Origin of the sequence: Bacillus haikouensis (assembly GCF_013179555.1) — a bacterium.
Taxonomy (GTDB): domain Bacteria; phylum Bacillota; class Bacilli; order Bacillales; family Bacillaceae_B; genus Rossellomorea; species Rossellomorea haikouensis_A.
Genome location: NZ_JABMCR010000003.1, coordinates 1 through 47,366, shown reverse-complemented (window position 1 = coordinate 47,366; position 47,366 = coordinate 1). Strand labels below are relative to the sequence as shown.

Genomic DNA, 47,366 nt, shown 5'->3' with positions numbered 1-47,366 from the left:
TTGAATAAAGGTGATGCTTTGGAGGGTTTTCCCAAGTCCCATATCATCAGCCAGGATGCCGCCGAACCCGTAATGGGCGATCATCTTCATCCACTGAAAGCCTTTCTTTTGATAGTCTCTTAAGATCGGGTCAAGTTTGACCGGGATTTTAAATTTCAATCTGGCCGGATGACGCAGAGTATCGAGAAATTCCCTAAATGATTTTTCTATTCTGAAACCGTTACTTCCATCTACATTATCCAATAGTTCCAGACATTGGTTCATAGGCAGGTCCAGTCCGTTCGCCAAGGACTCGGAATTCACTTCCGCCCGGGCAATGAAGCGCTGGATTTCTTGTGCTTCTTTTGTTTCGAGAGACATCAGGGACCCGTTTCGGAGACGGAAATACTTTCTTTTTTCCTCAAGTGCTGACAACAGTTCGTGAATATCTTTCTCCGCTATTCCCTCCATATCGAACTTGAACTCAAGCCAGTTGGTTCGTTCCCGCTTCACCTTCACTCTTATTTGCGGTTTTGTATCTTTCCTGAATATTCGATTTCTTACGGCAGTCGTAGCATAAATACGAACGGATCTTTGGAGTTCAGGCATTTGATAATAAAGAAAATCGAATTCCAACTCTTCATTATGAAGAAAATATCCTCCCTCTGTCCGGGCAAATGAACTGATTTCCATGATACCCAAGATTTCATCTTCCTTTTCGATATCGCGGACGACCAATGAACCGATTGGACTTTCTCTCTCTTCCAGCGGATTGAAGACGAAGTGGTCATACTGAAACTCGATTCCTGCAAGGAGTTTATTATTCACACGGTCCAGGTAGAGTTTAGCAACCAGTGGAGTTTTTATGTATTGATCAGACAATGTCTTTGAGATCCTGACCTTTCCAATTTTTTTAAGGTGAGGTGCCACTTTCTCAAGGAAAAAGGTGATTTTGTCGTTTGGAATGGTTATTTCATTTGTGCTGGATGCTCCTAGCATGGTTTTCAGTTCGGCAAGTCTGCTGCAGTCAGTCTCATTCAATTCAACGATCTTTCCTTCGTAAAGAACGGAATGATAAGGCTTTGCTATAATCATTTGCGAAAACCCGGAAATACTCAACGTGAACCGTTTGTCGCCAGTTTTGTCAAATTCAAATGTCAGAGGCAATGCACTGAGTGATCTTTGTATGCCCGGAAACGTTTCACCCAGATATTCAACCCTCACTCCAGGAGCCTCAAGTAGTAAAGGGAATATGTCTTTCCATGACGTCGGAGGTAGGAGAATTGTTGAATCCACCGTATTAACTTGCCCGGTGAGTTCTTCTGTGTAAATCTGTTCATCCAGCAGTACTTTGATTAACTCTCTTATTATGGCATCTGCATCTTTTTTGAAACAATAGTCCTTTGTTGTATATATAAAGTTTTCGGTAATCTTAAAAGGCCTTCCCTGTTTCAGCAATTTTAGAAATGACCTTATGTCTTCAATCGAGTGATTGTTGATTTTCAATTGAATTCCAATTAGGTTTTCTCCTCCACCAATTGAGACAGGCTTACATATAAATTCAGTATCAACTGCTTCCCTTGTTTCAAAGTGTCGTTGTTCACCGCTTGAACGGCTTATTCTTTGGTTGAACAAAGTGAAAAAGTCTTCAGTCAAATCACTTCCGGATGTTTGTTGTATTTGTTTGATGGCAATCAATGCAGCAGCGACATGCTGACAAGAAAGATCGAACGATGCAAGCTTAGGACAGCTGCACTCTGTCTGGAGATTTCCATCTGGATTTTGTTGAATCACGACATGAAATTGTTCACCTGCGTTTACTATCGCTTTATATTGTTGTTCATTATCTGTTTCTATCTTGACTTTATTGGTTCGGAAATATGTCTCCCCTCTCTTAAAGGAAACGGTACCGCACATATCCTGTATGATTTTATCGTTAAGCTTGATATTCATGGTTTGCTCCTTTTTGCACTTTCTGACGACATTGAATATGTAAATTGTATCATATCTATGGATTGTTTCATTTAGATTGATCGGTTAGGAGACAAAAGAGCCTCCCCCTTAACGGTACAGGGGAAGGCTTCTTTTGATGTCATTCATATAATTATGTATATTTCCAAGTTAGCTGTAAAGGTGATAATGCTGCAGCAATAGAAGAACGATTACTTTTCTTCGCCGGTATATATCTGGAATGTCACTCCGTATTTGTCAACGACGCATCCGTAAAGCGGGCTGAAGAATGTTTTCTGCAATGGCATTGTGACTTCGCCGTCTGCCTTTAAACCATCAAACAGCTTTTTTGATTTCTCAGGGTCGTTTGTTGTAATGCACAGAGTGACTTGGCTTCCCGTTGAGTGAGACTGTCCTGGGAATGTGTCACTGAACATTATTTCAGTTTCTCCAATCTTGATCGTGGCATGCATAATGCGGTCTTTAGCTTCTTCCGGCAAAGGAAACTCAGGATTATCGGGACTTTCACCAAAAGACTGCGAATAAAGGATCTCTGCATCCAGGGTCTCTTTGTAAAAATTGATAGCTTCTCTCGCATTGCCGTCCATCACTAAATAAGGAAATACTTGTACTGTCAATGTGATCAGCTCCTAATATAGAATTATCGCATTTTAAAACTTTATCCTACATGTTTTCTTCCTGCATAAGCATTTCAAGTTTCTTCCATCACCCTTTACAATTCCATCATACTACACGGAACAAATGTTCGCAATATTAATTTGGGTTTATTTTTTGAAAATAGTATAGTTTCAGATAATAAATCACTCTTCATTATCAATCCTTCTATTTTAATCGTATAACAGCAATAATCTTTCCAATAATCCGATATTTCATCCTGCCGCTGGTCTATCAAATGAACTGGCCTAATAGGTATAAGTAAGACATCTATACCTGGAGGTGCTCAAATGCACGGTACGATTGAAGTGATTCCCTTGAATAAAGTGATAGGCTCTGAGGATTTGTATAGAGAGTCCAAAGCGGTTAGCTGTTTAAAGGCTGGTGTGGTCAGAAGGATTTGTTTTCGATTATGTGAGGATTTTTCATTAACCACGTATGATATAGACGGAGGATTTAAGAAGTATATTAATGTGGAAGATGATTCATCTGCCACATTTACAGAGCGAGAAAGGCTGTCGTTTCACACGATGTATGAAATAAAGGATTCAGTAGTGATTGAAATTGCCGGGTTGAAACGGGAAGCGACAGTCGATTCCATAGAGGTGAATTGGACCATTAATAGCTGTATCATCACATACGGGATAAAAGATCTGACCGAAACGGTATACTATGGAATCCCTGAAAATTTATTGATGGGGTGGAACAAAGAAAGGGCTGAGTAGTTCGTTGATTCCTTCGTATATTGATAATCAAATTATCTCTTAATATTCCTGTGTACCGAAGGACGAAAAATGCTTTTTATGTTACCCTATTTTTAAAAAGTATGTCGGGAGGAATAGTTTTTGTCTGTTACTATTGAAACGAAAATGGTGAATATTGCTGGAGCCATCCTAAGCTTAAAAGAGGAGATGGTCTCACAGCGTGCCATTGATAATAAAGATAACTACTCGAAAAAAATAAGTGAAGATTTAAAGGTATGGCGGCAGAATCTTATTGATATTTATGCACAGTCAATCACCAGGGAACTTAACATTTCATATGCCAATCTTCAAAGTTGAGGTAGAGAGGCTGTTGATTTATTAATAGAATTAGATCTCCCGCTCGACATCGCGATTGATGAGATTCGTAATTACAGAGACCAAATCGGCAATATCATTAAAAAAGAAGCTGCGATACAAAAGCTGTCATACGATGAATTCTATGAGGTTCTTTCGCGATTTAATTCAGTGGTCGATCGTGCGGTGCACTGGCTAAGTATCTCTTACAGCAAAAGTTATTATGCCAGATTTCATGCAGCTGAATCGGCAGCACTCGAACTGTCAGTACCTGTCATCAAAGTGACGGATACGATAGGTATTCTGCCATTAGTAGGCGATATAGATACTAAACGTGCCCATGAATTAATGGATAAAGCACTTATAAAAGGATCAGATCTGGCATTGGATCACATTATTCTTGATTTATCAGGAGCCCCAATCATCGATACAATGGTGGCTAATCGCATTTTTAAAGTGATTGATGCTCTTGGGCTTTCAGGAATCAGTGCGACTTTGACTGGTATCAGACCTGAAATTGCCCACACGATGATCAACCTCGGAATTAATCTATCAAATATTCCTATTTATTTAAGTCTTCATATTGCAATGAAAGAATTGCAGAAGTAAAAAGCAAGCGTGTCTCCGGTTAGAATGCCGGGGACTTATTTGTATAGAAAAAGCTTATGTTGGCTATAAATCAGGAAGCTTTTTGGCGCGGTTTTTACTAACTTGTATCACTTATAAAGGAGCGGCCAATTCCACCTTCATTCGGTCCGGATCTTCAAAATATACTGCATAGTGGCCATTTCCCCCAGCATAAGGATGCTTGTCTGTATAAAGGATGGATACCCCTTTTTCTATCAGTTTGGTTGTCATTTCATCAACATGCTCTCTGGAATCTGCATGAAAGGCAAGGTGATTCAAACCCGTACAGCTGCGATGATAAGGTCTATCCAGAAACCTTTCTTCCGTCTGTACAAAGACAATATAGGTGTCACCCAATTTCCAGCTATGTCCACTATCCCACTTCTGAAAAGAGTGGTATCCGAGTTCCTCAAGCAGCCACCCCCAGAATTTAGTAGACTTCCTTAAATCGGAGACGTATAATTCGATATGATGTAACAGTCCTTTTCCCACTTGTCTTCATCCCCTTTCACTATTTACTACCTAATTCTACCATGATAACAGAATTGTTTGGTATTTGATGTTAATATTTCTGGATAAACTGTTTTCGGAGGCGATGGAATGAATAAGAAGTTAATAGGGGAAATCATTGGCTGGCCAGTTGTCGGGATTGCAGCTTATCTACTATTTTTTAAGGGGCTGACTGCCATTAATCTATTCATTCTTTTAATGGGAGCAGGTGCGATACTGCTTAAGTTTTCATGTAGGCAGAATGATAGTCGTTGTAGTAAAGAGAACTGTTTTTTAGGTTTTGCTTTTTGTACACCGATAAATAAGCCTCAAAAAAGGGAACTCCTGCTGCAGGAAGTTCCTTTTATTTCAATCATAATATTTTATCACCTCAAACATACACGCCAATAGAAGCAGTGGTAACTTACTTTCTTTAGAATCGATAAAAATTTTTCGTGGCGGCAGCTTCTTTTGGTAAGTAATGCTCGCTATATCATATCCGTTCTTTTTAATTTTCATTTCATTTACCTTGCGGTGATCGGATACAGTGATGACTTCACCCCTGTATGAAAATGAAAGTTTGATTGTGGACTTCTTTTTTGACTGACTTTCGATGGTAATTCGTTCTGATTGTCCATTGCTTATCATTTCTGCTTCCCAGCCGCTGTAAAGAAATTTAGTTTCATTTTTGATATGTTGTAAATGAATTTGCAGGTTTCCATTGTGACTTTCTGCTGTTATCTTAATGTGCCTGCGAGGGGAGACGAATGAAATAAGCTGTTGAATCATGCTGTCAAAATTACGTTTTACGTAACCCACATAGTTTGTCTTTACATCTATAATTTCCGCAGGATGTGCAGATGACCTGAAACGATTCTCATAGTAGACCGCTTTTTCAGCCAGCTTTCCGTCCCCGCCGGTCTGCAGCCCTTTCTCATTTCGAGTCACCCAATATCCGATTCCGACAAATAGAATAAACACGATCAAGACCATTATGTAGAACCATCCTGGTACAATTTCTGTTCCATACATATGTTGCGCCTCCCTCTGTGCCTGATTTGGATTTGAACTAAATAAGTTCTTCCGAATCTTAGAAAAACCTGTTAGTAATCATACCACAATCAACATACAGTCCAGGAAACCTTGTCAGTCACCGTTGACATTGATTTCCACTGAAACGAATTAAGTATTGGATATATTCTCCATTTCATTCCGGCGACCTTGGCAAATTTACAGAATCTCATCCAATGCTTCATTTATTGTTGGATATTTAAATGTGAAACCTTCATTTAAAAGCCTTTCAGGAATCACCCATCTGCTTTTTAAAATCAGTTCGGTTTCTGTTCGGATAAATACGGCACCAATTTCCAGCATCCAACCTGGTGATGGGAGACCGATACTTTTATTCATTTTGGCTCTTAGTGTTGACATAAGCTCATGATTCGAAATCGGATCAGGCGAAGAGCAATTGAAGACACCTGTTAATTCTTTCCGTTCATTAATGAAGAGAATGATTCTATAAAAATCCTCGATATGAATCCAACTGAACATTTGAGTTCCTGGTCCTTGGATGCCGCCCAGTCCGAACTGGACCAGTTTTTTGTATGGCGTCATGACACCGCCATCACTCCCTAGTACGATTGCGATTCTTAGTGCTGCCTGTCTTGTGTTGGGCAATTCGGATGAAAAGAAGGAACGTTCCCATTCTTTCGCTACTTCGACAGAGAATCCTGATCCGATTTCTCCAGCAAGTTCTGTCATTGGTTTATCGTCAGCATGTCTATATATCGTAGCCGTGCTCGAATTGATCCATAAACCTGGCGGGTTGCTGCATGCTTTTAGAGCTCTCCCCAGGATTTCAGTGGTTTTAGTCCGGGATTCAAGAATTTCTTTTTTATTACGATCATAATAACGGCAGTTGACCGACTTTCCTGCAAGATTAATTACCAGTTCTGCTCCTTCTAATGCATCAATGATTCTGTCGACTTCTTGCCAAGTGACATGACTATCATTTCTAGAAATGATAATCCCTTCATAACCATCTCTTAAGAACTTCTCTGATATATATTGACCCACAAAACCTGTCCCTCCAGCAATAACGACTTTTTTACTCATGAAACCTCTCCTCCCCCAAATATATTTGTGAATATTTTCACATTAAGTATACCATAAGTATCCATTTATTATTTTATAGGTTTGAAAACTCATCCCTTCTTAGATACGATTACTAGCTTGTGAGTTTTCATTTTAATGGGCTGATGACTTTACTGGTTACTAATCCGCAAGCAAGTTATTGACATTCAATTTCCAGATCATATGATGAAAGCCATCTCCCCAATAATCCTTCATTACATAATCGGGTTCTCCAAATTTTCCTCTCCAGATAGCTTGAGCGCAGCGGTAGCCACTGTCCAGACAAAATTCTTCTACGCCTATATATTGGAGAGTCCGGTACATTTCCTGCAATAGAAGATTTCCTATCCCTTTCTTTTGATATCCCGGTGACACAAATACAGTTCCTACCTCTTTTAAATACTGAAAGGTATTATTTGTGCATTTTAAGATGAGCTTACTGACTTGACCGTATTCAATTGTTCCGATGATTTTGTTTGCCTCAACAGCAATAAGGAAAAATCTATGTTGACCATTACTTTCAAAATCATTTTCTAAATTAGTTTTCTTTGTCTTGATTTCTTCTTCCATATCGTTAACCTGATCTTCTATCCCTTCTTTCCTGAACGTATCAGTGATCACTTCTCTAAAGAACCGATGTAATTCCTTGATATCTTCAGATTGCGGTCTCCTTATCTCCATATTGAACCTCCCTATGTACAATAATTTTTGTGAACTATATATGACTTGCAATTTAACAAATTAAAATAGTCTAACATGTTATACGAATTTGCGAATAACTATGAATCATCACCTGATTTGAATGAGTGAAGAGTCTTTTCTCTTTCCTGTAGATCCTTTTAGTTCAACTTAATCTATAACACCAGGTTTTTATTTTTCTGTGTTCCTTTTAAATCTAAACCCAAACAACCACATCCAGTTTGTGGTAAAACCAACTCATTTTAATATAATAAACTTCCTCTGCACTATCAAACTATTTTCAGAAGAATGGGATATATATATGAACTTAGCCGTAAAAAAATAAGATTATTATCGTTCCACCGCTTGAAAGTTACCCCCCCTTCCAAATGTTTATTCCGGAAAGCTTACTCTCATGTTTTTCCTAGTGTAAGTTAAAAAAAAGAGTCTTCCAGCGGTCATCGCCAGAGACTCCTCTTATTATCAAAAATGCGGCAGGTTATTTAAATTATTTTCTTCAATTCCGTCAGGTTCGCTGCGTATGATATCCCTGCCGTATCTGTGAAAGACATCCACATGTGCAAGCTTTCCTGCTTTTGCTTCATCGAGCGCAGTTAAATAATCCAATTCCCGCCCGCTTTCTGTCTTGAATGCAATAATATCATCATCTCCGTTTTTTCGGATGGCTACGATCTTCTCTGCACCCCATTCCACGGATTGTGAATTTTCCTGTTGTAGTTGGTTGGCTCCATCTTGCTTGTACTGTTCAAAGATTTGTTCATAATTTTTGTCCTCCATCTGATTCACCTCCAAAACATATGTTTAGTATGTGCAGGAAGAATGGGATTTATTTAATGAATAAGGTTATTTTGGGAATGAATATATTGATCTATGAAGAGAAATCATCATTTAGAATGTCAGGGATTTTCAGTCTGGCCATTTCATTCAGACGGATTCGAATTCTCAAATTATCACTAATAGTCGGTAAAATGTGACTTATAGTCAGTAATTTAACTAAATGTCCGACTAATTTTTTATCTCCAAAATCTCAAAATTTGTCCAATTCGTCCGATGTGTGCCTTATTAAAGCAATAAAAAAGATCCTTCCCTTAAAGGAAGAACCTCAACACTTATTTATCTTGAAACACTTTCTGCGCCTGATACTGGAATCCCAAGCATCGGTAATTTTGTTTTTGATACATTTCACGAGGAGTGTCTTCACCATCGGCAACCAGGATAATCGTTTTGTCCTTGAACCTGTCCATCACATATTGCTGGACACTGGTGCCGATACCTTTCCTCTGCCATTTTTCAAGAACAAAGAATCCATCGATTTCAGCGGTTTCTTCCTCAATGATCACATCTGCTGCACCGGCGGGCTCCCCCTTGTAATATGAGAGCAGTTGTACAATGGATGGATCATTTAATTGTCTTTTTTGCAGAGCGATTTTTTGATCAGCGAAATCTTGACCATACGCCAGATCTTGTTCATATTGAAGTGCAATGAATTTGTCAAATTCATCTTCAGAGACTTCTTTTACTATGACGTCTTCATTTTCGGATACCCTTCTGAAATCTGAAGGGTCAATGGAATAAAGTTCCATGAAGCCGGTATCGATCCCTTCCAATTTTAAATAACCTGCGAGGTCATCGGAAATTTCCATATTAGGGGGAAAGTAGAATTTTATATGCTTCTGTCCTCTGCCTTGGTGAAATTTTCTCAAGTACGCCTTCCCCTCTTTAAACTCTTTTAATGTAGGCATCTTCTTGAATTCTAAAAAATTGCTGTCATACCGAACAAGCATTTCCGGGTAATGAACATGTTTATAAACGTCATTTTCTTCGATAACTTCTCCAATTGTGTAAATATTTTCAAAAGTAATTTCTCTCATGGTTATATCCCCTTGGGTTTGTAGTATTATCCTATATCTTATATTAAATATAGAATTATACTAATAATTCAACTTAATTTTATATGATTGTGAAATATTAACTATGTATTAGGAGGGATTGCCATATTAGGATACACTCTATCTGAGCTGGTTAAAACTGAACTTTATATTTGGTTAGCAAACACACTTATTTAATTCATTCGCTTGATAATTTACCAATCCAACCATTTCAAAATAATGATGGATAAGAATATGATCGCGATGATAACGACATCATAATGACTTATGAGTTTTGTAGTTTCTTTCACTTTTAGTTTATATTTTTTTTGAATTTTTAATGAGTCTTTCTTATGGCTGCCCATTGTTTGACCCCCCTACAAAATTCTAAAACGACTTGGATTAAATTCTTTACACATTTTCCAGTCAAGTTCTTACACCAATCCTTGTGTATGAATTTAAATGCGGCTTGTTGAAAAAAAGTCGAAACTCATCCTGATATCTTCCTGTATTGGCAGCTCTTTTGCGTTACAATATAATTCCAAACTTTAAATGCCAATATAAAAAACCAAGTTCACTGCACCTCATCTTATTTCTTTATAGGGATTTTATTGAATATAGTTACTTTATCACAATATGAACCTCATAAAAATGAATATTCTGAAATTTATATTTGCAATTCCAAATTGAGACCGCTCACTTTCTCTTGCCTTTTATTCATTCTATTAAAAGCATTACAATAACCACGGAAAAAGAAAAAACCTATTCTTTCCACTCCTTGAGAAGAAGTTTTATCGAAAAAAGACGAAAGCACCAGAATCAGTACTCACGTCTTTCTAATTTTGTTAACAACAAGTGGTTTCCTTACTATTTTCGGAAGAACAGCAGGTTGTTGATCTTTCCTTTTCATTCTCCTTGATTTCAATACCACAGCAATCTTCAGATTTAGTTCGATCCCCAAACAAAATATTTACTATCTTCATTTAGATCATCCTTTCATCATTTAATCAAAAATAATTGATTTAAAATATAATCAATTATTTTTGATTTATATCTTTAGTATAGAGTAAATGTTTTCAAGTGGCAATTAATTCATGAAAAAAATGGTAATAATTTAAGGAAGTAAATTCATGTAAGTTGTCTACATAAAAGAACACTATAAATCAAAATATTTTGATGAATTAATTGACACAAGAAAAAATTGGTTATATGATTTAAATATCAAATTAAATTGATTTTGAAAGAAGGTACACGAATGAAAAAAGAAATTCCTCTGCAGGATGTTTCCAAGCTTGAAGTTTTTAATAAATACGAAAAAAAATTTAAAGCAATCGCAGATAAAAAAAGATTGCAAATCATGAACATTTTAACTAAAAAAGGAGAAATATGTGTCTGTGATCTTGCTCCATTGATGAATATGCCTCAATCTAAATTGTCATATCATTTAAAAATCCTGTTGGACGCGAATATTATTACGAAAGAAGCACGTGGAACTTGGAGTTATTATCGGTTAAACCAAGATGAAGTCAATCATCTTTTATCTGAGGAACTCTGCTGTCTTTTTAGACCAACGCTCTATTGCTAAAATTTTTATCCTTTAAATCAATTTTTTTTGATTTATCAAACGTACGAAGAGGGGGAATTACAATGTGGGAAGAAACAGTAAAAAGCTTCCTTTCTATTGCATTGGAGCTAACAGTTTTATTTATCGTGATTTCATTTGCAATCAGCTTACTTCAGGGAATTATTCCTTATGAGAAGGTTGAGGAGAAATTATCAGGAAAAAATAAGGTAATAGGTGCAGCAGCAGCAATCATCTTTGCTTTTATTACTCCATTCTGCTCTTGTTCCACCATACCAGTGGTCGTCAATATGCTCAAAAAGAATATGTCTTTTGGGATCGTTATGATATTTCTTTTTGCCTCCCCTGTTTTAGACCCGACAATCTTAACGATTATGGGTGTGCTTTTGGGTTGGAAAGTGGCGATCATCTATACAGTTGTAACCATTCTATTTTCCGTTGTTATCGGCTTTATACTTGAGGCTTTACATTTTAATAAATATGTAAAAAATGTGACGATGTCGGGATACGAGGAAAGTACAAATAAATTCGATATCCGATTGGCAATGAATGAGACAATCGCATTAATCAAAAGTGTCTATCCTTATCTACTTCTGGGAGCTGTCATTGGAGCTATTATTCATGGTATAGTACCCACAGAATGGGTTTCATCTTTCTTTGGGAAGGATCATTGGTGGCTGATTCCGATTGCAGCCATCATTGGAATACCGCTTTATATACGTCTATCCAGTATGATTCCAATATCTCAGATCTTAATTTTAAAAGGGATGGCACTAGGTCCTGTCATGGCTATGATGATCAGTTCTGCAGGTGCCAGTCTTCCTGAAGTAATATTATTAAAATCCATTTTTAAAAAAGAACTAGTCATCACATTTATATTGAGTGTTGTCACCATGTCCACCATTTCAGGATTCATCTTTTATTTCATATAAATTCACCAAAAATGGAAAGCGAAAGATGAATTCAATCGTTTTCCATTTTTGCGTTTATATAGAGGACTATTTAAATCCCTGTTTTTCCGCTTCTTCTTTCCACTAAGACAACATCTCTCCACATACCATCCATTTTCCCGATACGTTCACGCCGCCCTACCTCACGAAATCCATGCTTCAGATGCAGGTGAAGGCTCGGAAGATTTTCCGGGAAGATCCCAGATTGTAAAGTCCAGATTCCACAATCCTCGGACAATTCTATTAATCGCTTCAATAAGCTGCTTCCTACCCCGGAATTTACTTTTGCTTGTGAGACATAAACACTTACTTCTGCTACTCCAGTATAGACACATCGGTTTGAGACTGGACTTAATGCAGCCCATCCTGTAACTTGACCGTGGGAATGAGCAATGATACGACAATCAGTAAGATGTGATTGATTCCATACTTCCCATATGGGTGCTTCTTTCTGAAACGTTGCATTACCAGTAGCAATTCCCTCCAGATATATCTTTCGAACTTCATCCCAATGTTCAGTGAGCATTTTTTCAATTATGATCTCTTCTTTCATTCTGCCACCTGCCCGTCAGTAATTTCATGTTTAATATTCTTCAGTTTATTAAATAAAGAAAGCTTCTACAAGTAGAAGCTTTCTTATAATTCACGATTATTATATAAAAACCAAGACGTCCTTTTCCTTTGGTTATACTCACCTATTGACCAGTATATGCAAAACGCTCGATTCTTTCTCCTATTTCATTACGTACGCGTTGAAAGAACGCCCATTTTGTTTCTTCTGTACCTTCCGCTTTTGCCGGGTCATCAAAGCCCCAGTGTTCACGTTTAACATGTGGAGGTGTTACCGGACATTTATCCGCTGCATCGCCGCAGAGGGTTACTACAAGGTCAGCATTGTTTAGAATATCAGAATCAATAATGTCTGATGTCTGGTTAGTGATGTCAATATCGACTTCTTTCATTGCTTTTACAGCATTCGGATTCAAACCGTGTGCTTCGATGCCGGCACTATAAACATTCCAGTTTTCCCCTAAATGCTTTTTAGCCCAGCCTTCTGCCATTTGACTGCGGCAAGAGTTACCTGTACATAAGAAATAGATAGTTTTTTTAGTCATGCAGATCGTCTCCTTTAGTATGTATTAGATAATGAGTAACCAAATATAGAGTCCAATAAGGGTAATGAACAATGTCGGGATGGTCAAAAGTATTCCTGTTTTGAAATACGTTCCCCAGGTGATTTTCACTCCTTTAAGTGAGAGGACGTGAAGCCATAACAATGTGGCCAGCGACCCAATCGGTGTGATTTTCGGCCCTAAATCGGAACCGATGATATTCGCGTAGATCAGAGCTTCTCTCATCACCCCCGTTGTATCTGTGTCGGCAATCGCGAGTGCATCTATCATGACTGTCGGCATGTTATTCATTATCGATGAAAGGATTGCGGCGATGAAACCCATCCCGACGGTTGCTGTAAATAGACCTTGATCAGCTGTTAGTTGGATGACATCAGATAAGACATTTGTCAGTCCCACATTACGAAGTCCATAAACGACTACGTACATTCCGATCGAGAAGAATACGATCGCCCACGGTGCACCTTTGACAACCGTTTTCGTATTTACGGCTGGACTTCTTCTTGCCATGTATAAGAAGAAAATTGCGATGATTCCTGCAATGATTGATACCTGAACACCGATAAATTCACTTGCAAAATATCCCGCCAGCAATATTGACAATACGAGCCATGACAAATTGAACATTTTGTGGTCCTTGATCGCTTCTGCAGGTTTCTTCAATTGTGAAAGATCATAATCCTTTGGAATGCTTTTTCTGAAAAACAAGTATAGAACCAGTATGCTTGATCCCAGAGAGAATATGTTCGGTACAATCATTCTTGAAGCATATTCAACAAATCCAATGTCAAAAAAGTCTGCAGATACGATATTGACCAAGTTACTCACTATTAATGGAAGAGAAGTCGTATCTGCAATGAAACCAGAGGCAATGATAAACGGAAAGACCAGTTTTTCACTAAAATTCAGGTTACGAACCATTGCTAATACAATCGGTGTCAATATTAGTGCGGCCCCATCGTTAGCAAACAAGGCGGCTACGACTGATCCCAGCAGGGAAACATATACGAACATACGTACACCGTTTCCTTTGGCTGCTCTCGCCATATGCAATGCAGCCCATTCGAAAAATCCAATTTCATCAAGAATAAGGGAAATAATGATGATTGCTATGAACGCAAGTGTCGCATTCCAAACAATCGATGTTACATCGATTACATCATCAAATTCAACTACCCCTGCAATCAGGGCCAAGATTGCCCCTCCACAGGCAGACCAGCCGATCGATAAGCCTTTTGGCTGCCAGATGACGAGGATAAGTGTGATAAGAAATATCACGGATGCCAATACTATCATTGTTGTTCGTTACCTCCTATTATTCACATGAAATGCGTAATCCTTGCTCTTCTAGCTCAGTAAGTTTGAAGTCCTGAGCAGGAAGGTGATGGAGAAGACTCTTAACCATCGGAAACACATCACTTTCACGATTAAGAGAATAAATGATCCATTGACCTTTTCTCTTTTCCCTTACTATCCCGGCGTCTTTCAACTTGCGGACATGCTGGCTGATGGCAGGTTGACTCATTTTAAACATTTCTACAAATTCACACACACAACAGTCATTAGTATCCAATATCTTCACCATAGTCAAACGAGTTTTATCTCCCAGTAATTTCAGTATTTTCGAAAAGTGATCAATTTCTATAGCATGTACTTCCATGTATCGTACACCTCCCTGCTTCATTCACGTATTAATATATAATAATGTACTTATATGTTCAAGAGGGAAAGTCACTAGAAATGAATAAAGCACTCGGAAAATGAATTCCGAGTGCTTTCCACGAACATTTTGAACCTGATACTTATTAATATTGATTTCTGTCAATTCTTCATTAACTGGTCGAAACCCTTCTCATCACCAAGCCATGTTATACATCCGCTGACATCCTTTCGTTTCCCTGCGGGTGCTTCTTTCTTCGGATATCCAAAGTAAAGGAATCCCAGTACTTTCCCTTTATCGGATAACCCGAAAAGTTTATTCATTGAAGTGTGATAACACGGTTTCCCGGTTCTCCAGATTCCTGCCAATCCCAGGGCATGTGCTGCCAGCAGCATATTTTGAGCTGCAGCATAGGCAGCTCCGTATTCCTCTATTTCGATCACTTTCGGGTTGTCACTTGGTTCGACGGCAACGGTAATGATCAGCGGGGCACGTAATGGTTTTCCAGCTGTTTTTTCAAGTTTTGCCTTACTTTCTTCACTCTCTGGTGATTCCATATTTTCCTTTGCAATTTTCACGAGTGCTTCCCCAAGAGGCTTTCGTCCAGCTCCTGTCAAGACATAAAATCGCCAAGGCTCAGTTCGATGATGGCTTGGTGCCCAATTCCCAGCTTCCAGAATTTTTGCAATGACGTCGTTCGGGACAGGTTCATCCTTGACAAGTCCCATGCTTCTTCTTGTTTTAATCGCTTCGAAAATATCCATTCAAATCACCTCGTTTATGCTTTCTCTTACGTATATAAAATCTATCCTGCAATTACTTATACTTATGTAACCTGAGGACCGAAATTACCATTTTGAAAATCCCGAAATGCTTCTCTAATTTCTTCCATCGAGTTCATAACGAATGGCCCATATGGAACGATTTCTTCCTTTATGGGAGCACCGGAATATACGAGAAGCTTAGAACGGCGGTGATTTGATTTAATGAGTACTTCGCTGGTCTTATCACCGATTCCATGTTCATTATAGGTGAGTGTCGCTACGCCGTGTTTCTGAAGATTTGTCTTGTTTTCACCTATTTCTGCGTCTCCGGACAACATGTATATAAATGAGTTGTGATTCTCGGGCAGATAATGAGAATAAACTGCACCATACTCCAGAGTAATTTCACTCAATGTGACAGGAACAAGTGTTTTCAAAGGTCCTTCTACAGAGTTAACTTCACCTGCGAACACTTTTACCGTCCCTCCTTCCACATTAATTTTAGGTGCTTGTTCAGAATAGACATTTTGATAGGAAGTATCGGAGTTCTTCAGTTGCTTCGGCAGATTTATCCATAATTGAAGAGTATGGGCAATATCATCATCCACCCCTTCCTCTGCATGACGGGCAGTCCATCCTGCATTCATATATTGTAGATCCCCAGGCTCCAATATATCCCGATTTCCTCCATTGTCAATATGTTCAAGCCTTCCATCAATGACATATGTGATTGTTTGGAATCCTCTATGAGGATGGTCGGAAAAGGTACCGCGTTTAAACCAGTCTTCCGCCATTAGAATGAAAGGATCGAATTCAGCCCACCGGTCGACTGGAAGTACCCATCCTTTTTGAATGGCCGGGTACTGCGCTTCTTCGTATTTTACATACCATGATTCTTTTACACTTCTTTTCATGATTTGTTGTGATGATGACATGTATATGTCTCCTTCCGAACTAATATCGTATCTTATCCTAAGCGCTTCTAAATCACTCCTGAATTAAAAACTCATCGACAGCTGACAGACCAGTTAAATGCCAAAAAACCTTTCTTTGCAATTGGTGTCTTAAGATTGTCCGTACAAGAATTTTCAGCTTGATAGAACGATACAGTATTTGCAATGACCGCTGTCGCAAAGAAGCTTCCTTGTGATGATGACAGCTGCAATCAGATTCTTTTTCATACCGATCTCCTTATAAGTAAGAATAAGCATTTGCCTTCATTTATTTTAAATATTCCAAACGATTTTTAAGCTCGCTGCTAATTAATTCAGGGAATCGTTCTTCTACAAGTGCTGCCGTTTCCATTATTAAAACAGTCAGTTCCTTTATACTGCTTTCCGGTTTCCCTGTCAAAATATCTGCCATTCTCTCATAAAGATTGACTGGCTTAATACTCATCAGGTGGATACTTTGTTTCATCCATTTAAAGGACGGATGATGGACATACATTTTATTCAAGCCGAATAATATGCCAAACAGTTTCGTCTGAACTTCACAAATGACAGAGTAAAGCATAAGCCAGTCTTGTCTTTCTAATAGAGCCTGACGGTTATTCCATCGATTCCCGAGATGCAGGTTCTCAAGGATCATTACTTTAGATAATTCCACCGGGTATTGAATGAGGTGATGTTTTAATTCGTTGATTTTTTCTTCCCCATATAGTGATTCACCATGATAGAAAGAAGCAGCAATACATTGCTTATCATAATCCGATTCATATTTGACTACCACATCGTCTACAAATCGTTCGACTGATGAAGTCAGAAAGCTGCTGATTTCAAGCTTTACTCCATTATGCGTTAAATATGCTTCTGACCATTCTTTTTCTTCATAAGGATGAAATGACAGGATTGAGCCTGTCGCTTTTTTAATAGGAGCCAATCGATCTTCATCAGTTGGCGGCTCGCTCCAGAGAATGTGCAATTCAATGTCCGAATGTTCATCCTGCCAGTTCCTTGAAATGGAGCCTGCGAGCAATAGGGAATCCACTTTAGGATTCTGTGTATAGAATTGCGCTATTTCTTGTGCTTTATGCTTTAAATGCTGCATATGAATAATTCCTCGCTCGTTTTAGATTAAGATATAGATGATTCCAAAAATAAGTCGTAATGATGACGGGCAGGAAGATAACTGTAATGATGCCAGCCCGATGAGTCCTGCTTTTTTATACTTCTCTGTACGTGCAAAAAAACGAAATATAAAGCCTATGACTGAAAAAAATACGCAGAAAAAAATGATCATTACCAAAGAGCATTGTGACAAAAGCTGCTATTCAATGGACTGTAGATCCGATACCCATTATTCTTTTCATGGCTGATACACCTATATTTCAAATTAGAAAAACATATATAATCCTTCCTCAAAATACTCATATTCCGTTTGGGATATCCGGTTCCTCGAATATCCTTGATAAAATGCTTCCTTTAAAACAGGCTGTTCGTGAAACTTGCTTATGGCCAAAGCCTCATCATATCGAGGATCTCCAACGGTCATCCCCGATACATCTATGAATACCTCTACTTTCCCCTTGACCACTAATACGTTATCAGTTGTGCAATCTCCATGGATCATGGTTTGCCGGACAGGCTTTGGCTTATTGGATATCATGTACTCAAGGAGCTTCATGTCTCCTTCGGCCTGACCGGACTCCACATACGAACTCGCTAACGAGAATTGATGTTCAAGCCATGAATGTTCCTTTTCGGGTTGTACCTGTTCAGTTTCATGAAATTGATTCAGAAACTCTCCAAAACCAGTAATCAGAGTCTTCTTTATTGATAGAGAACCCGCTTGGTTCAATGCCGATGTGAGGGAAATACCGTCTACATAAGACATGATTAAATGACTTGCCCTTTCTTCCTCGATGAATGCATAAAACGCTGGAAGAGGTGTCGACCCGTACTCAAACTTCTGCAATACTTGGGCTTCTGATCTCAACCATACTCTGTATCTATCCTTGAAAGAACTTTTTAATAAGTATGATTGTTCAACTGTCTCCAAGCGGAACACTACAGAAGTACAGCCTTGCTCAGGCATACGTTTTATCGCAGTTATCTTTCCTATTTCAGCCTCGATTTTCCTTTTCAATGATTGATTCATTTTCCCTGTCACCTATAATTGATATTATTTTTTACTTAAAGCTCTCATCGCCGAGGTTGAAATTAAGAAATAAAATAATCTTTGTAATAGATAAATAAAACTATGACCGAGACCACAGTGTATCCGATGGCAGTGTAAAAACCGGTGGTCGCGGTAAATTGTTTCTCCTGGATTTCTTGCTTGATACCAGTCGTGCCCCGCAGCCGCGTATCCATGTGACGCCCGGTGAAGCTTCCAGAGGAATTGAAAAATTTAATGACGACAGCTCCGATGATTCCTGATAAAAACGAATAGTCCACGAATTTGCTATTAAAGAAGAATACAAATGAGTAGTTCAGTAATAATAATGCTGCTAAAGTGATCAGAATTGGTAAGATTTTTTTATAAATGGTGATCCCCCCTTTATGAGCTGCAAACTAATTTACGATCTTGCTGAAAAAAAGTTTCATTTTTCTGAAAGTTCAATTGCTTTCTCTAAATGGAATAGAAAGGATTAAGAAATAATTGCCCACATTCATTTCATATCACTCGGCATCACTGCAACCTGGTTATTCATAACCTTCCAGGTTACAATCGTTGTACTATCCTTAACCTGGTTCCTTTTAATTTTTTGTAAAAGATTATGTACTCCATCTACAAGCGACCCATTGCCGAACGCATCCATGATGGTTGCCGGTTCTGAGAAATATGTATTCTGACACTCAGTCAGACCGTCTGTTGTCAAAAATATTTGATTCTCCCCTGTTCTCAATTCTTTTGTCCCTGTGCTGTAACTGGGTACTGCCTTGTTGAATGTACTGTTGTTGCCTACCCACTCATAAAAACTTCTGTGGTTCTGCTGAAACTCTCCTAAAGCTGCTAATTCAGGATGAAATAGATGAATGATACAGTCTCCAACAGAAAACCACCAGAGATAATTATCCTTTCTTAGAACAAATAAGCAGGCAGCTTCTCCTTGTACTTTTTCTGCTTCTTCTCTAAAACTTTCACTCACGAAAGTTTCTAAAATGAATTCTTGTAAACGAACGAAAGTTTCCCTTGTCCGTTTATGAATGATTTCTTGTACGAGATCTTTATTATTTTCAAATGTTTGAATCACTAATTCTACGCTTTCTGCTGAATCATGCCCGTCCAGGATCATAGCAAACTCCCATTCTCCTGGTGAGGTCCATATAAGACAGCCATCTTCGTTCTTAAATTGACCAGAGGATGAATTCCCGCCGAATAAACCGAGTACAATCTCTCCTTGAAGAGATTGTACGCAAGCTTTATCTACATAGCTTTTGTGACTCCCAACCCAACTGAATTCATTCATGAATTTGACTCCTTTTATTTTATTTATTCTTGTGCAGCATATTCACTTTTTCTACGACCTTCTCTCCAGTCAGAACCTGCTTTGCCACCATAGCCCTTTCTCCATATTTCGTCCCCAGTTGTTTAAACTCATCAAGGGAAGTATCAATATCTGGTTAAAGCAATTTGGACATATAATATTCATTATGAAGCTCTCCATTAATGATTAGTGAATTTCGCTTTGTACCTTCAATTTCAAATCCGCTCTTCTGAAAGAGTTTTATTCCTGCAGTGTTTCTGGTTACGGCGGTGAGTTCCAGACGGGATATACCGTATTTCTTCGCCCACTCTGCCACTGATTGAAATAGTGCAGTCCCAACTCCTTGACCCCTGAAGTCTTTCAGGATGCCGACGACAAGGTATGCTGAATGCCTTGTTCTATTCACAGTACCGCCAATCGCCATTAAGTATCCTACGAAGCTGCCATCATTCTCTGCAGCCAATATCACTGCGTTTTCCTGTTTCTGAATCCGGGCTATCATCTTTCTTTGCTGCTCTATTGTACTCTGGCGTTCCCCGGGCTCCATGAGCATATACTCAGCACTTGATTCGACTTCTATGATCAAGTTCCTGAGTCTCTCTGCATCTTCACTGCGTACTTCTTTAATATTCATATACGTCCTCCATCTTTCCTTCATATTTAATTAACGTTTCCTGGGGATGCTCTCCCCTCCAGTAAGATAATACCAATTATTCCAAATTCCTTGTAATTACTCAATGATTTTTAAAAATTAAATTTCTTGAAAAAAAATCATGAACCAAAAAAAGGAAGCTCCAGTAATAACTCTGAAGCTTCTTTTCATTCATATATAAGATCAGTCGTTCTTAAGTCTTCTATCTATTATACCGTCCTTTTCTCTTTCAATTTAAAAAAAGGCTTCGTTACGTACTCCATATAGTTTAGCTTTCCCGAGAAGTCTAGATAAGACTGAAACCTTGTGCGAAGTGCTGGTGTTTCGATAAAATTCAGTACATTGTCTCTTTTCACCCACATGCTGCCTGTTGTTTCCTCAGAGACACCAAGTTCTCCGCCGATATCATGACAAATAAAATCAAACATCACCTTGGTTGGCACTTCTGTTTCACCATCATGCCACATATACTTTCCGGTATTGGAGTAAACACCAATCATTTGCGATACTTCTGTATCGATTCCACTTTCCTCTTTTATCTCTCTTATTAACGCATCCGTAAGATTTTCTCCGACTTCCACTTGGCCTCCAGGATATTCCCATCCTCTGTGAACTGTTTTCACTAATAGAATGTTACCATTCCTGTCTTCAACAATTCCCCCCACTGCCACGATGTGTGTAGGCATGTGCATATAATCCCTCCTGATTTTCCAGTAAATACCCTAACGAATCAAACCTTCAATTGGATCACCGCTGAATTCAAGCAGTTTATTTTGTTTGTGCTCCCCCTTTTGGGATGACTCACATGCTTTATTTACTTCTTAATATGCAAAAGCTGTTCTCTCCGGTTTGGTTTTGGTGGTGTTCCAATGACCAATCCGAGTGACTTGCTGTCTTTTAATCTGAGAGAATATTTAAAAAAGTGCTCGGTCGGGAAAAACCCCCCATTTGGATTGATCAGAGCGAGAGTCGAAATGATTTTCTTCAATTGAATCCGATCCAAATCGTTTTTCAATCGTAGAATTTCATGGTTTCCTTTAGAATAATTCACCCACAGCTCAACCTTGCACCCTTCATTTATTAAGTACAGGCATACCGAAACTGTGTATTCTATCAGCTCTTCCATATCCTTTCTTAGGTGAAATTGACCCGATCCCACCATGTTGAGGAATACGGAATATTCATCCCCATGTACCTTCTGAAATTTCTTGGCGAGCAGTTTATTCTCTTTCGCAGTGGCCAGCCAATGGATATGCCGGAAACTTTCACGTTCATACTCTTTCGTACCGATAATGCTTGTCTCGTCCAAAAATAAAGAATGATTGGTCAGTTTATATCCCTGCAGCATGGATGTAAGCCTCAGGTCATTTAATTTAAAGATACGGGGAACCACTTTAAACTTGGGGAGTGTGTTATGGTCATATTCCAAACGAAAGGCTTGCATCAATAGCGGATCCCTCAACAGAAGTTCAACATTGCACCATTGATGATCCCCCCTGCTTTTTCCTTTTACCAAAACGACAATTGTTTTATGTGATTTCGGAGGGAGATCAATCTTGATGGAAAAAATGCTGCTTTCTTTCTTCCCGTCGGTAAAAACCAGTTCTTTATCATTCCTGCTTTCTATATTCAACTTCAAGTGATAAATCGGCAGTGATGAATCATTTTTCACCTCTATAAAACATTTGACTGTTTCGTCTATACTAGATGATTCCACGTATTTCTTGAAGCTCCACGATATTTTATTATGCTGATACTTCAAATAACAGCGGGACAGGATTGCCAGTGACAAAATCAGCGAAAAAAGAAAAACGAGAATGGAATAACCGGCAAAGCAGCTGACCACCAGCAGGATGACATCCAAAATCAAGACAATCGGAACGAGGATGAACGGCGCTTCTTTATAAACTTTCATACTGATTCGACTGGGACTGGTGTATTATCAAGTATCTCCTCGATGATTGTTTCTTTTGATGTTTTCACTTCACCTTCGACATTTAATCTGATTCTGTGAGCTAAGAGTGGCATGGCAAGTGTTTTTACATCATCAGGTGTACAATAATCCCGTTCGTACAAGAATGCTCTTGATTGAATGGCTCTTATATAAGCAAGTGACCCCCTCGGACTTACTCCTGTTTCCACATAATCATGCTGTCGTGTCTTTTGCACGATGTCCATTAGATAGTCTTCAATTACTTCTGAGACGATGACTTTTTTTACTTGTTTTTTTAACATGAGAATACTTTCAGTTGAAATAACGCTCTCAATGAATTCCATCGGGTTGGAGGAACGGAATCTTCTCAACATCGCTTTTTCCTTTTCAGGTGACGGGTAGCCCTGTTTAATTGTCAGAAGAAAGCGGTCGAGTTGTGCATCCGGCAACGGGAAGGTCCCGATTGAATCAAATGGATTTTGAGTGGCAATGACACAGAATGGATTTGGGAGATGATATGTCACGCCACCCAAAGTGACATGCTTTTCTTCCATCAATTCCAGCAGGGCAGATTGTGTACGCGGGACCGCTCGGTTGATTTCATCTATTAGAAGAATGTTATTGAATACCGGTCCCTTCCTCACTTTGAAATCACTCGTCTTCATATCAAAATACTCCTGCCCTACAATGTCGGAAGGAAGTGTATCCGGAGTGAATTGCAGCCGATTGAATGTACCATCGATGCTTTTTGAAAAGCACTTTGCCATGGTCGTCTTTCCGGTTCCGGGTACGTCTTCCAGTAAGACATGGCCCTCGCTCAATAAAGCGATGATCATCAATTCTATTTCTTTCTCTTTGTCTATCATAACTTTTGATACATTTTCTTTAATTTTTTGCAGCATAATTCCAACTCTTTCTATCTGATAATATGTAACAAACCTATCGAACGAATTTCAGTTAACTAAAGGAAGATGAATCTCCCACACCCTAAATAACCCTCAACTACCGCCCTCGTTGTAGAAACCTTTCTTTAAAGATAGGGCTCAACTCACTCCAGACATCAAACTTATTACCATCGGGATCGGTGAAAACAAAGTTTCTGCCACTATGACCTCTGTTCTCGATTTCACCGGCAGCCACTCCTTTTTCAATTAAATCTGTGCGGAGGGAATGCAATGCATCCAGACCATCCACCTCGAATGTCATCGAAAATCTCACTTCCCCTTTATGGTCTCGAAAGTTTGCTGACTGCCCCTTTTCTGCTTTTACAAGAAATAGGCTCTGATTTGCAAGATCCAGTATGGCTTTCCCATCATCTTTATAATTCACCACTGCACCCAGTTTTACTTCGTACCATACTGCAGCATGCTCCACATTACTTACTGGGATATAGGTTGTACCCACTCGAATAAGCTTTTCATTCATTTAAATTCCTCCCTTATCTGAGTTACTATTTCTTCATTCAATAAGTGAAAACCTTTAAATTTGGATATATTCCCATATTTAATTTTTATCAAATTATTAATTCGAAATATATTGAATATTTTTTCGTCTGAGTATATTCTATAATCAACCCGCTTTACCAAAAGGAGGAAAGTAATGAAATACTATTTACCCCAATCCAAAGAAACTCCAACCATAAAAGTTGAATCATCACCTGTTTGGGAAGTCATTTTAGGAATGGCAGGTTACACGCATTCTAAACTCCGACATACCTTTGATTTTGATGGTAAGTGGAAAAAAGACAGTCAGTCAATGCCGCATGCGTTAACTAATGCCATGAACTGGATCGAAGACACAAACTTCTGGTACACCTTAATTATGATTCAAAATAAATTGTCTGCAGAAACCATTCAGGATTTTTCGAATTCACTTAACCAACTTACACCCGACGAATTTTATGAAACAGTGCTCCCTTATAAAGATAGACATAGTGAAAACACAAGAACATCCCTTGCCGTCAGCATGTTAGATAACAAACTTTTACATGAGTATGCAGAAAAATTTGACGGCCACGAATTTCTCAAAGCATATATTCTTAATCTGTCCGCCATCCATTTTGATGAGTTAAGGGATTTATTGCTGAGTTCTGTACAGGAATGGTTTGCCTGGATAAGCAAAAAAGAAGAATGGTCCAAATGGGGAAAGGCTTTACAATATGAAAGCAGCCTGGGTGGTTCGTTGGATGAATCCAATCCAATTGAGGAAATAATACGAATAACCGGAGGGGTACACTACATACCTGAGCCGTCGATTTGGACAATCAAATTGATTCCCCATGTTTCCTACCGGCCGTGGGTAATGGAACAACGAACTTCAGATACAAAACTCTTCTTCTATCCGATCAAAGAAGAGTACTTATTAGAACCCGGAATCCCTGGAAAGGAACTGATTAATGGGCATAAAGCGTTGGGAGACGAGACCCGTTTAAAATTACTTTACGAACTTGTGAAAGGTCCCCTCTCCCTCCAGGATATCAGCGGCCGGTTCAATATTTCCAAAACGACGGTCCACCACCAGCTTTCCATATTAAAAGCTGCAAAATTCATCAGGGCAGATAAAGGTATTTACTCGGCAAATGAACCACAAATTCATTCTTTATCGCATAAACTTCATCAATTTCTGGGAACAAGACAATGAAAAGATATTCTACTGGCTTCAAAGCATTATGGACCGGAGAAATCGTATCAGAGTTCGCGGGGACAGCGGGAGGGATCATTAATGGTCTATTATTATATGAAATTACCGGCTCCAAGGAATGGATGGGTGCCCTGTGGCTTATTTATTTCATGCCTTCATTGATTCTGCAAAGTGTAAGTGCTCCATTCCTGAATCATGTGGTAAAGGAGAAACTGTTAAAGAATATGCAGTTGATCAGGGCAGTCGTCTATTTGTTTCCTTTATTGGGTTATGCTATGGGGAATGATACATCGGCAATCATTGGCTTGATTATCCTTCAATGCACCCTCGGTTTAGTGCAGCCGATTTATGCAAGTCTTTCATTTTCATTGGTGCCTGACCTTTGCAAAGAAGAAGATCTGGTAAACGCCAACGGTTTATTGGATGGGACAATGCGGTTAATGAGCTTTCTTGCACCCGGAATGACTTCATTATTTCTGTTCCTGATTCCGATGCATTATGTTTATGTCCTTTCTGCCTTTTTATTTTTATTGAGTTATGCTTCACTTGCACGAATCGAGTTACCGCATCAACTAAAGGGGGCAGTGTGGACAAGGAAATTTTGGTGGTCGGAAATGAAAGAAGGATATAAAAGTTTTTTCAGCATACCGGTTCTTGTACGATTGACTTTTCTTTCTTCACTCGTTCAATTCGCCGTTGGTGCTGCGATGGTCTTAAGCGTGCCGTTCATTAGAAGCGAATTGAACGGAGAACAATGGGAGTATGCCATCTTTGCGGGATCCTTCCCGGCAGGGTATGCCATCGGTACTATTCTACTCAGAAAAATACCCCGTACCTCCGTTTTTATGTATGCAGGCTTAATCGGGGGCGGTCTGTCATTTTCGCTTCTATTTTTAGTAGATTCCATTTACCTTGCTTGGCTGTGTGAGCTGTTCGGCGGTATCATGTTTCCACTCTTCAACGCTCAAAGTGCATCTATTTTCCAACAGTCCACACCTCGTGATCGACTATCGCAATTAAGTTCAGTTCGTTTGTTGTTCCTCCGGATCACCATGCCTCTTGGAATCCTGTTCTCTTCCGTCAGCATGATGGAGATGAGATACATTTATTTAATCATCGGCAGCTGCATCCTCATACCGGGAACATATTATCTGATTAAATCCATGATGCAATCAAAACGGTCCATATTGCAGGAAAAAACATAAAAAATGTTTGAATAAGGAACGATGCTGGGACAAAAGTGGTAAGTCTAAAAAAAACCTGAACTAATTTGAATTAAATGATTCAATTAGTTCGGATTTTCATTAGCTTTGTTCAAATCTCCATTTTGTTTTCAGCTTATTCCAGCGGTTGATTGGAGTGCAGGACGAACGAAGACTACTCGGGAAAAGTAGTTTATTAGAAAAGCGGAAGGGCTTTGCTAAAAGGCGGGTGGCATAAGACGAATCGTCCTGGAAGGCGCACTTTGCCTTCTTGGTCGGTTTGCCTTATGACATGTGCCTCTAAGCCCTGCAGCTAGACAAGTGAGACCACGCAGGAGCGGAACGCGACGAGGAGGCTAACTGGCTACCCGCGGAAAGCGAAGTCTTGCACAGAAATCATTAGCGGTATTTAGAGTCATCACTGAAAATATTAGTCTTTAGGTAGTTGTTTCTTAGTTTGTCTTCATCCGGTATCTTTTTCTCCAAAATAACGTCCGCGGCAATGAAAACGATCGACTCGTTAAGAACAGTCCCCCTATACTGGCAATCAGGTTTCCTTTCGTAAAACTGATGATCGCAAGTATATATGAAATGAATGACATTGATGATTGAACATTCATCTTCCTTTAATCCATTTTAGGCAAATTCATATTTTTTGTAATCTCCGTTGTTCGAAGAAAACCTCAAGATATTCTGATCTTCCGGTACACCTTCAAAATAAGACCCAATGCCGCCTGTTGTACATCTGTGCCCTGATAGAAGTATGTTCACTTCTTTTCCTTCACACATCTGCTGCAGTTCTTCCATAAAGCTGAATACTCTCTTTAGGTAATCTTGAATATTTTCCATTCCTCTATATACGTTTCTATTTGGAAGAATGCCATCAAGCTGTACTTCATGCTTCTTTATTCCGTCGGCTTCCCCTAAATCAAATACATCCAGCCGCGGCTCGATGATAGGCTTCATGCCTGTTGAAATTTCAGCGGTCTGCATGGCTCTTTCTTGAGGAGAGGAGTACACATAGTCGAACTTTATATCTTTGAATTGTTCCCTTAACCTCACAGCTTGTCTTTGCCCTTCTTTATTTAAAGGCAGCCCGTTTCTCCCCTGCATTCTGCCTTCTTTGTTGAAATCCGTTTGTCCATGCCTGACTGCGTATATCATATACGGCCCTCTCTCGTATTTAATTTAAAATTAATGAGGTATTGATTTATTGCAAGATTAGTATAGTATATATCATATGGAAAATAAAGGATTAATCTTGCAATTTACATTCTAATAATAGAAATGGAGAAACAATTCAATGATCAAACTATTTTCATACAATTGGCAAGTGAGGGAGGAATGGTTCGAATGGTGCAGGACCGTTCCGAATGAAGAATTAACAAAAGAACGTAAGGGAGGCATGAATAGTATTTTGCACAACTTGCTCCATGTCATTAATTGTGAACGTATCTGGATCAGTCGGATGGCAGGGAAACCTGCTTCTAAAATGGAATTTAATCATTCTACTAGCCTTGATGAGGTCATTTTTTTTTCAAACGAAACAAAAGAAATGACTCAGCACTTCTTTATGGGAGTTGAGTCTGAACTGGAGGATGAACGATTATCAATTACTTCGAGGAATGGCACCACCTACAGCCTCCCCTTTCAAAAGGTCCTCTTTCATATCATCACACATGAAGTACATCACTTGGGACAACTATCCGTATGGTCCAGGGAGATAGACAAGAAGCCGGTTCCATCCGATTTGATCTTCCGGGATTGGCAGTAGATGATAAAAGAGCATGGATGACTGGTGCATCCAATGCTCTTAGGTTTATTTATTCAGTTCAATAAGTGTTTAAACTCACTTCCTTGGAGAATGTCTTTCCATCCAAGCTTAGTCCATACTTCGATCGAATCTTCCGGATGTGACCCCAGGTAATCTTGCAATATACTGAATCCAATCTTGTAATTCGACCAATGTGGCAGCCCTTTTGACGGATTGCCTCCAAAAAACTCATAATAAACCGATAAATCATATGAGTCCAGATTCTTCTTAAACTCTGCCAATACAGCTTTCTCTGAATCCTCAAGTAACGGCTCAGTCCATTCTGCCTTATAGTCCGGATAGACAATCTTTGCGAATGAATCCGCCTTTCCTTCATTGAGGGACAATCCTGCTAATGGCTCCGTCTTCATCCCATTAAGTCCCATGTTTATTGTGTGATGATATTCATGAGCTGTTGTATACTTAAGGGCTTTTTCAGTAAAGGAGGGATCAATCTGAAGCAGAATGACTTCATCACTAAATGTGACCCCTGAGACACCTTCCATATCATCTGGTATAACGGTCATCTCAGGGTTGCCGGGAAGCAAAAAGATAATCGTATCACCACCTGCAATTTGGTCAGAGGATTTAATCAATGAAGCTTTGACCGTTTCATTGATCTTTTGCTGCTTTCTCAAAAGGTTTGCAGTATTTTCTTCAAGTTTCTTCACATCTTTCGTTGGGAAAAAATAATCAAAGTAATAGGAGCCTGCATCTGCATTATTTTCATCTAATTTATTTTGAAAAGGTTCAAGTACCTCTTCAAAGTAAAGGTTTTTTGTGTTCACAGGAGGGTTATCTATTGCCTTGGCAGTGTATGCAAGAACTTCTTCATATAGAGGAATTATATGAAAGGTTTGTCCTTTGTGGGTAAATTCCGAGGAAATCTGTGAAGGAATTTTCCCCTCTTTAATTTGTTCCTTAATAGTGGTTTCTGAACAACTGATCAATAAGAATAAAGGCAGGATCAGATGTATGAGACATAATTTCTTAATGGTGCACATCCCCTTTCTAAATTCTATTACACCATTACTTACGAAATGATTTCCATAAAGTTTCATTTATAGGTTATTTTGTAAAAAAGTCCAACCTGGGTTTCCGTAGTTGAACTGATTATGGCTAATGAAAACATCCAATTGGCAAGGTAAAAAAACTCAAATTAGATAATCAACATAATGAGGATATCCAACCAAGGACGACTTGTTTCTTCTCTTTTTTCCTAGTTTCTGACTGTAATTATGCCGAATGATAAAGCTGAATTATTCGGCATTTCGGCTAGATTATTGGCCAGACAGGCAAGATTAAGATTAATCTTCATTACGGCAAGAATAGTCGTCAAACCCGCAAAATTATCGCTTAAATCGACAAGATCAGCGATAACAGCCTTTTATTCATGAGAAAGCGGCCGCCAAGAACCGATTAGACCTCCCTTGGTGAATTAATCCTGTAAAGACGGACAATAATCCTGCCAAAATCACATTATTACTGCCGAATTGTGAGTTGCCGAAAATTGGATGAATCCTGCCAACATCACCATTATTCCTGCTAATTAACAAAAAATCCCACAAACCATTCATTCGACTTTAGAATGGATGGAATGCGGAAAAAATGCTGGCACCTATTAGCAAGGAGACATATCAGATGAAAATCGTACTCTACTGGATGGTGTAACAGCTGAGTGGGGAAAGTGATGTAAGGGATATTAATGATTTTCTTAATCCTTTTGGATATCGCTATCGCTGGTCCCCTTTTTGGAAACATAATATATGTATTCTTATGTGGTTCATTAAAGGTGTGTGAGCAGCTGTCTAACTCTTATACATTGAATATAGTCCTTTAAACTCATTCTCCAGTACACTATATATGGCTGAATCCCGCCAGCCGCTTTTTAACAATAGGTTTTCTCGCATGACTCCTTCTTTGGTCATGCCGATTTTTTCCAATACCCTTGAAGAAGCGATATTATTTGGATCACAAGTAGCTTGAATACGGTGCAGCTGAAAGTGTTTGAATCCTAATTCAATCACTTTCTGAGCAGCTTCTGAGGCCACACCCTTTCCCCAATATTCCGGATGCACGATATATCCAAGTTCCCCATTTTTATGGTGAACATCATGTATATTCAATTCAATTGCCCCGATCAATCGGTTATCTCCTATCATTAAGATTGCAAACATGAAACGGGTTCTGGGTTCCTTCATCGTATCAGCTATAACATCTCTTACGAACATCTTCGTATCTTCCACTGTGTTCGGTCCCCAAGGCTGATACTGACAGACAATATCCTGTGATGCATAGGCATGAACTTCTTTCCAGTCGCTTCCCGCCATTTCTCGTAATCTCAACCGCTCTGTTGAAAGTAAGTGTTCTGGAATTACCATGTTTTATCCCCCCAGCTATCTTCTCATTTCTTTGCTATAACAGTACACACTTCATTTCCGAAATTATTAATCTCCCTTAAATAATCATAACCTGAAGGATTTCCTATCTTGTTGTACATACGGACAGCAACGGTATCATATTCAGGTATGACGAGGCAGGCACAGCCTGAAGCACCGAGGATTTGAAACGACCCTGCAGGCAATTCTTCCCCCATTTCGCTCAACTCAAAATTGTTCTCATTCCGGAACCAGAAGAAGCCGTTCTGCGGGCCATGCTTAAGCGTTTCAGGTGTCTGGACCGCAGTGGTCATATCAACTATGGCTTCCGGTATAATTTGTTCTTCTCTGATACGCCCTCTTTTCAAATGTAAATATCCCCAATAAGCAAGATCCCTTGCACTGACAAACAAATTTCTTTCAAAACCTGTGTCATCTTCAAGCCTTATATTCGGTTCATTTCTTTCATTTACATCTGCCAGAAGATCTGGGCCATGCTCTGATTCCCATCCGGTTTCATTCAAATGAAGTGGATTGAATACATGTTCAGTAAGAATCTCATTCACCGTTGAACCAGATACTTTCAAGATGATTGAATACAGCAATGAAAGCCCGGCATTGTTGTATTTCCAGACCGTTCCTGCAGGAAATAATTTCGTGTTTCTCTGCTGATTATCATCCAGACCATGTGTATGTGTGACGAGGTGACGGATCGTCATTCCATTGTATCGTTCATTCTTGCCGAGATAGGTTGAAACGGCTTCATCCAGACTGCTTATTTTCCCTTCATATATTAATAATGCCACAGCAAGTCCTATGTAACTTTTACGAACAGAAAAAACATTGTAACGCGTCTTTTCATTGACTTTCCTAAGTGATAACGGGTTAATTCCTTCATACCATTCCGCAATTATTTCACTTTTATGAATGATGCAGATCGAGCTGGCAGATGCTGAAATTTGATTTTTAACTCTGTTAACGTAATGGTATAACTGATTAAACTTTTCTGACTCTCTTTTTGTCAGCAGTTGTTGAATTTTGTTCATGTTTCCGTTCACTTCCAATCACTCAAAGGTTTTATCGACACCGCTAAATTAGATGAATAAACGCCGCTTACCCACTTCAGTCCATTTAGAACGGTCTTTTTTCTTTTTACCTGAATTGGCTGCAATAATTCCTGCAGCCAATGGAATGCAGACGATGATCCAAGTCCAAAAGCTCATCCTATTCCCTCCGATTTTTACAATGAATCAATCATTCTAGTATTGTCTTCAAAAGTTCTTTATGTTCCTTGCTCAAATCAAATAATACAAACTTATTTTGTTCTATTAACCTTTTAAGTCTCGTATATTCACACCATGCCGAATCATACTGGTCTTTTGTGATGATCTGGTCATCCAATGCTTCTTGGAGTTCAACTTCATCCAGGGTTATCAATTCTCCCGTTGGCAAAACAACGATATCAAGATACAAGTCATCGAGCCATGGAATGCCGTTTTCTGTTCCAATTTCTTGACAGATATCGATATACCACTGTACGATGTTTTCATCTTGATCGAATACCGTGATCATACCGAAGTGTTGCCCCGCGGGAAAATGCTGCAGCCACATATAACCGTCATCCAAAATGGGACACTTGCTGTCTAAGTAACAGACGTTCAATGGAGCGGCAACCTTGATTGTATGCAGTAAAGTGACGTATCCTCTAAAATCGGTTGTCTCTAAATAGGTCTTGGCATACTCCCGTTCGATGACTCTTTCCCATCCAGGGTAGTTCCCAAATTTTCTTTTCATCTTTTTCCTCGCTCTTTTTGAAGTGTGGTATGTTTACACCTCTATCCACTTTAGCATAATTTTCCTTTTGATTCCTTGAAAGAATTGGGAGTTTACGAAAATTTTAAGATTACGGGTAATAATAATACTGATATAATCTATGATCATGGGAAAGAAAGTAACTAGTTGGTTTGAAAAACGAATCTTAGTTCTCCTCTTAAATGTCTAAGCATGCTGAAATGATGAACTATTGTAAGTAAAAAAATATAAATTCAATAAAGGGTAAGAATATAACGCCGTTAAGGTTGAGCATAATCTTCACCTGAAACCAACTTAGACTTTTTTACTCCCCCTTCTATACAATACAAACAGTTGAACAGCGGTAATGTTTTCTAAAAATTATAAAAATTTTACGGAAACTAAGTGTAATATCTTGAAAAAACAAGCTTATAATGATTATAATAATCTTAATCAATTATCAAGGAGTGGATGGATTGAATGGACACCCACAGGAGTAAAAAAATTTCTAAATTATACAGAAAGATGATTACTTCTGAAAAGACGAAGGCCTTCCTGATTTACAAGGGGCTCGATGAAAAGACGAAAAAGGAATTGCATACGTTTATGAAAGATATGAATTCACCCCATTATGAAATGCTCATAGATAAGTCAATTTGAAAAGATAACTGAACCTGTAAAAGCAACAGAAAAAGGCATGCTGACTAGCATGCCTTCTTCTTATTCATCTATTCTGCTTTCTTTACTTCCAGGTACTGAATATGGTGCCCGTCTCCCTCATGGATGGTGAAGATAAAACCGTTTTCTGTTTTGATTTCCGGGTTATGCTGATTCATACATTCTTCCAGATACCAGCCTCCAATGGTGTCGATGCTATCGTGAACGAAATCAGTATCAAGGAGCTCGTTCACTTCATGGAGCAGCAGTTTTGCATCGATTACATAGTGGTTATCACCTATTCTCTGCACCTCTGGCCTCTCATCTTCATCAAATTCATCCCTTATTTCACCTACGATTTCTTCGATGATATCCTCAACTGTCACCAAACCCGATGTCCCTCCATATTCATCAAGAAGCAGCGCTATATGGACGCGTTCTTTCTGCATTTTCACAAGCAGGTCATGAATGGGAATTGTTTCGATCACCCGTATGATAGGAATAATGAAGGGTTCCAGACTGTCACCCTCTTCTTCCCTTACCATTTTTGCCGTCAAAAATTCTTTCACATTGATAAATCCGTGAACATTGTCTTTGTCTCCATCTTCAACGACGGGATAACGAGTGTAATGCTCGGATGATATAATCAATTTAATCTCTTCAAATGTTGCATCCTTTGAAATGGTAGCCATTTCTGTCCTGGGAACCATGATCTCTCTTGCGATTCTTTCATCGAATTCAAAAATATTATTCACATATTTCAACTCAGATTTATTGATTTCACCGCTCTCATAGCTCTCTGATAACAAAATTCTGATTTCTTCTTCCGAATGGGCAAGTTCACGTTCAGATGCCTGCTTGATTCCGAATAACCCCACAAATATCCTGGCTGAACCATTCAACATCCAAATAAATGGAAACATGACTTTGTAAAAGAGAATGATCGGTCCCGAAAATAGCAGCGTAATTGTTTCTGCCTTTTGAATAGCCACCGTTTTTGGTGCAAGTTCTCCTACTACAACATGAAGAAAGGTAACTAAAGCAAAAGCAATTCCAAAAGACAGAACTTCAGTTAACGACTCGCTTAAATGAAAATATTCAAACACGGGGTGGAGGAACTTTTCAACCGTCGGTTCTCCCAGCCACCCGAGACCCAGAGCCGTGACGGTTATCCCCAATTGACACGCAGACAAGTATTCATCTAGATGAGTGACCACCTTTTTAGCGGCAAGCCCCCCTTTTTTGCCTTCTGTGATGAGCTGATCGATTTTCGACGTCCTAACCTTTACAATAGCAAATTCGGTTGCTACAAAAAACGCAGTCAAACCAATTAATAATACAAGGAGAAAGAGATTAAGAACCATTACTTCTCGTCCTACACAGTAAGACGTTCACCTCCTGGTTACCCTTATGTATAAGTAAAATAGCAGTCCATTAAACCTTATTCATTCCACGAAAGGATCGCTTTAATACCTTACCCTCTCCGATAAGAGAAAAACGCTTATAAACTAAATCTGTTTTCTAAGCGTTTTTCTTCGTTTATATCAGCGCTTTGACTGCCTGTATGCCAAAATAAATTCCAAATCCGATCATTGATAAGGAAGATGCTGCAGAAATCACCCTTAAAAAACCCTTATGAAATATGTTTTTGGCAAGGCTTGACAAGCTTGCCATGGTAAAATCCCATAAAAGAATTCCAGCGATCATTGCACTACTATAAACAAGCAATTGATCATGGGTAAATTTGCTGGCAGTCTGAGCAAGTACGCTACCATAAATTCCGAGCCAAAAGAGGATGGTTAATGGATTGGAAATAGAAATAAGAAATCCTGAAAACAATGACTTCGAAAGTAACTGCCTTCCTCTTTGTTCACTTTTCAGGTTGAACTCTTCTTTTTTTATTAGACTTTCAATTCCTGTATATGTAAGAACAAAACATCCAAAAAACCATAGAAATGTCTTCATGGATTCCATGTCAATAAATTTGATGACTCCGAGATACACAAAAAGCATATATAAAACATCAGCCAAAAGCGCTCCTATACCAAACACCCAGGCAGAAAAAAAACCATGTTTGATCCCGTTATCCAGTTGAGCTGCATTGACCGGTCCTATTGGGGCAGCTAATGAAATGCCTAACAAAAAATAGGTAATCAGTGAATTCATGTTTTCCCTCCCGAATAAGCTCTTACTCCATCCTTATTCGGAACAATGTGCTTGTACTACTTATTTTCAAAAAAACAAACTCAAAGAAACGAATCCTTGAGTTAGAAAAAAGTTTTGACTATATGCCGGGTCTGTTGGCATCTTGTACAGGTTGCTTCTATTTCCAAAGCATCTTCAGCTAATTTTTGAATAGTTTCCTGCTTGCAATTCTTACAATATTGCTGTTTTTCAATTCTTTTCAATTGTAAAATCAATCCTTTCTTATTGCAATGAAGCCTGTGTTTCCTGCAGATGTCTAATCATTTCCCTGGCATGCTTCAATTTAAGGGAGTCCGTTTCACTAACATGTGCATCCTTTAATTCATGCAGTAATTGATTCACATTAGCAATCAACTGTTGTGCATGTTGATATTGTCCTGTATCGTTCAATTCCTGTGAATGATATACGGCCGCTTGTGCATGCTCAACAGCTTTACAAAGTTCTTGTACCTGTGTGTCAAAATCCATTTTCGTCCCTCCATTTTTAATCTTAGGATGCAGCATTCAGCTTCGATTATTCATTTAAATAGTTCTTGCCAAAACTCATTAATCTACTGCAATAGGGAATAATATACGCAGCCTATCAATAGGAGGAACATTGATGAACAACTTACTTTCTATTTTTGCCCTGGGCGGCATAAATGAAATCGGTAAAAATATGTATGTTATACAGAGCGATGAGGATATAGTGATAGTGGATTGCGGAGGGAAGTTCCCTGATGAGAACTTGCTCGGAATCGATCTTATTATTCCTGATATTTCGTATCTGGAGGAAAACAGAAACAGCATCAGGGGTCTCATTGTTACACATGGTCATGAAGATCATATCGGCGGCATCCCCTATTTGCTGAAGAAACTTAACATTCCAATTTATGCTACAAAGTTTACTCTGGGCTTGATTGAATTGAAATTAGAGGAACACCGGCTGACGAGGGATACTACATTAATAACGATTGATGAGAACTCTAATCTGCAGCTGGGTTCGATAGGTATATCTTTTTTTAGTGTCAGTCATAGTATTCCAGATTGTCTAGGAATCGTTTTTCATACCCCGCAAGGAAATGTAGTCCACACTGGCGACTTTAAATTTGATTTAACGCCAATGAATCATCAGCGGTCTGACTTGCACAAAATCGCAGATATCGGCCGTAATGGGGTTCTTGCCTTGTTATCTGAAAGTACGAATGCTGAACGACCAGGACTGACTCCTTCCGAGCAAATGGTCGGGAATCATATGAATGAAGCATTCATGAAATCTGAAGGGAAAATTTTCGTTTCTACCTTTGCCTCCAATGTTAATCGTGTTCAACAGGTAGTGGACGCAGCCATACTGACAAATAGAAAGCTGGCACTTTTAGGACGGAGCATGGTGAATGTCGTTGGGATTGCCATGGAGCGCGGTTATTTGGAAATTCCTGAAGGTATGCTGATAGAGCCTCGGGAAATTGACACCTTAGATCCAGGCAAGGTTGCGATTCTTTGTACTGGAAGTCAAGGGGAACAGATGGCTGCACTCGGAAGGCTTTCAAGCGGTCAATACCGCGATGTGTCGATCTATCCAGGTGATACCGTCATACTTGCTGCTTCTCCAATACCCGGCAATGAAAAGGCAGTGTCTAAGATCATCGATAATCTCTTTCATTTGGGTGCCTATGTTATTTACGGTTCTGGCAGCACCACCGGCATGCATGTATCAGGTCATGGCTATCAAGAGGACTTAAAATTAATGCTCACTTTAATCAAACCTGCTTATTTCATCCCTATTCACGGTGAAAACAGGATGCTCCACCACCATCGTATGCTTGCCGAAAGCGTTGGTGTTGAAGAAGGAAATACATTTATAATCAAAAACGGTGAAGTCGTTGATATCGAAAATGGGCTCGCCAGACAGACACGTTTCGTCCCTTCAGGCGATACATATGTTGACGGAGTAAGTGTTGGTGACGTGGGTACAATCGTATTGAGAGACCGGAAACAGCTATCAGAAGATGGAATGGTTGTGATTATCCTAACCCTTAACAAGTCAGATCACAGTATTCTTTCCGGCCCTGACACAATTACCCGTGGATTTGTATTTGTCAAAAACTCTGATAGACTCATTCATGACCTGAACTCACTGGCCGAGAAAGTCTTCAGCGAACTGCCGCAAGAAGAGCGCCGGCAATGGAGCATTATCAAGCAGAGTATTAAAAAGGCAGTGGGTCAATATCTCTTTAAGCACACAAAGAGAAAACCAATGATCCTTCCTGTAATAATTGAAATATGAATGAAAAAAGCAGCTCACCTTAATTTTACTAAGGAAAGCTGCTTTTTTTATTTTATTATTATTTCATTTCCTCTTTTCTCCAGTATGAATGTTTTCTTTTCACCAGATGCTAAACGACTGGATTTCATCTTCATTAATTTGTCCCTCCAGGTGATTTTCACAATCAATGCCGGTGACTTTTTCACATTTTCAACTGATAACGTTTCATTACCTTTAACGTTCTTTTTTGTTATATAGGGCACTAACGGAGTTTCAGTCCCATTCGATTCAATCTCCTTTACTTCTGCCTTCACTGCATGAACCTTTGAGCCTGTATTTTTTATCATGATAGTCTGACTTTCATCTGATACATTCTTGAAATCCACAACCCATCTGAATGTTTCGTTCGCATAGGCTTTATACTGACTTGTAAACATACAGGTTAATACTGTAAATAATAATAAAATTTTTCTCATTTTATTCCTCCAGAATTTTTTATACCTATCCTTCTTCAGGCAAGGAATAAATATTCTGATACAGCATGAATGGAATTTATTAGTCAATCCCGCAGTGCATGAATATCGATCTATTTCCAAATACTTTAATAGAAATCTATAGAATCGATTATGAGGTGTCGACATGAACGAACAATACAAAAATGATAATAAAGTCAGTAATTGGTGTGTTGTCAGCATGGCTTCCATCCCATTGGTAATGACATTGGGAAATTCAATGCTGATACCAGTCCTGCCTATATTTGAAAGTAAGGTTGGCATTTCTTCTTTCCAAACAAGTATGATCATTACTTCATACTCGATCGCTTCCATTTTCCTTATACCAGTTGCAGGCTATTTATCTGACCGATACGGGAGAAAGATTGTCATCATCCCCAGTTTGATTCTTGCACTGATCGGAGGACTGGTAGCAGGATATGCCTCTTGGAAAATCAATGAGCCGTTTACTTGGATCATTATAGGACGGGTTCTGCAAGGAATCGGGGCAGCTGGTGCAGCTCCGATCATACTTCCACTTGTAGGGGACCTTTACAAGGATGACGACGAGAAAACAAGTTCCTGTCTTGGAATCATCGAAACGTCCAATACGTTCGGAAAAGTACTGAGTCCTATTCTTGGTGCACTATTTGCCGCGTTTTTATGGTATCTGCCTTTCTTTTCAATTTCCTTCTTCAGCATGATTTCAATTTTATTAGTCATTTTCTTTATAAAGACACCGAAGAAAAAAGAAGAACCTGTGGAACTAACCATTTTCCTTAAAAAGACAAAGAAAATTTTCACAAATGAAGGTAAGTGGATTTTCACTGTATTTACTATTGGCATTTTTGTCATGTATGTACTTTTTGCCGTCCTTTTTTTCTTGTCTGACATCCTTGAGAAGACACATAGCCTGTACGGTGTAAAGAAAGGGTTTGTATTAGCGATTCCGCTCCTCGCCCTTTGTATTTCTTCTTTCATCACCGGCAGAAAGATAAAAGGGGATTTGAAATTAATGAAAAAAATTATAATGGCCAGTCTGTTAGCCATTGCTGCCAGTGTATCCTTTGTCGGGTTTGCCAGTGATCGCTTGATCATACTTCTGGCAGTAACTAGCTTTCTTGGACTTTCAATCGGGGCACTGCTGCCTACTTTGGATGCGATTATCACTGAGAATATAGAAAAAGAGGAACGAGGGACGATATCTTCATTTTATAGTTCCTCCCGTTTTATCGGTGTAGCGGCAGGTCCCCCATTGATGTCTATTTTCATGAAAGATTTTCTTAACGGCAGTTTTATAGCTGCCGGAATAATCGCTCTGATCGTTTTGGGCATGGTAGTTTTCTTTATCAAGGCAGAAGAAAAACCTCAAATAGAGGAAGCGACAGTATAGTCTTCAGAAAGGATGGATGACATGGCTAATCAAAATTCTGGCTGTAAGAGTACAAATGGCTCAGGTTCTGAGAGCAAAGGAAGCATGAGCTGGTGGCATCTCTCACTGATCGGAGTGGGCTGTACGATTGGCACTGGCTATTTTCTTGGTTCTGCCATCGGAATTAAACAGACCGGTTCATCCATTGTATTCTCATTCATACTTGCAGCGATCGGAACTTACATTGTCTATAATCTGCTTGCGAAAATGACAGCTGAAGACCCACAGGAAGGATCCTTCTGTTATTACGCAACGAAAGCATTCGGGAAATGGGCAGGTTTCAGCTGCGGATGGAATTATTGGTGTTCCAATATATTGATAATGGGAAGTCAACTGACTGCCCTGGCGATACTGTCTCAATTCTGGTTTCCCCATTTCCCGCTTTGGGTGTTTGCCAGCGGGTACGCCGTCTTATCCATCTTGATTGTTCTCCTTGGAACGAAAGGTTTTGATAAAGCAGAAGATATTTTCGCCATTATTAAGACTGCTGCCATTATTATGTTTATTGCGATAGCGGTCCTTGCCATGTTGGGAGTAATCGACGGCAAAGGTGAGATTCCAGGAATGGAATTAAACATGGATACTCTCCTCCCAAAAGGATTCAAAGGTTTTTGGTCTTCATTGATCTATGCGTTTTATGCCTATGGAGGTATTGAAGTCATTGGATTGATGTCCATGGAACTAAAAAATAAAAAGGACGCTCCGAAAGCAGGCAAGGTGATGCTTCTTACATTGATGGTCATCTATGTTGCCTCATTGGCACTGGCGGTCATGCTTATCTCTTTGGATGCTTTCAGTCACAAGGAAAGCCCTTTTGTCACTGCTCTAAGTAAACACAACCTGCCTTTCTTTCCTCATGTTTTCAATGGAGCAATTATTATTGCAGGCTTCTCAACGTTGACGGCAGCACTTTTTGGTGTAACTAATCTATTGGTCACTCTGTCAAAAGATGGGGATGCACCGAAATTATTTCAAAAGAAAATGAAGAAACATAAAAATCTTCCCCTGCCTTCATTAGGACTCGCGACTGCAGGGCTCGCTGCGTCTGTTGTAACAGCACTTCTTTTACCGGGCAAGGTGTATGAATACATTACAACAGCTGCAGGCATACTCCTTCTCTATAACTGGGCCTTTATTATTTTGTCTTCCTTTAAAGTATTGAAAGAAAAAATAATGGGGAAGGTAATGGGGGTGTTCGGGTTGATTCTTCTTATTGCAGCGGTAACGGGAACGATCGTGGAGAAAAACATCCGGTTCGGTTTCTATATCTCTTTACTATTTGTTGCTGTGATTGCTCTCGTTGCGTTTATTATGAATAGAAAATGGAAGAAAGAGCAGCTAACTTAAATGAGACGTATAGTAAAACCAACAGTATACAATACTTATTATAAGCAGGTACAATTTTAAGACTCAGATTTGATATTATTCACTTCTTAAGCCATTGTAAATGAACAGATACATGTCTGAGTGCATACGATTGGTATCGTGAAGCTGCTGAAAAAAGAATGTTTATGTGGAAGAAATGTTTTCTGCACTGAATAATCACTTTCGATATAAAAATGAGTCAGTCAAGGAGGATATATATGAAACAAAAAAAAAAAAAACTAAGCTGCCATAATGAATACGACTCATTACACACTATAATCTTGTGCCCGCCGAAATATATGGAGATTACCGAGGTGATAAACGAAACTCAAAGAAGCTACCATAAGGATAACATCGATGTAAAAAAAGCATTAAACCAACACACGAATTTTCTTAAAGTCTTAAAAAAATTCGGCATAGAAACTCACGTATTGCCCTCGAAAGAAGAGTTTCCTGAACAAGTATTTACAAGAGATATCGGATTTACTATAGGAAAGACACTATTCATTTCAGATATGAAAATGCCAGTCAGGCAGGGTGAGGAACGGGAATTGAAATTGTGGCTGAAAGGTAGAGGGTTTGAATACATAGATCTGGTTGAAGATGAAACCGAGGGCGGCGACGTGCTTGTACATGGAAATACTGTCTACATCGGCTTAAGCGACAGGACGACTGCAGGGGCCGTTGAAAGGATTCAGGCATACCTTCCAAACTATACTATCGTTTCTATGCCTATACGTGAGGACATCCTCCATCTTGATTGTATCTTCAATATCGTGTCAGAAAATGAAGCACTCATCCATCGTGAAGGACTACTGAAGGAAGATGTCAACCGTCTGGCTTCCGAATTTGAGTTGATCGACGTCAGCCGCGAGGAACAATTCACTTTGGGAGTAAACGTTCTTTCTATTGGAAACAAAAAAATTATCAGCATGCCTATAAACAAAGGCGTAAATGCAAAGCTCCGAGAACGCGGGTATGAAGTAATCGAAGTTGAATTCGATGAAATCATAAAGTCTGGAGGTTCGTTCAGATGCTGTACCCTCCCTTTGAAGCGTGGATGATACTAAGTAAAGCAGTGAAGCCTTTTAAAAGGCTTCACTGCTTTTAAATCCAATTAAAAATAAACAGCGCTACCCGCGGGTATAGGGGTTTGCGCTGTTCATCTGTGAGGCTTTACTCGTTTACAAGTTTCTAACAAAATCGTTTATATTATTCCTTATCCCGGTTTTGTAAATGAAATTCATCCGTCATCTTTTCAGGGAATTCTGGATGAATTTCCTCTGAGGATTCTGTCTGATATTGCAGGCTGGCAGGTGATTGTCTTTCTTTTTCCCCATTATCAGGAAACACATTACGTGCAAGATACCTGTGGATAAACAACTCAAAAACCATAAGTCCAAGGGACGCCAGAATTGTTCTTGTCAGGTATGGGCCTCCATCTGACAGGCCGTCACTCATAAAATATATCACGACGAATGCCAGACCGAAATCAGCCATAGCAGCAATTGTATTCGTTGTTCTTGGAAGCAGGAATAAGTCCCCTGAATACGCAAGCGCTCCCAATACCAAGGACATTAAGAATACATCCCCAAATGTAATACCATCAATACCCGCTAGAATCAAATATAAAATGACAAACGTTGCGGCAAACTTAATAGCAAATGCTTTTACATGTTTCATGTATCATCCCTCCTGCTCTTAGAATTCTCAAATCAGAAGAAATTATACTATTCCAAAATGAAAGGGAAACGCATCCTTATGTAGAAAATCACAAATTTATAATCATAAATACGACAAAACCGCCGAATATACCCGGCGGTTTTACCTTTTGCATTTTTTTCTTGTTTTCTTCATTATCTGACGATATCACCTTAATGATTTCAGAATCGCGATCACACATCAGAATAACAACATTTTCACCTCTATCCTGTTATCTTTTCTACTATCGCGGCTGCTGTATCTTTTCCATTCTTTATGCACGCACCGATGCCTACTCCAAAATAAGAGGCCCCAGCCAGCAACACGTTAGGATAGTCGTCTTTTAGACTCTGCTGAAGGGAGTCAACAGCCTGGCCGTGCTCTAAATGGTAATTGGGCATCAACTTATTCCAGTTGGTGACTTTTACAGAGGACGGTGGTTCTGCAACTCCAAGACTCTTTAAAATATCATCCAGTGCTACCTTTATTAATTCTTCCTCACTTAATTCCTTTAACTCATCGTAAAAAGTGTTGGAACTCTTATAAAATAATCTTACTAATAATTCGTGCCGTTCAGATGTGTGCTTCCATTTTCTGCTCGTCCACGTACATGCATCGCAGACTACATCGCTTCCATGAGAAGTAATAAAACCTGTACCATCTTCCGGAAGGACCTCATCCTTCAGTTCAAATCCGACATAAATGCTAGTGAGGGAAGAATTCTTCAGCCGGTCAAAATCAGGATTCAATCGACTATCATTAAAGATTTTCTGCGTAACGTCATGCGTCGTTGCGAACACTACATAATCAGCTTCAATCATTTTGCTGTTTGTCAAAGTGAGATCGTATTTTCCATCTCCTTTTTTCAGACTGACAATTTCAACACCCTTTAAAAGTTCAGCATCCAAAATAATCGCTTCCATTCGGTCAATCAGGGTCGACAACCCGCTGCGGAACGAGATGAATTTGCCTTTGGATGAACTTTTGAATTTTTCTTTATTGGCTCCGAGACCTTGTATTATGCTTCCATAACGATTCTTATATTCCAATAGGTATGGAAGGGTCGTCGCCATCGTCAAGTCTTCGAGCTTCCCTGAGTACACACCTGACAACACGGGAGCAATCTGATTCTCCACAAGTTCACGGCCCAAGTATGCTTCAAGGAACTCACCCACTGAACTCTCTTTTGTAAATGAGGTATTCGGTATTTCAAAATCCATAAGTGCTTTCCTTTTTCCTTCTTCTGAAACGAGTGTGCTTTCCATTAAAGAATCCACACTCATCGGTATGCCGAAAACAGAGTCTTCGGGAATTTTATGGAGCTTTCCATTTGTATATATAAAAGATGTTCCCGTTTCGTTATAGACCAATTCATCCTCGATCTTCAATTCCTGTATTAATGGCAGCACCCCTTCATTTCGTGCAACAATTGAGTCTGCACCGGTTTCCATGATAAACGGCCGTTGTTTAACTGTTTTAATTTTGCCGCCGAGCTGATTATCGCGTTCAACCAGAGTTAATTTTATATCAAGGTCGAGTTCCCTTTTTAATTTATCAAGTTGGTACATCGTGGTTAGTCCAGTAATTCCTCCACCAACTACAACAACCTTTTTCATCATGTCTCACTCCATTAGTATGTTTATACCAATAGCCTATCATTTTTTTTTGTGAAATCATAAACAAATAGGGAATTTATTGTGACTTTTTATTAATGATTTCTGTGCATAGCCCTATTGGCGAAGGTGGTTGTATCGAAAACCACTAAGGTCATCAATTCCTACTTGACAACTATGAATACTGTGTATTAAAGTAAAGCTTATAATGAACAAATAAATAATAGCTTATCAAGAGAGGCGGAGGGAATGGCCCTATGACACCTCAGCAACAGATTTCACTTATTGTGGAACACTGTGCTAATTCCAACAAGCGCGCATGCTTGAAAGATAAGATGAAGTATAGAATTGTTAGAACCTTCTTCTTATCTTAGGAGAAGTTTTTTTGTATTTGAAAGAATAGAGCCCGTGACTTCTGCTTATTAATTCAATTAAGGAGTGAAATAAAGTGGAGAAAAACATTCGTCATGCATTAGAGAAAAGGCGGGAGGAACTGATTAACAAGTTGATCACCTATAATATCTTCAAGAAACACGACAAACAACTATTTGAACTCACCCTCCAGGAACTTGAAGATGAATATAAGGAAGTTACATGCCAGTGCCACCCTCACAGCAGCACATCATCCATCCACTGGAAAAACGTAAAGGCCGGTTCCTCGGCACATTAAAGCACAAAAGAACCAAGCCTTGATAACTTATTTAAATATGGATTTATGCAATTTTCTTACATTCTTCCGCACATTCGAAGCAGGCATCCGCGCATACTTGACAGTGGTGGTGATCGTGTTTTTTGCATTCATTCCCACATGCTTCACAGATGGCAGCGCATACCGAAGCAAGTTCGGATGCAAACGGCGTACCCCTTAATAGTGCCTGTTCCAAAAATCCACATATGTCAGAACATTCACGGTCCAAACGGATGCAGCCCGCCATCATTTTTAAATCGTCTTCACCCAGGCATGAATCATAACAATGGTTACATGCCTCCATACAATGGTGCAAAGCCTTTACAAGTGTTTGATACTTTTCGCGTGACATTAAATAGTTCCTCCTTTTATTTGTCCTATTACTCTTTTTTAACCGGTTGATTTCGTACTTAAACTTCATTGTCTGAATTCTTACAGGAATTCTGAACAGCGTTATTCCCTTTTTTTCCGACATGTTGAGGTTAAAATGGGAATGACAAAAAGCCGCCTGATAAAAGCGGCTGTGAATCATGACGATACTATCCATTTACCTCAACAGCATCGGCATGATAATAATCTGCAAATATTTCCGCAAAGGCTTCCGTCGAATTATAGAGCTCGACGAGATTATTCTCCACACCGCCGAATTCCAGGAGCATCGCTCGTTCTGTCAAATCCTGATTATACACGCCGTTTCCTTCTGCTTTTGTTTTTACAAATACGCCTCGGCTGATTCCCGGAAATTTCTTCTCGAGTTCTGCATTCAACTCCTTCGCGATAGCGAGATTCTTTTCAAAGTTCTTATTTTCTTTACCTACGATGAAGAACAGGCGGGCATATTGCTTGCCGTTGATTGTCTTTGTGGTGATTTCCCGGGGTTGGGAATCTCGATGGATATCAATCAGATAATGAAGGTCATTATTACCGGCAAGTGCTTCTTGAACCTGAAGTCTTGATAATTTATATGATTCGTTGTAAGTCCAATTCTTTTCTTTCAACGCTTTCGTCGTATCCGTCTTATCCTGTGCAGCTCCAATCCCTCTTTCAGCAAGTTCTTGTTGAAGCTTCGAACCGATTGCAATCACATTGACTTTTTCATTCGTACTTGCAGGATCTTCTGATTGATTGTTCTTAATTAAAGGGCTGAAGGCTTCCCAACTGTGAGAATGATATATGAATACCGATTTCTTATCGATTTCTTTAATATTTTCACTGTCGTCGCCGTTTGCCTGGTCAATCTGATTTTGATCGAATTCCTGGTTCTTCAGTTGTTCATCTGTTGGGGCTGGTGACTCTAAGGGCAGGTTCGTAATATCTGTCCCTTTTCCAGCAACGGCAATCTGAGTATGGTAATTTTCGATCCCTGGTATCTCCCTGCCAAATAAACTGCGCGGATCGAACAACGAGACATTCGTCACACTTTCGAGCCAATCAAAATCAGTCTGCAGCTCTTCCTCATTCATCACACGAAGGTAGGTGATCTCCTCAGACAATAGTTTCAAAAGGGTTTCTTTCGGCACCATATCCGACATAGTCGAATAAAACAGCGTGTCCACTTTCAACTTAATTGTCGTGGCAGATATGAGCCAGACAGAAAGGTATACAAGAATGATCCCGATGACAATCATTCTCGCCAAAGACTTCACGGTCACGAATACTAGAAGGGGTAGGGTGCTATCTTTTCTGGATTTATATGCCATGAACGAACTCCTATACAAAAGATTTACTAGTTCACTATATGCGCATAATGAAAAATATAGAATGAATAGCCGTGGAATCATTCTTATTGACCAGAAAAGATGTTGCACCTAAAAAAAAAACAACCCATTATAAACTGGGCTGGTCCCTTCAAGTTCACATTTTGGTCTATTTGTTAACACATTCTGCAAGGTGATATTTCAGTTGAATTTCATGCTGTTTTGACTTAGCTGCCTCCATATTCCTCAATTACTACAAAACCATAAAAAATAGAATCACCGTTATAACTGCCAATGCGGATATCGATCCCATGAAAGGCCTTTTACCATTTTCGGAAAAATATAGAGCTACAAGAGAAAAGTATAGAATGGATGTCATGATCACTGTAGAGACAAATGAGTAGAATTCACCTTTTCCATGAAGTTGTACGCTTTCAATGACGATCACTTCTGAACCATTCCAATTAAGAGGAACGGTGATACCCAATAATGCAAAACCTGTAAACAAGAACATCCCGACAATATTCATCATTTTTTTCAGCTGTTTTGATGAATGTTCGCTCGAATGCCTGCTGGTCTTAACACCTTCATTTATCTCAGGAATTCCCATTCCGGCATCCCCCCTCACTACTTTACGAAGAAAAATGGGAAAAGATTCAATTTATCGAATTCCTTTTCAAGTATTAATTTTGTTTTACATAATATACCCGTTTTCCAATCAATCCTTATAAATGTATATAAACATTCTATTCTATGATATAGTAGATTACTAAGCAAATGAATTATTTGGGGTCTTCGAGACTGTATTTAGTCAACCCCTCTATAATCAAGAAGGGAGACGTATTATGTCACTCGAAACAATAG

At 39.1% G+C, this 47,366-nt stretch carries 54 protein-coding genes and 1 riboswitch; of the genes, 14 read left to right on the top strand and 40 right to left on the bottom strand.

All coding sequences use genetic code 11. From position 1 onward, the window contains the following. A partial coding sequence (locus HP456_RS00840; protein ID WP_172248119.1) for an SNF2 helicase associated domain-containing protein occupies nt 1-1,932 on the bottom strand: 1,932 nt, incomplete at its 3' end. 209 nt (nt 1,933-2,141) lie between these two features. Continuing rightward, nucleotides 2,142-2,567, bottom strand: coding sequence for a VOC family protein (locus HP456_RS00835; RefSeq protein ID WP_172248115.1), 426 nt, complete (start codon nt 2,565-2,567; stop codon nt 2,142-2,144). Nucleotides 2,568-2,894: 327 nt separating this feature from the next. Here HP456_RS00835 and HP456_RS00830 point away from each other — a divergent pair, with 327 nt between their 5' ends. From HP456_RS00830 to HP456_RS00820, 3 genes are all read left to right on the top strand, one after another. After that, nucleotides 2,895-3,329, top strand: a complete 435-nt coding sequence (locus HP456_RS00830; protein ID WP_172248114.1) for a hypothetical protein — start codon at nt 2,895-2,897, stop codon at nt 3,327-3,329. 120 nt (nt 3,330-3,449) lie between these two features. After that, complete coding sequence (locus tag HP456_RS00825) at nt 3,450-3,665, top strand: hypothetical protein (RefSeq protein ID WP_172248113.1); 216 nt, start codon at nt 3,450-3,452, stop codon at nt 3,663-3,665. A gap of 183 nt (nt 3,666-3,848) precedes the next feature. Further along, on the top strand, nt 3,849-4,271 hold the full coding sequence (locus tag HP456_RS00820) for an STAS domain-containing protein (protein WP_172248112.1): 423 nt from the start codon (nt 3,849-3,851) through the stop codon (nt 4,269-4,271). Nucleotides 4,272-4,382: 111 nt separating this feature from the next. Here the strand turns inward: HP456_RS00820 and HP456_RS00815 are convergent, their stop codons facing one another. Then, entirely contained in the window at nt 4,383-4,781 is a 399-nt protein-coding gene (locus HP456_RS00815; RefSeq protein WP_172248111.1) for a VOC family protein, read from the bottom strand. A gap of 108 nt (nt 4,782-4,889) precedes the next feature. On the opposite strand from HP456_RS00815, the gene HP456_RS00810 reads away from it, so the two are divergent. Beyond that, a complete protein-coding gene (locus HP456_RS00810) occupies nt 4,890-5,189 on the top strand; it encodes a hypothetical protein (protein WP_172248110.1) in 300 nt (99 codons plus the stop codon). Here the strand turns inward: HP456_RS00810 and HP456_RS00805 are convergent. The 6 genes from HP456_RS00805 to HP456_RS00780 all read right to left on the bottom strand — a co-directional run bounded on the left by HP456_RS00805 (nt 5,148) and on the right by HP456_RS00780 (nt 9,843). Further along, nucleotides 5,148-5,810, bottom strand: a complete 663-nt coding sequence (locus HP456_RS00805; protein WP_172248109.1) for a tubby C-terminal domain-like protein — start codon at nt 5,808-5,810, stop codon at nt 5,148-5,150. The two genes, HP456_RS00810 and HP456_RS00805, sit on opposite strands and share 42 nt — an antisense overlap. Nucleotides 5,811-6,008: 198 nt before the next feature. After that, nucleotides 6,009-6,893: a TIGR01777 family oxidoreductase gene (locus HP456_RS00800; RefSeq protein WP_172248108.1), complete on the bottom strand. Its 885-nt coding sequence runs from the start codon at nt 6,891-6,893 to the stop codon at nt 6,009-6,011. Nucleotides 6,894-7,052: 159 nt separating this feature from the next. Then, on the bottom strand, nt 7,053-7,592 hold the full coding sequence (locus HP456_RS00795; protein WP_172248107.1) for a GNAT family N-acetyltransferase: 540 nt from the start codon (nt 7,590-7,592) through the stop codon (nt 7,053-7,055). Nucleotides 7,593-8,072: 480 nt separating this feature from the next. Further along, on the bottom strand, nt 8,073-8,387 hold the full coding sequence (locus HP456_RS00790) for a DUF3892 domain-containing protein (RefSeq protein WP_172248106.1): 315 nt from the start codon (nt 8,385-8,387) through the stop codon (nt 8,073-8,075). Nucleotides 8,388-8,719: 332 nt separating this feature from the next. Next, nucleotides 8,720-9,481, bottom strand: coding sequence for a GNAT family N-acetyltransferase (locus tag HP456_RS00785; RefSeq protein ID WP_172248105.1), 762 nt, complete (start codon nt 9,479-9,481; stop codon nt 8,720-8,722). 212 nt (nt 9,482-9,693) lie between these two features. Next, the gene (locus tag HP456_RS00780; protein ID WP_172248104.1) at nt 9,694-9,843 is read right to left on the bottom strand and encodes a hypothetical protein; all 150 of its coding nucleotides are present in this window, start codon (nt 9,841-9,843) and stop codon (nt 9,694-9,696) included. A gap of 890 nt (nt 9,844-10,733) precedes the next feature. On the opposite strand from HP456_RS00780, the gene HP456_RS00775 reads away from it, so the two are divergent. Beyond that, nucleotides 10,734-11,063 carry an ArsR/SmtB family transcription factor gene (locus HP456_RS00775; RefSeq protein WP_172248103.1) on the top strand — a complete coding sequence of 110 codons (330 nt, stop codon included), beginning with the start codon at nt 10,734-10,736 and terminating at the stop codon, nt 11,061-11,063. 62 nt (nt 11,064-11,125) lie between these two features. Then, entirely contained in the window at nt 11,126-11,992 is an 867-nt protein-coding gene (locus tag HP456_RS00770; protein ID WP_172248102.1) for a permease, read from the top strand. 70 nt (nt 11,993-12,062) lie between these two features. On the opposite strand, the gene HP456_RS00765 is transcribed toward HP456_RS00770, so the two are convergent. The 15 genes from HP456_RS00765 to HP456_RS00695 all read right to left on the bottom strand — a co-directional run bounded on the left by HP456_RS00765 (nt 12,063) and on the right by HP456_RS00695 (nt 24,009). After that, nucleotides 12,063-12,563, bottom strand: coding sequence for a GNAT family N-acetyltransferase (locus HP456_RS00765; RefSeq protein ID WP_172248101.1), 501 nt, complete (start codon nt 12,561-12,563; stop codon nt 12,063-12,065). Nucleotides 12,564-12,705: 142 nt separating this feature from the next. Beyond that, entirely contained in the window at nt 12,706-13,125 is a 420-nt protein-coding gene (gene arsC, locus HP456_RS00760; RefSeq protein ID WP_172248100.1) for an arsenate reductase (thioredoxin), read from the bottom strand. A 24-nt stretch (nt 13,126-13,149) separates the two neighbouring features. Then, nucleotides 13,150-14,439: an arsenic transporter gene (locus HP456_RS00755; protein ID WP_172248099.1), complete on the bottom strand. Its 1,290-nt coding sequence runs from the start codon at nt 14,437-14,439 to the stop codon at nt 13,150-13,152. Between the two features lie 19 nt (nt 14,440-14,458). Next, nucleotides 14,459-14,803, bottom strand: a complete 345-nt coding sequence (locus tag HP456_RS00750; RefSeq protein WP_172248098.1) for an ArsR/SmtB family transcription factor — start codon at nt 14,801-14,803, stop codon at nt 14,459-14,461. Between the two features lie 161 nt (nt 14,804-14,964). Continuing rightward, a complete protein-coding gene (locus tag HP456_RS00745) occupies nt 14,965-15,567 on the bottom strand; it encodes a nitroreductase family protein (protein WP_172248097.1) in 603 nt (200 codons plus the stop codon). A gap of 62 nt (nt 15,568-15,629) precedes the next feature. Continuing rightward, complete coding sequence (locus HP456_RS00740) at nt 15,630-16,502, bottom strand: pirin family protein (protein WP_172248096.1); 873 nt, start codon at nt 16,500-16,502, stop codon at nt 15,630-15,632. 286 nt (nt 16,503-16,788) lie between these two features. Continuing rightward, nucleotides 16,789-17,616 carry a DUF4037 domain-containing protein gene (locus HP456_RS00735; protein ID WP_172248095.1) on the bottom strand — a complete coding sequence of 276 codons (828 nt, stop codon included), beginning with the start codon at nt 17,614-17,616 and terminating at the stop codon, nt 16,789-16,791. Nucleotides 17,617-17,901: 285 nt separating this feature from the next. Beyond that, the gene (locus HP456_RS00730; RefSeq protein WP_172248094.1) at nt 17,902-18,666 is read right to left on the bottom strand and encodes an aminoglycoside phosphotransferase family protein; all 765 of its coding nucleotides are present in this window, start codon (nt 18,664-18,666) and stop codon (nt 17,902-17,904) included. Nucleotides 18,667-18,728: 62 nt separating this feature from the next. Beyond that, nucleotides 18,729-18,965, bottom strand: coding sequence for a hypothetical protein (locus HP456_RS00725; protein WP_172248093.1), 237 nt, complete (start codon nt 18,963-18,965; stop codon nt 18,729-18,731). A 215-nt stretch (nt 18,966-19,180) separates the two neighbouring features. After that, the gene (locus tag HP456_RS00720; protein ID WP_172248092.1) at nt 19,181-19,981 is read right to left on the bottom strand and encodes a PP2C family serine/threonine-protein phosphatase; all 801 of its coding nucleotides are present in this window, start codon (nt 19,979-19,981) and stop codon (nt 19,181-19,183) included. A gap of 154 nt (nt 19,982-20,135) precedes the next feature. Further along, nucleotides 20,136-20,633 (bottom strand): GNAT family N-acetyltransferase, encoded by a 498-nt coding sequence (locus HP456_RS00715; RefSeq protein WP_172248091.1) that lies wholly within the window; start codon nt 20,631-20,633, stop codon nt 20,136-20,138. 227 nt (nt 20,634-20,860) lie between these two features. Continuing rightward, the gene (locus HP456_RS00710; protein WP_172248090.1) at nt 20,861-21,343 is read right to left on the bottom strand and encodes an NUDIX hydrolase; all 483 of its coding nucleotides are present in this window, start codon (nt 21,341-21,343) and stop codon (nt 20,861-20,863) included. Between the two features lie 122 nt (nt 21,344-21,465). After that, the gene (locus HP456_RS00705) at nt 21,466-22,566 is read right to left on the bottom strand and encodes a DUF58 domain-containing protein (protein ID WP_172248089.1); all 1,101 of its coding nucleotides are present in this window, start codon (nt 22,564-22,566) and stop codon (nt 21,466-21,468) included. Beyond that, nucleotides 22,563-23,486: an AAA family ATPase gene (locus HP456_RS00700; RefSeq protein WP_172248088.1), complete on the bottom strand. Its 924-nt coding sequence runs from the start codon at nt 23,484-23,486 to the stop codon at nt 22,563-22,565. Before HP456_RS00700 ends, HP456_RS00705 begins: the two co-directional genes overlap by 4 nt. Before the next feature lie 100 nt (nt 23,487-23,586). Next, a complete protein-coding gene (locus tag HP456_RS00695; protein WP_172248087.1) occupies nt 23,587-24,009 on the bottom strand; it encodes a VOC family protein in 423 nt (140 codons plus the stop codon). A 174-nt stretch (nt 24,010-24,183) separates the two neighbouring features. Between HP456_RS00695 and HP456_RS00690 the strand changes: the two genes are divergently transcribed. After that, on the top strand, nt 24,184-25,224 hold the full coding sequence (locus HP456_RS00690; protein ID WP_172248086.1) for an ArsR/SmtB family transcription factor: 1,041 nt from the start codon (nt 24,184-24,186) through the stop codon (nt 25,222-25,224). Then, on the top strand, nt 25,221-26,429 hold the full coding sequence (locus tag HP456_RS00685) for an MFS transporter (RefSeq protein ID WP_172248085.1): 1,209 nt from the start codon (nt 25,221-25,223) through the stop codon (nt 26,427-26,429). The genes HP456_RS00690 and HP456_RS00685 overlap by 4 nt, the downstream gene beginning before the upstream one ends. A 449-nt stretch (nt 26,430-26,878) precedes the next feature. Here the strand turns inward: HP456_RS00685 and HP456_RS00680 are convergent, their stop codons facing one another. Further along, nucleotides 26,879-27,046, bottom strand: coding sequence for a hypothetical protein (locus HP456_RS00680; protein WP_172248084.1), 168 nt, complete (start codon nt 27,044-27,046; stop codon nt 26,879-26,881). Nucleotides 27,047-27,062: 16 nt separating this feature from the next. Next, nucleotides 27,063-27,590 (bottom strand): histidine phosphatase family protein, encoded by a 528-nt coding sequence (locus tag HP456_RS00675; RefSeq protein WP_172248083.1) that lies wholly within the window; start codon nt 27,588-27,590, stop codon nt 27,063-27,065. Between the two features lie 139 nt (nt 27,591-27,729). Here HP456_RS00675 and HP456_RS00670 point away from each other — a divergent pair, with 139 nt between their 5' ends. Then, on the top strand, nt 27,730-28,200 hold the full coding sequence (locus tag HP456_RS00670; protein WP_172248082.1) for a DinB family protein: 471 nt from the start codon (nt 27,730-27,732) through the stop codon (nt 28,198-28,200). Between the two features lie 53 nt (nt 28,201-28,253). Here the strand turns inward: HP456_RS00670 and HP456_RS00665 are convergent, their stop codons facing one another. From HP456_RS00665 to HP456_RS00635, 8 genes are all read right to left on the bottom strand, one after another. After that, entirely contained in the window at nt 28,254-29,027 is a 774-nt protein-coding gene (locus HP456_RS00665; protein ID WP_172248081.1) for a DUF2268 domain-containing putative Zn-dependent protease, read from the bottom strand. A gap of 1,020 nt (nt 29,028-30,047) precedes the next feature. Then, nucleotides 30,048-30,620 carry a GNAT family N-acetyltransferase gene (locus tag HP456_RS00660; RefSeq protein WP_172248080.1) on the bottom strand — a complete coding sequence of 191 codons (573 nt, stop codon included), beginning with the start codon at nt 30,618-30,620 and terminating at the stop codon, nt 30,048-30,050. A 23-nt stretch (nt 30,621-30,643) separates the two neighbouring features. Next, a complete protein-coding gene (locus HP456_RS00655) occupies nt 30,644-31,663 on the bottom strand; it encodes a serine hydrolase domain-containing protein (RefSeq protein WP_172248079.1) in 1,020 nt (339 codons plus the stop codon). Between the two features lie 48 nt (nt 31,664-31,711). Further along, the gene (locus HP456_RS25280) at nt 31,712-31,840 is read right to left on the bottom strand and encodes a hypothetical protein (RefSeq protein WP_281357929.1); all 129 of its coding nucleotides are present in this window, start codon (nt 31,838-31,840) and stop codon (nt 31,712-31,714) included. Nucleotides 31,841-31,871: 31 nt separating this feature from the next. Next, nucleotides 31,872-32,411 carry a ribonuclease FAU-1 family protein gene (locus HP456_RS00650; RefSeq protein WP_172248078.1) on the bottom strand — a complete coding sequence of 180 codons (540 nt, stop codon included), beginning with the start codon at nt 32,409-32,411 and terminating at the stop codon, nt 31,872-31,874. A gap of 725 nt (nt 32,412-33,136) precedes the next feature. After that, nucleotides 33,137-34,429: a hemolysin family protein gene (locus HP456_RS00645; RefSeq protein ID WP_172248077.1), complete on the bottom strand. Its 1,293-nt coding sequence runs from the start codon at nt 34,427-34,429 to the stop codon at nt 33,137-33,139. 175 nt (nt 34,430-34,604) lie between these two features. After that, on the bottom strand, nt 34,605-35,231 hold the full coding sequence (locus HP456_RS00640; RefSeq protein ID WP_172248076.1) for a LysE family transporter: 627 nt from the start codon (nt 35,229-35,231) through the stop codon (nt 34,605-34,607). Between the two features lie 261 nt (nt 35,232-35,492). Further along, nucleotides 35,493-35,738 (bottom strand): hypothetical protein, encoded by a 246-nt coding sequence (locus HP456_RS00635; protein WP_172248075.1) that lies wholly within the window; start codon nt 35,736-35,738, stop codon nt 35,493-35,495. Between the two features lie 133 nt (nt 35,739-35,871). Between HP456_RS00635 and HP456_RS00630 the strand changes: the two genes are divergently transcribed. Further along, nucleotides 35,872-37,536, top strand: a complete 1,665-nt coding sequence (locus HP456_RS00630; protein WP_172248074.1) for a ribonuclease J — start codon at nt 35,872-35,874, stop codon at nt 37,534-37,536. 47 nt (nt 37,537-37,583) lie between these two features. On the opposite strand, the gene HP456_RS00625 is transcribed toward HP456_RS00630, so the two are convergent. Beyond that, the gene (locus HP456_RS00625; protein ID WP_172248073.1) at nt 37,584-37,991 is read right to left on the bottom strand and encodes a hypothetical protein; all 408 of its coding nucleotides are present in this window, start codon (nt 37,989-37,991) and stop codon (nt 37,584-37,586) included. Nucleotides 37,992-38,154: 163 nt separating this feature from the next. Between HP456_RS00625 and HP456_RS00620 the strand changes: the two genes are divergently transcribed. The 3 genes from HP456_RS00620 (at nt 38,155) to HP456_RS00610 (ending at nt 41,867) form a co-directional block, all read left to right on the top strand. Beyond that, the gene (locus HP456_RS00620; protein ID WP_246288625.1) at nt 38,155-39,399 is read left to right on the top strand and encodes an MFS transporter; all 1,245 of its coding nucleotides are present in this window, start codon (nt 38,155-38,157) and stop codon (nt 39,397-39,399) included. 21 nt (nt 39,400-39,420) lie between these two features. Then, nucleotides 39,421-40,785 carry an amino acid permease gene (locus HP456_RS00615; protein ID WP_172248072.1) on the top strand — a complete coding sequence of 455 codons (1,365 nt, stop codon included), beginning with the start codon at nt 39,421-39,423 and terminating at the stop codon, nt 40,783-40,785. 236 nt (nt 40,786-41,021) lie between these two features. Further along, the gene (locus HP456_RS00610) at nt 41,022-41,867 is read left to right on the top strand and encodes a dimethylarginine dimethylaminohydrolase family protein (RefSeq protein WP_172248071.1); all 846 of its coding nucleotides are present in this window, start codon (nt 41,022-41,024) and stop codon (nt 41,865-41,867) included. A 148-nt stretch (nt 41,868-42,015) separates the two neighbouring features. On the opposite strand, the gene HP456_RS00605 is transcribed toward HP456_RS00610, so the two are convergent. Further along, entirely contained in the window at nt 42,016-42,486 is a 471-nt protein-coding gene (locus tag HP456_RS00605; RefSeq protein WP_172248070.1) for a YndM family protein, read from the bottom strand. 242 nt (nt 42,487-42,728) lie between these two features. Beyond that, complete coding sequence (locus tag HP456_RS00600) at nt 42,729-44,120, bottom strand: protoporphyrinogen oxidase (protein WP_172248117.1); 1,392 nt, start codon at nt 44,118-44,120, stop codon at nt 42,729-42,731. A 222-nt stretch (nt 44,121-44,342) separates the two neighbouring features. Beyond that, a riboswitch (SAM riboswitch) is annotated at nt 44,343-44,454 on the top strand. A 111-nt stretch (nt 44,455-44,565) separates the two neighbouring features. On the opposite strand from HP456_RS00600, the gene HP456_RS00595 reads away from it, so the two are divergent. Next, complete coding sequence (locus HP456_RS00595; protein ID WP_312857715.1) at nt 44,566-44,787, top strand: Fur-regulated basic protein FbpA; 222 nt, start codon at nt 44,566-44,568, stop codon at nt 44,785-44,787. Between the two features lie 43 nt (nt 44,788-44,830). On the opposite strand, the gene HP456_RS00590 is transcribed toward HP456_RS00595, so the two are convergent. The 3 genes from HP456_RS00590 to HP456_RS00580 form a co-directional block, all read right to left on the bottom strand. Then, entirely contained in the window at nt 44,831-45,157 is a 327-nt protein-coding gene (locus tag HP456_RS00590; protein WP_172248069.1) for a four-helix bundle copper-binding protein, read from the bottom strand. A gap of 187 nt (nt 45,158-45,344) precedes the next feature. Beyond that, the gene (gene spoIIP / locus HP456_RS00585) at nt 45,345-46,505 is read right to left on the bottom strand and encodes a stage II sporulation protein P (RefSeq protein WP_172248068.1); all 1,161 of its coding nucleotides are present in this window, start codon (nt 46,503-46,505) and stop codon (nt 45,345-45,347) included. A gap of 250 nt (nt 46,506-46,755) precedes the next feature. Continuing rightward, a complete protein-coding gene (locus HP456_RS00580) occupies nt 46,756-47,112 on the bottom strand; it encodes a hypothetical protein (protein ID WP_172248067.1) in 357 nt (118 codons plus the stop codon). Nucleotides 47,113-47,366 lie beyond the last annotated feature (254 nt).

What these genes read in the sequence shown, in the direction of transcription:
- HP456_RS00830 (WP_172248114.1), top strand. Translation starts at nt 2,895, where the DNA reads ATGCACGGTACGATTGAAGTGATTCCCTTGAATAAAGTGATAGGCTCT.
- HP456_RS00810 (WP_172248110.1), top strand. Translation starts at nt 4,890, where the DNA reads ATGAATAAGAAGTTAATAGGGGAAATCATTGGCTGGCCAGTTGTCGGG.
- HP456_RS00805 (WP_172248109.1), bottom strand. Translation starts at nt 5,810, where the DNA reads ATGTATGGAACAGAAATTGTACCAGGATGGTTCTACATAATGGTCTTG.
- HP456_RS00800 (WP_172248108.1), bottom strand. Translation starts at nt 6,893, where the DNA reads ATGAGTAAAAAAGTCGTTATTGCTGGAGGGACAGGTTTTGTGGGTCAA.
- HP456_RS00795 (WP_172248107.1), bottom strand. Translation starts at nt 7,592, where the DNA reads ATGGAGATAAGGAGACCGCAATCTGAAGATATCAAGGAATTACATCGG.
- HP456_RS00790 (WP_172248106.1), bottom strand. Translation starts at nt 8,387, where the DNA reads ATGGAGGACAAAAATTATGAACAAATCTTTGAACAGTACAAGCAAGAT.
- HP456_RS00785 (WP_172248105.1), bottom strand. Translation starts at nt 9,481, where the DNA reads ATGAGAGAAATTACTTTTGAAAATATTTACACAATTGGAGAAGTTATC.
- HP456_RS00780 (WP_172248104.1), bottom strand. Translation starts at nt 9,843, where the DNA reads ATGGGCAGCCATAAGAAAGACTCATTAAAAATTCAAAAAAAATATAAA.
- HP456_RS00775 (WP_172248103.1), top strand. Translation starts at nt 10,734, where the DNA reads ATGAAAAAAGAAATTCCTCTGCAGGATGTTTCCAAGCTTGAAGTTTTT.
- HP456_RS00770 (WP_172248102.1), top strand. Translation starts at nt 11,126, where the DNA reads ATGTGGGAAGAAACAGTAAAAAGCTTCCTTTCTATTGCATTGGAGCTA.
- HP456_RS00765 (WP_172248101.1), bottom strand. Translation starts at nt 12,563, where the DNA reads ATGAAAGAAGAGATCATAATTGAAAAAATGCTCACTGAACATTGGGAT.
- arsC (WP_172248100.1), bottom strand. Translation starts at nt 13,125, where the DNA reads ATGACTAAAAAAACTATCTATTTCTTATGTACAGGTAACTCTTGCCGC.
- HP456_RS00755 (WP_172248099.1), bottom strand. Translation starts at nt 14,439, where the DNA reads ATGATAGTATTGGCATCCGTGATATTTCTTATCACACTTATCCTCGTC.
- HP456_RS00750 (WP_172248098.1), bottom strand. Translation starts at nt 14,803, where the DNA reads ATGGAAGTACATGCTATAGAAATTGATCACTTTTCGAAAATACTGAAA.
- HP456_RS00745 (WP_172248097.1), bottom strand. Translation starts at nt 15,567, where the DNA reads ATGGATATTTTCGAAGCGATTAAAACAAGAAGAAGCATGGGACTTGTC.
- HP456_RS00740 (WP_172248096.1), bottom strand. Translation starts at nt 16,502, where the DNA reads ATGTCATCATCACAACAAATCATGAAAAGAAGTGTAAAAGAATCATGG.
- HP456_RS00735 (WP_172248095.1), bottom strand. Translation starts at nt 17,616, where the DNA reads ATGCAGCATTTAAAGCATAAAGCACAAGAAATAGCGCAATTCTATACA.
- HP456_RS00730 (WP_172248094.1), bottom strand. Translation starts at nt 18,666, where the DNA reads ATGAATCAATCATTGAAAAGGAAAATCGAGGCTGAAATAGGAAAGATA.
- HP456_RS00720 (WP_172248092.1), bottom strand. Translation starts at nt 19,981, where the DNA reads ATGAATGAATTCAGTTGGGTTGGGAGTCACAAAAGCTATGTAGATAAA.
- HP456_RS00715 (WP_172248091.1), bottom strand. Translation starts at nt 20,633, where the DNA reads ATGAATATTAAAGAAGTACGCAGTGAAGATGCAGAGAGACTCAGGAAC.
- HP456_RS00710 (WP_172248090.1), bottom strand. Translation starts at nt 21,343, where the DNA reads ATGCACATGCCTACACACATCGTGGCAGTGGGGGGAATTGTTGAAGAC.
- HP456_RS00705 (WP_172248089.1), bottom strand. Translation starts at nt 22,566, where the DNA reads ATGAAAGTTTATAAAGAAGCGCCGTTCATCCTCGTTCCGATTGTCTTG.
- HP456_RS00700 (WP_172248088.1), bottom strand. Translation starts at nt 23,486, where the DNA reads ATGCTGCAAAAAATTAAAGAAAATGTATCAAAAGTTATGATAGACAAA.
- HP456_RS00695 (WP_172248087.1), bottom strand. Translation starts at nt 24,009, where the DNA reads ATGAATGAAAAGCTTATTCGAGTGGGTACAACCTATATCCCAGTAAGT.
- HP456_RS00690 (WP_172248086.1), top strand. Translation starts at nt 24,184, where the DNA reads ATGAAATACTATTTACCCCAATCCAAAGAAACTCCAACCATAAAAGTT.
- HP456_RS00685 (WP_172248085.1), top strand. Translation starts at nt 25,221, where the DNA reads ATGAAAAGATATTCTACTGGCTTCAAAGCATTATGGACCGGAGAAATC.
- HP456_RS00680 (WP_172248084.1), bottom strand. Translation starts at nt 27,046, where the DNA reads ATGAATGTTCAATCATCAATGTCATTCATTTCATATATACTTGCGATC.
- HP456_RS00675 (WP_172248083.1), bottom strand. Translation starts at nt 27,590, where the DNA reads ATGATATACGCAGTCAGGCATGGACAAACGGATTTCAACAAAGAAGGC.
- HP456_RS00670 (WP_172248082.1), top strand. Translation starts at nt 27,730, where the DNA reads ATGATCAAACTATTTTCATACAATTGGCAAGTGAGGGAGGAATGGTTC.
- HP456_RS00660 (WP_172248080.1), bottom strand. Translation starts at nt 30,620, where the DNA reads ATGGTAATTCCAGAACACTTACTTTCAACAGAGCGGTTGAGATTACGA.
- HP456_RS00655 (WP_172248079.1), bottom strand. Translation starts at nt 31,663, where the DNA reads ATGAACAAAATTCAACAACTGCTGACAAAAAGAGAGTCAGAAAAGTTT.
- HP456_RS25280 (WP_281357929.1), bottom strand. Translation starts at nt 31,840, where the DNA reads ATGAGCTTTTGGACTTGGATCATCGTCTGCATTCCATTGGCTGCAGGA.
- HP456_RS00650 (WP_172248078.1), bottom strand. Translation starts at nt 32,411, where the DNA reads ATGAAAAGAAAATTTGGGAACTACCCTGGATGGGAAAGAGTCATCGAA.
- HP456_RS00645 (WP_172248077.1), bottom strand. Translation starts at nt 34,429, where the DNA reads ATGGTTCTTAATCTCTTTCTCCTTGTATTATTAATTGGTTTGACTGCG.
- HP456_RS00640 (WP_172248076.1), bottom strand. Translation starts at nt 35,231, where the DNA reads ATGAATTCACTGATTACCTATTTTTTGTTAGGCATTTCATTAGCTGCC.
- HP456_RS00635 (WP_172248075.1), bottom strand. Translation starts at nt 35,738, where the DNA reads ATGGATTTTGACACACAGGTACAAGAACTTTGTAAAGCTGTTGAGCAT.
- HP456_RS00630 (WP_172248074.1), top strand. Translation starts at nt 35,872, where the DNA reads ATGAACAACTTACTTTCTATTTTTGCCCTGGGCGGCATAAATGAAATC.
- HP456_RS00625 (WP_172248073.1), bottom strand. Translation starts at nt 37,991, where the DNA reads ATGAGAAAAATTTTATTATTATTTACAGTATTAACCTGTATGTTTACA.
- HP456_RS00620 (WP_246288625.1), top strand. Translation starts at nt 38,155, where the DNA reads ATGAACGAACAATACAAAAATGATAATAAAGTCAGTAATTGGTGTGTT.
- HP456_RS00615 (WP_172248072.1), top strand. Translation starts at nt 39,421, where the DNA reads ATGGCTAATCAAAATTCTGGCTGTAAGAGTACAAATGGCTCAGGTTCT.
- HP456_RS00610 (WP_172248071.1), top strand. Translation starts at nt 41,022, where the DNA reads ATGAAACAAAAAAAAAAAAAACTAAGCTGCCATAATGAATACGACTCA.
- HP456_RS00605 (WP_172248070.1), bottom strand. Translation starts at nt 42,486, where the DNA reads ATGAAACATGTAAAAGCATTTGCTATTAAGTTTGCCGCAACGTTTGTC.
- HP456_RS00600 (WP_172248117.1), bottom strand. Translation starts at nt 44,120, where the DNA reads ATGAAAAAGGTTGTTGTAGTTGGTGGAGGAATTACTGGACTAACCACG.
- HP456_RS00590 (WP_172248069.1), bottom strand. Translation starts at nt 45,157, where the DNA reads ATGTCACGCGAAAAGTATCAAACACTTGTAAAGGCTTTGCACCATTGT.
- spoIIP (WP_172248068.1), bottom strand. Translation starts at nt 46,505, where the DNA reads ATGGCATATAAATCCAGAAAAGATAGCACCCTACCCCTTCTAGTATTC.
- HP456_RS00580 (WP_172248067.1), bottom strand. Translation starts at nt 47,112, where the DNA reads ATGGGAATTCCTGAGATAAATGAAGGTGTTAAGACCAGCAGGCATTCG.